The sequence below is a fragment of the Methylobacillus pratensis genome, assembly GCF_054072455.1.
On the sequence record NZ_JBSUSR010000005.1, the window covers coordinates 1 to 57,186 of the forward strand.

The following is a 57,186-nucleotide window of genomic DNA, read 5'->3' on the forward strand; positions in this document are numbered from 1 at the left end:
CCCCAGGCCATTCCCCGTGACAATCGATACCATCCCTGCTCTCCATCCTTGTGAGTCAGGGCAAGACGGCCTTGCCCCTTATACACAAGAGGTCCTCAAGCATTCGTTTCAGTTTAGGGGAAAGAGGAAAAATATTTAAAAATACACATAAATCTAAGTTTGTCAGGTAATTTATGCTAATTTCGTGTGCTCTATCGATCGAGAATCAATATGTCCACTACTCAGCTTGAACGCTACTTAGGCTATCTAAAAACTGACCCGCATAATATTCAACTCCTCAATACCGCAGCAGATATTGCTTATCAGGAAAATGATTTGGGTCAAGCCAAGGCTCTGGCTGAACAAGCCATCGTCCTAGATGGAAGTAATGCTCAGGCGCGCTCCATACTGGCTCTTTCTTTGATGGCACAAGGAGAGGTTGCTCAAGCGAGGGAGATGCTCGACGAACTAATCAGCTCGGGACACGACTCCCCTTCCCTGCGTTATAACCTTGCCTATTGTCTCGCGCTTGAGAAGGATTTTGAAAGTTCGATTGAATTGTTGACCGATGCGGAAGAGCAGTATGCTAATTTACCTCAAATGGTACATTTGAAAGTTCAGGTTTTACATCACCTAGCAGAACTGGAAAGTGCAATTGATCTCGCCAAGCGCGTGAGTGATCAACATGACGACGATAAAATTCTGTACGGATTATTATCCAGTCTGTACATCGACGACATGGCATTCGACTTGGCCAAACACCACGCCGAGAAAGTATTGGCTGGAGGACCAGGCAACCCAGATGCTTACACCAGTTTGGGGACCCTTGCACTGAGCGAGCAGGATAGCAGTAAGGCCATGGATTATTTTGCCCAGGCCATTCAATTGAAATCCAATAATGGCCGCGCCTGGCTGGGCAAGGCCATGAGCCAGATGTTGCAAAACCAGCACCATGACGCCCTGCTTAGCTTTGACGAGGCATTGAAGTATATGCCAAACCATTTAGGTACATGGCAGGCAATGGTATGGTGCCAGTTGGCACAAAAAGACTTGGAGGGCGCCGAACGGTCTATTCAACAAGCATTGCAGATCGACCCCAATTTCTCGGAGAACCATGGCACTTTGGCCATTATTCAATTGGCCCGTGGCAACTTAGACCATGCCCAGGCCTCTATCCGCCGTACTCTCGGCCTGGATCGAGAATCTTTTTCTGGACTATATGCACAAGCGTTGCTTTTACAAGCACAAGGCAACCCAGAGGATGCCGAAAGAATCCTGGCAGGTATTCTCGATACTCAGGTGCTACCAGGCCAGGATTCATTGAGAACTCTATTGGCTCAATATCTTAAGTAATCTTCGAACCTGGTTGTGAAGCTTGCCACAGCTTATTTATATACAACCCAAATATGGATAGATACAACTTGCTTTCCTGCAATTGCCTAGAAATGCACCTATTTTTCCAAGCCTACTTTGCTAACAATGAAAATCAGGTTTTAGGAAGATCAATCAAGCTGCGCTCATTGTATGGCTGATGCATTTCAATCGTTTCGCACCCTTCAGGTAGCAGTCTAACCACCAAGGGCTCGCCAATCAGTAACAGGCCATTGATTTCGAACAATGGCGAACAACTTGACCGCCCTTAATGGCATTCACCACTTCGATGATTTCTGCTATTTGAGGCGGTTCAACCCACTCACGCAGATCATGCCCATCAATCACGCCTCACTCCATATGAGTGACGTCTTGGCCGCCATTTCCGAACCTAACAGCTTTCACGATGGACATCATATCTGCCCCTTTGGCTCATCCGCCTTTTCAAGATCGTTGATATGCGCAGCTGCATATTGCCAGCCTGCATCTTTTGCTTCTTCCGGCGTCTCGTAAATAAACTTTTGTTGATCTGGAGGACCAACAAACCTGCCATCAACCAAGGCCAGCCATATGAATCCAATATCATCCGCCGCTTTAAAGACTACTTGCACGCTGTGGTCTTTGTAATATTGAGTATCCATTTCGTCCTTCTTCAGGATTTACTGTTGAGACGAAGAATGTGCCCACATTAACTAGCAGTTTCAATACATTAGAGCTTATTTGGATGTAAGAATGACTTAACGTTAATAGCTTATCAATCAGCTACTCCTCACAAAATGTAGGGCCAATGTTCTTCGATACTCGGAAGGGCAGCTCTGAAAAGTGGTAAGATGCTTGTCGGCTTAGAAGCCTATGTACGCCGAAGCTGACATGGAAGGCCAAAGCCAGCCGTACAAAAAAGGCAGGTATAAATTAAACCGGCCCGTCTATTTGACACATGATTCAAACCTAGCCAATATCGACACGTTCACGCACCAAGAAAGTCAATTATGCAAAGCACTATCAATCAAGATGAAATCAATATGTTACGTGCCGAGCTCGAAATCCTCATGCGGGAGCGCCAAGCATTGTTGAAAGTTGCCGGTGCAGCGGCAGGCTTGATTGCCGAATTGGACAGCCATGACCTACCATCAGGTACTGAAGAGGCTGCCGAGCTACTGGCGAGCAGCATCAACACCCTCTCCGAAGAAACACTGCAGGATGCCTTGAACTCAGTCCAGGCCATTATTGCAGGCTAGCACCACTACTCCTTGAGAGATTCGTAGCCCCGCCCTTTGCCAGCGCTGTTCCTTGTTGCACCTCGACAAACTATTCTCTCAATATCCGACCTATCATTATCAAGTTGAATTACGACAAACATTGATAATTCATCCCTAACAATTACAACGGCAGCAACACGTTCCTGAAGCGTTTCCGACAGCTGTATTTTTATCACCATCAATGGTTACGCTTTGCATTTGATGGCATTGCCGCCAACCACTCCAGGTTGTACCATCGCAAGTAGAGTGAACATTGGCGGCGCGATGAAAACAATAAAACGACCGCCCGGACTATGGACTACGATGACCCTGTGCAGCTTGCTGGCGACGGGATGCGGCTATCAGCAATACCAAGCGCATCCGCTTGCGGCAGCCCACGGCCATGTCTCGTTACGGGCGCACGATACGGGAGATAGCGGCTTTCTGGCCTATTTGCAGGAAGAAGGCCATGGCAGCCGGCCTGAGCAATGGGGGTGGCAGGAGCTGATGCTCTGTACGCTGTATTTCCACCCCGACCTCGATGTTGCCCGCGCCCAGCTGAGCCGCGCCATGGCTGCCATCACCACTGCGGCGCAACGTCCCAACCCCAGCGTTTCAATCGATGCGGGCCGCCGCAACGAGCCCGAGGTTCCCGAGGTTTACAGCCTGAGCTTCAGCATCCCGGTGGAAACGGCGGGCAAGCGCCAAGCCAGGATCGACATGGCGTCCAACCTTTCCGAAAGCACGCGCCTCAATATCGCCCAAACCACCTGGAACCTGCGCTATCGGCTGCTTTCAAGCTGGATAGAGTTCAATGCCGCGCAGCAGAACCTATCCATGCTCAAGCAGGAGGCGCAGCTGCGCGACGAGATCGTTTCCATGCTCACGCTGCGCTTGCAGGCAGGCATGATTTCAAGCGTGGAGCTGAGCAACGCCAAACTGCAATGGCAGAAAGCGCAGCAAACCCTGGTTGAAGAGCAAGGCCGCATCGATGAGCTCAAGACCCAGCTTGCCAGCAATGCCGGCCTGCCGCTGGATAAGTTCGATCAATTGCAGTTGAGGCTGCATGCCACCGACCAATCGCTTGGGATGCAGCGAGATATCGACATTACCAACGCCCTCAACCCGGCTGCGCAAGACGCCGCCCTGCTCAACCGGGTCGATATCCGGGCAGGCCTGGCAAGCTATGCGGCGAGCGAGGCTCGCCTGCGCCTGGAAATCGCCCGGCAATATCCTGATATCAGCCTAGCACCCGCTTATAATTATGAAGAGGGGTTCCACATCTGGTCGCTGGGCATCAGCAGCCTCCTGAATGTGCTGCACCGCAATCAGGGGCAAATTGCCGAAGCCAAGGCGCTGCGGGAAACAGAAGCAGCACAGTTCGAGGCATTGCAGGCCCGCGTCATCGCCTCGATGGACAGCGCCAGGAGCCGGTACCGTGCCGCACTGCTGGCGCTTGAGCAAGCACGAAGCCTATACCAGGCGCAGCAAACCCAGGCCCAACAGGCCAACCTGCGTTTCGAGCACGGCTTTGCCGACCGCCTCGAGCTGTTCACTTACCGGCTGGAGAATGTATTGGCCAAGCAACGCTTCCTTGCCGCCGAATACCAGGTACAACGTGCAGCGGCAGCACTTGAAGACAGTATGCAGCTACCCTTGGAAAACCTTGATCCTGTTACCACATCCTCCCACTCTCCCATCCCGCACCCGCCCTCTCAGGAAACCACGTCATGAGCAAAAAAGCCGTTGCCGTCATCATCATCCAGGCTTGTGTGATTGTGGTGCTGCTCTGGTTGCTGGTGCTGTTCAGCAAGGACGAGTTCGAGGCGTTCAATGAAGAGGAAGAGATTGAAAGCCCGCAACGCGTACAGACCGAGGCAGGCATCAGCACTATCGTATTGAGCGCGGAAACCCAGCAGCAAAGCGACATCCGCACCGAAAGCCTCGACATGACCAAGCACCATCCCGTGCTGGAAGGCCTGGGCAGCGTGCTCAGCCTGGACGGGCTGTTGAGCCTGCGCAGCCAATACATGAGTGCATTGGGCGACCTGGCTGTCGCACAAGCATCATTGAGCAACAGCAAGAACGACTTTGAGCGCCTGTCGCTGCTCAATCAGCATGACCGCAACATTTCCGACCGGATGCTGGTGGCGGCGGAAGCGCTTTACAAAAGCGATCTTGCCAAGCTGCAGGCGCATGAGGCGGCGCTGGACAACCTGCGCTATACGGCGCGCCAACAATGGGGCGAGCGTTTGGGTCTGGGCATGCTGGAACCCAAGCCCAGCGCCGAAATCAATGCCTTGCTCGAATACAGGCAGGTGTTGCTGCGCATTGTCCTGCCACCGCAGCAGGCCGAGCCCACCCAGACGTTGCGCGTGACACCGGTCGGCAGCGGCATTTCGCCGGTCACGGCGCATTTGCTTGCCCTATCGCCGCAAGCCGACCCGGTCCTGCAAGGCAAAACCTATTTCTACATCGCACCTGCCGCCAGCCTGCGTGCGGGCATGCGCCTCAGCTCGCAAGAACTTGATACCGCCAACATGATGAGCGGCGTGGTGGTGCCGCAACAGGCGGTGGTCTGGTATGGAGGCAAGGCGTGGGTGTACCGCAAGCAGGATGGCGACAAATTCGTACGCGAACCCGTCAACACGGATATTGAAAGCGGCAACGGCTGGTTCAACCGGGACAAGTTCAAGCCCGGCGATACCATCGTCACCAACGGCGCGCAGCTGCTGCTCTCGGAAGAGCTCAAGTACCAGATCACCAACGAGAATGACGATTAGGAGCTGATGCAACCATGATGTCGGCCCTGATCCGCTTTTCCATCCGCCATAGCGGCGTGATGATGGCGCTGGCGCTCATGCTGGTGGTATACGGCATCTACAAGACAGCGCACAGCCACCTCGATGTTTTCCCCGAGTTCGCTCCCACTCAGTTGATCATCCAGACCGAGTCTCCCGGCCTGTCGGCCGAGCTGGTCGAATCGCTGGTGACGCAGCCTCTGGAAAACGGCATTGCCGGCACGGTCGGCATCACCAGCATACGTTCTCAGTCGATTCCCGGGCTGTCCGTCATCACGGTGATCTTTGACGAATCCACCGATATTTACCGCAACCGCCAGGTGGTGGCCGAGCGGCTTGCCACGCTCAACAGCACCTTGCCCGCAGGAATCGTCCCCAATATCACGCCGTTGACCTCTTCCGCCAGCACGGTGCTGGGCATCGGCCTGACGTCGGATATCAGGACGCTCAGCGAGTTGCGCACATTGGTGGATTGGACGGTCAAACCGCACCTGATGGCCGTGCAGGGCGTTGCGGATGTCAATGTGTTCGGCGGCGAAGTCCGGCAATTCCAGGTCCAGGTCGATCCTGCCAAGCTGGTACGCTACAACGTGTCGCTGCAGCAAGTCGTGGATGCGGTCAGCCGCAGCACGGCCATCCGCGGCGCAGGTTTCATCGAAAACAACAACCAGCGCATCATCATCAACACCGAAGGCCAAGCCCTGAACCCGCAGCAATTGGCGCGTACCTCCCTGCTGCATGTGGCAGGCCAGACACTGCGCATCGCCGATATCGGCCAGGTCGTCGAGGGAGCCGTGCCGTCCATCAGCGCGGCCGCCATCAACGGCAAGACCGGGATATACCTGTCGATACAATCCCAGTTGGGCGCCAATACCAAAGGGGTCACTCAGGCAGTCGAAGCCGCCCTCGCCGAACTCGCTCCCGTGCTGGATGCCCGCGAAGTCACGCTTCATCCTGAATTGTTCCGCCCGGCCAACTTCATCGAAACCGCCATCGATAGCGTGCAAACCGATATCCTGATCGGCTCCGCACTCGTCATCGGCATCCTGTTCCTGTTCCTCTTCAATGTGCGGGCCGCGTTTATTTCCGCCACCGCCATCCCCCTCTCGCTGCTTGCCGCCATCTTGGTATTGCAGCAATTTGGCATCGGCCTCAACATCATGGTGCTCGGCGGCCTGGCGATTGCGCTCGGCGAAGTGGTCGACGACGCCATCATCGACTCGGAAAACATCTTCCGCCGCATCCGTGAAAACCGTTTGCTACCTGCGCCTGCGCCGTTGCATCAAGTCGTATTCCAGGCATCCATGGAAGTACGCAGCTCGGTGGTCTATGCCACGTTCATCGTGGCGCTGGTATTCCTGCCCTTGCTCACCATCGGCGGGGTGGCTGGCAAGCTGTTTGCGCCGCTCGGGCTGGCCTATATCGTGGCCATCATGGCGTCGCTGGTCATCGCGCTGACCGTAACGCCCGCGTTGTGCTACCTGCTGCTCGGCAAGTCTGCCAGCCTGAAAACGGAAGACTCCCCCATCATCCGCTTGATCAAGCGCTACTATGTGCGCTGCCTGCGCAATATCGAGCAGCATTACAAAATCCTAATCGGGATTACCTTGATGCTGATTGCCCTGGGCCTCACCACATTGCCGCTGTTCAAGACCCAGTTCATCCCCAGCCTGCATGAAGGCCACTACATCATGCACATGACAGCCGTGCCCGGCACGTCTGAGCAAGAATCCCTGCGCATCGGCAAGAAGGTGACCGAAGTGCTGCAGAGCATCGAGGGAGTGCGTTCGGTAGCCCAGTGGGTAGGCCGCGCGCCGAACGCCGCGGATACTTTCGGCACCCATTACAGCGAGTTCGAGATCGAGATAGGCGCGCTATCCGGGGCGGAGCAAAGCCGCATCCTCGAAGACATCCGTGAAAAACTGTCTGGCATGGATGACGACGGACCGGGCTACCCAGGGTTCGTCGGGGTCAATTTCGCCATCAATACCTTCCTCACCGAGCGCATAGAAGAAACCATCTCTGGCTATGCTGCCGCCTTGGTGGTCAACATTTACGGCCGCGACCTTGACGGCCTCAACCGCGATGCCGCGGCAATCGCGGCGGCATTGGCCGATACACCCGGGGCAACCGACGTGATGATCCAGTCTCCCCCAGGGACGCCCCAACTGGTGATCAGGCTGTTGCCGGATAAACTGCTGCAATTCGGCCTGCACCCCAGCGATGTGCTCGACACCATCCGCATCGCCTACGAAAGCATGCCGGTGAACCAGGTCTACCACGGCAACCGCGTCATCGGCGTAGCCGTGGTGCTTGCGCCCGAAGCCCGGCAAAATATCCAGCAAGTAGGCAAGCTGCCATTGCGCAACATCGAAGGCCGCATGCTCCAACTCAAGGATGTGGCGGATATCCGCCAGGAAAACGGCCAGTCCAAGATATTGCACCAAGGAGCAAAACGCATTCAGACCGTCACTGCCAATGTCAAGGAAGGCGACATCCACGCTTTTTACGAACGCGCGCGGCACAAGATCAATGCCGTGGTGACCCTTTCGCCCGGCAATTATCTCGCGTTCAGCGGCGAAGCCCAGGCAGGCAACCTGGCAACCCGGGAGCTCGTCGTGCACTCCTTATTGGCGTTCGGCGGGATATTCCTGCTGCTCTACATTGCGCTCGGCAACCTGCGCAACCTGATGCTGACATTCTTCAACTTGCCGTTTGCATTGATCGGCGGCATCTTTGCCGTCGTCATGGCGGGAGGCTGGATATCGATAGGCTCCATGGTCGGTTTCGTGACCCTGTTTGGCATCACGTTACGCAACTCCATCATGCTGATCTCGCACTACCAGCACCTGATCGACCATGAAGGACTGGAATGGAACCTGGAGACCGCCATCCGCGGCGCCTCGGAGCGGCTGCCCTCCATCCTGATGACGGCCCTCGTCACGGGACTGGGATTGTTACCGCTGGCCATCGGCAGTGGCGAACCCGGCCGCGAGATCGAAGGCCCCATGGCCACCATCATCGTCGGCGGCCTAGTGACCTCCACCTTGCTCAACCTGCTGATCATGCCGGCCATCATGCTGCACCTGGGACGCTTCGAAAAACAGCCATCCCGGATGCAAGAGCCAGTGGCCTAACTGCCAGGATTCTCTGTAGAATAGCCGCATGAAATCGGCGAAACAATGGGTGTTACTGGCTTTGCTGTGGTCGGCCCCGCTGGCCGCGGCCCCTGCCCCTTGGTACCTCTGGCAGAGCAAGCTGGATGGCAAGCTGGTATGCCTGCAAACATCGCCCGGGCAAGGCTGGACGCAGGTCAAGGGCCCGTTCAAGGACAACAACTGCCGTTAATCAAGAACAGATAAGAAAGCTCATTAAAGCGATTCTGGCCAGGCATTGCCGCAGGCTGTACAAGCAGTTCAAGGCAATGCAACCATGCCGGGAAAGTGTTGCAACCGCTTCAAGACATCACAATCAAAGAATCAGGATTTTTCATGGATTGGTTTACCCTCGCCATTGCAGGCTTGCTGGAAGTCGTCTGGGCAGTAGGCCTCAAATACAGTTACGGCTTTACGCGCTTCTGGCCCAGCGTCGGCACCGTCATCGCCATGGTGCTCAGCGTGGTGCTGTTAAGCCTGGCGATGCGCTCATTGCCTATGGGAACCGCCTATGCCGTCTGGGTGGGAATTGGGGCCGTGGGTACCGTGATCATGGGGATTTTCCTGTTCAACGAACCCACTAGCGCAATTCGCCTAGCGAGCGTCACCCTGATTATCATCGGCATTATCGGCCTCAAGCTTGCAACGCCGTGAAGCAGGCATTGTCAGCGCAATAGCGGCTGTACATTGCCTAGATTCACATCATCGAGTATTACCGTAGCACCCGCGATATTGATCCCAAGCAATCTCAATAGTGGGTCAACCACCATAGTGCTCACATTTGCCAACAAAGGCACAACCAGGCCAGTCACGACATCCTTGAGCACATTATTGGCCAGGTCCCCGATCAATTTATCCGTACACACCTCGAGTAAAGGTATTCCCAGCACACTGATCCCGGCTGAACATACGTTCAGCTTCAATGCCGTACTGCTCGATGTCAAGCCATTCAGGCTTTGACCCAAGCCAGCATAAGTCGTCCGGCATTGCGATAGGAACTGGCTGGCAGCGCATTGCTCGACCCGCGTCACCGGGTGCGTCACATCAAATATCAAACTAGTAGGCGCCGGTTGCGTTAAAGGCACATTCAATCCCACATCGGCCTTCAGCAAGGACAATCCCAACAAACCAAGCGCATTGACCCCCACATTGATCTTTGCCGGGGCATTGCCCGCATTGTTGGTCAGCGCTACGCTTGCCAAGCCTGGATATGTATCGATAGTGACATCTGTCCTCGAGCCGCGTGAAACGATGCTCCGCAACTCTGCGCGGCCAGAAGCAACCTGCACGCTCAATTTCAGGTCAACCGAGGTTCCCAGCAAATTTGCCGTGCTGATTGAGGTATCTACTTTTATCTGCGCTGTCCTGGCAATCGTACATGCAGTACCGCCTGCGACTGCAGGCGCACCGATCGCCAACTGCGGAGGCTCTATCACCTGAATCTGCGTATTGATATTTGCCAATCCCAGCAGGTTTACTCCAAGCGGTAGGCTAATGAAGTTATTGCGATTGGCGACAAAAGCCGCAGTCTGGATAAGCGAAAGCAGATTCACTCCAGTAGCTGCGACTGCGCTGGAATCAGGATTACTTACCTGCAACACGTTTCCCAGCTTGATTTGCGTATTGTTCACCGTGCCTAGCAGCTGGGTCAACGCATTTTGCACAAGCCCTCTATCCGCGCCCCCAAGCAAGGAAGCCTGACTCCCCTCCTGATTCACGGCAACATTCAATAGCTGCATGAAATTATTAAGCCCTATAGGAGCATTTAACAGCTCAGAGACGGATCCAACGGTCAATCCATTGGCAGAGCCGGCCCTGACCAAATCCAGCAATGTGATATTGGTATTGGCCAGCCCTCTATATGACAGGACATCCAAGGCAATGTTGGTCTGCAAAACCCTACCCAATAGGCTATTCAGCAAAGCCGACTCAGCCGTATTGATGGCTGCGGCCGTCGACCCGACGCGGAAGGTGGCAAACGGCGTGCGAATCGCGGCAACGGCTTCTGCCCGCAGCAGTATCCTCTGGTTGAATATCCCGCCTGCAAACAAGCTGGAAGGAACCTCGCGAGTCGCCAATACCCGGACAGCGCGGTGTTCGTTGTTGTTCGCCTGGAATATGCGCACGCCATCGTTGTTGGTCGTATAGGTTCCCAATTGCACGGTATTGGGAGCTGACGACAAATCCCCCTGGTAGCCGTTGGCCATGGCGGCGCTTTGCGCCGCAGCCACAATCAATTGTTGCTGGACATTATTGTTACCGCCCTGGCCGCATCCGCCGGCCTGCCCGCCTGCGGCGATCGCCGCCATATCGGCCACATTCTGCAGCTGCCGCTTGACCATCCACATGCGCCCACTATCCACTGCCACCGCCACGAACAACACGGCCATCATCAGCGTCAGGACGCCAAACAGGCCGATCGCGCCTTGCTGGTTCTCTTTACTTGTTTTGCGCATGGCCCGCATCATTGACGATTGATCTGCCCTGGATCGAACCGCTCCGGAATCGGGCGCGTGAAGCTTTCGAGATAACGCTTGTGGATGTTTTCCATGGCCGGGCCGGAAAGATATTGCTTGTTCAACGATGCCTGGCTGCCTTCCCGCTGCAGCTCCAGCCATTTTTCGGCCTGGGAAGAGGCGTTGACTTGTTGTTCTTGCCCCTCGTTGCCGCCAACCTCTGCGAAGGCGCTCGCAGAGAACACGCTTGCGGTCAGCAAGGCTATCATTTGCCGTTTCATCATCATTGCACTGCCTCCAGTTGCGGACTCAATATGCCGGTGCAAAGCTGGGTGTTGCCGTAGCAGCTGCCCGACGAGAATTGCTGACGCTGATTGACCTGGAATGCAGGCAGGCCGCTGGCTTGGCGGATTCCCTTCAGGTGCTGCTCGCTAATATTGAAGTCGCGCGCAAGCTGGGTGGCGCGTTCATCCTGCCCTGTCTTGTACATCAGCATAATGAGGTTATGGATGGCCAGCTGGTTATTGCCATCGAGCTCGATCGCAGTGAGCAACTCGCTCAGGGCTGACTTGTGATCGCCATACATCATCAAGGCATAGCCATAGTCGCCCCTGACCTTGCTGTCTACCGGCAGTATTCTGCTAGCGGACTTGAGAAAACCGATCGCCGTCTCATGCTGTTCCTGCATTTCCGCCAGCAAGCCCAGTCCCTGGTACGCCAAGCCGCCAACGCAACTGTCAAGCAGCTGTTGGTACAATTCGCCCGCCTGTTCGAACTGCGCCGTCTGGCGCAAGGCGTGGGCGCGGTACAAGCGGGCAGCGGGCGAATCAAGCTTTGACGCATCGAGAAACGCGAGTGCGGCATAGGCCTTGCCTTCGCCAAGCACCTTGGCAATCATTTCCAGTTGCGTCCTGTCTTCCTGGGTAATTTCCGCGCAGCCTTGCTTGCCGTTCTTCTGCTCCTTGCCGTCGGCCAAGACAGGCGATGCCATCAAGGAGAAGGCGATTGCATATAACACACTGATCCATCGAGATTGACTCATTTCCTACCCCTGTCCGCTCAACGCCTTGCCCAGGCCGATGAAGCCAGGACCGGCAATAAATATCATCAATGCCGGGAACATGAAGATCATCATCACGATCGTCATCTTGGCCGACAGCTTGCTGACACGCTCACGCAGCCGTGAAAACTGCCGCTCCTCGATCAGCGCGGCATAGCGCATGATGGAATCGCGCACGTTCCCCCCCTGCTGGGCTACTTGCTTCAACATGGCCACCGCTTCGCTCAGTTCGGGTATATCCAGCATCTGGCTCATGCTCATCAATGCCTCGCCCTGGTCCTGCCCGGCCCTGATCCGAGCCAGCACACGCTCGAGCTCCTGGGCCAAGTGAGGCATGATGTCGCTTGCTTGCTCCACCATGATGCGCAGCGAATGTTCGAGAGAAAGGCCTGAATCGAACAGCATGACCAGCATATGCAGGAAAGTGGTGATTTCCTTGCTGATCAGCTTGCGCCGGCGTGCAGCCAACCAACGCAGCAGATAGCGGATAGCAACGTAGAAAAAGGCAAACCCGAACAAGGCGAATGCCAGGCAGCGAAACAGGTCTTGCCCCTGCACTAGGTTGATCAACAGGATGAGGACCGCCGTCAGGACAGGCCCAAGGCGGATGGTGGCATTGAACACGATACGCGCCCTGCCCCTGTACCCGGCCTGCACCAAGAGCTTGAGGATTTCCCGGTCCTTGCTTGAGGGCAGGATGGAAAGTCGCTCGATAAAACGCTCGATGCCCCGCTTGGGCGACGGCAGGTATATCCCGCGCTTGCGGCCAAATACCTCGTCGAAACGGGCATGGGCGTCATGGCGGGCCCGCTTGGAGAACTCCGCGATCAGCAGCAGCACACTGCCCGCGAACAAGCCCAACACACTGATCATCACCCAGGCATTCATGATCGTCCCTAGATACTCTTCATCATGCGCCAGAAAATCAGGATGCCCACCGCCTGCATGATCAGAGCGGCCTTGAAGATCATTGCGCCGGACGCGTCGTTCAGCATCATGTCGATATAGCCGGGATTGGCTGCAAACATATACGCCACGATCAGCAAGGGAGTCAGCGACAGCACCCAGGCGGTAATCTTGGTTTCCCCGGTCATCGCCGCCAACTCGCGCTGCGCCTGCTCATGCTGGCGTATCATTTGCACGATGCTCTTCAGCAGCTCCTGCGGCGAGCTCCCGTAATTGCTGCTGATGCGGATGGCCAAGGCGATGAGGCCGAGTTCCTTGACCTGGTGAAGTTCCGCAGCCTTTTGCATGGCATCGGCGAAACTGGCGCCCAGGTCGGTTGCGCGCACCACCCGGTCCAGCACCGCGCGCAATGGCATCTGCATATCCTCCGTCACGCCGCGCACGGCGCCTTCCACGCTCTTGCCTGTGGAGAGAGCGCGTGAAACCTGGTCAATGAACAGCGGAATTTGCGCCACGATCGCGCGCTGGCGCCGCCGTAACAGCATATAGGGAATCACCACCAGTAAGACGACGGCCAATACCAGGATACATAACATGGCTTGCCACATCTGCATGTAGGCGTTGGCCAGTGTCAGCAGGAGTAATAACGCGGTCCCGACTGCCGCGATATGCCACGAAGCCAGCTCAAAGCCGTAGACGACGGAAAAGCGAAGTTTGGCGCGCGATATCCAGCTTTCATCGCGCCCGGGCAGCAGGCTTTCTATCTTGCCGAAATAGGGCAACGCCTGCTCGAAATTGATGCGCGCCTTCGCCTGGACCTGCTTCTGCTTGCTTGCAGACCATAACAACAGGCCCAGTACCAGCAACATGATGCAAAACGACAGCAATATCCATCTATTCATGACTCCTCCTAACTGAAGGCAAGCGCACCGCGGAGCTTGGGGTTGCTGGGAGTGACCGGCAGGCTGGAAAACTGCTCCAGTTCCAGGTTGTAGCTGAACAGTTCGTTGGTGACGAAACGCTCGTCCCGGATTCCCACCACTTCGACAATCGAGGTAATACGACGCCTGCCGTCCGGCATGCGGGTGACCTGTACGATCAGCTCGATCGCTGCTGCAATCATCTTGCGCAAGGTGGCCTCGGCCCCCTGGAATCCAGCCAGCCCCGCCAACGTCTCCAGGCGCAGCAGGGCATCCGTTGGATTATTGGCGTGGACGGTGCTCATGCAGCCCTCGTGGCCAGTGTTCATGGCCTGCAACATATCCATCACCTCCCTGCTGCGCACCTCGCCCAGGATGATGCGGTCCGGTCGCATGCGCAGGGCGTTGCGCACCAGGTCGTGCGCAGAGACCTCCCCCACACCGTCAAGGTTGTGCGGGCGGGTTTCCAGGCGCACCACATGGTCATGCTCCAGCCTCAGCTCGGCCGCATCCTCGATGGTGACAATGCGCTCGCCGGTAGGAATGGAGCGGCTCATGAAGTTGAGCATGGTGGTCTTGCCGGCCCCCGTGCCGCCACTGATGACGGTATTGACGCGGCGCTGGGCGGCATTGGTGAGGAAACTCAGCATTTGCGAGTTGAGGGTGCCATAGGCCAGGAGGTCGTTGCCGAGAATAGGCGTCTTGCGGAACTTGCGGATGGACATGCAAGGCCCGTTCAAGGCCAATGGCGGGATAATGACGTTCAATCGGCTGCCGTCCGGCAGGCGCGCATCCACGGTGGGGCTGGCCTCATCCACCCGGCGGCCCAATGGCGACAGGATGCGGCGTATCACGCGCAGCACGTGCTCGTCATCGATGAAGCGCAACTGGCTTTTCTCGAGCTTGCCCTTGCGCTCGACGAAGATATTCCTGGCGCCGTTGACGAGGATGTCGTTGATGCTGTCGTCCTTGATCAGCGTTTCCAGCGGGCCGAATCCCGCCAGCTCATCCACCATTTCCTCGGTGAGCTTTTCCAGGTCATAGGCGCTCACCACCAGCTGCTTCTCGGCCACATAGCGGTAGACCTTGCTATTGACGTAGGTGAACATCTGCTGGCGCGACATATTGGCCAAATCGGCCCGGTCCTGCTCGATCTCCGCGATCAGGTAGCTGTGCAGCAAGAGTTTGGTGTCTTGCGACTGCTCCGCCGCCTTGAGGTCGAACCTGTATTCCGAGAGCCTCATGACAGCAGCTTGGATCTGGAGAAATGCCACTCGCCGAACAGGCGCTGCAGGTTAGCCACCAGGCCCTGCTTATGGGAGGGATTTTCCCTGCTCTCCTGCAATGTCTGCGCAATCTCGCGGATCTTCACGGCATACAGGCTTTTCGGGCTCAACTCCAGAATGCTGTCGCCGGTATTGACCGAGGAGAGGCGGATCATGCCTGCCGGAGGCAGCATGCCCAGCAGCGGCAGATCGAATGAACTGGCGATGTTGTCGGCATCCGGCAGCAGGCGCGGGAGATAATGGTCCAACACCAGGCCGGTGTTCTGCAACTCCATGTTCTGCGCACGCAAGGCGCGCAACAACTCGTAATTGCGCTTGCAGCTCGGCACGCTCTGCTCCGCCACGAGAATGGTGCGGTCCACCGCAGACAGCAGCAACTGCAGGAAATCCACGCGCGTCACGCCGCCGAGGTTGATCACCACCTGCGAAAAATGTTTCCTCAATGTGCGCAATACCGTGTAGATGTCCGCAGGGGAAATCTGGAAATCGTCTTCCGCTTCGTCGGGCATGGACAGCACGGTCAATCCGGACCGGTGCCGGGCGAAGCCAGTATCGATCAGGGTCGCATCCACGCGTGCCAGATTGCGCATCACGTCGACAAAACTGTATTTACCCTGCACGCCCATGAACAACAGGCTGTCCGCATGCGGGATGCCCAAGTCGACCAGGAGCGTCGATTCCGTTTCCTGCATCGCCTGGGCCAGATGGATCGCCAGCATGGCCGAGTCGGGGCTGGGACGAGCATTGATGATGGCGGTAATCCGTCCTGATGCCTGCTGCGGTGCCGATTGCTCGCGCCTGATGGCGTTGCGTAAGCTATACCGCCCCAGGATGGCAAGCAGTTCGTTTTCCTTGCTGCCGATGCGGATGAAATCCCTGGCACCGGCGCGCATGATCGTCAACAGCAACTGCTCATCCGTCGTGTCCGCCAAGGCAAGCACCGGCAGGTCGGGCCGGGTGGAGCTGATCTCTTCGATGAAGGCGACCTCCTGCAGGAACATCGGCGATAACGCCACGTCCTGGCGGAAATCCTGCGAGCGCATATGCAGCAGCACTGCGTTGATATCGACCGCGTCGACCAATTGCATGACCTTGCGGATATCCTGCTCCTCCACGAAGATGAACTTGCTGGAATGGTCGGAAATATTCCTGAGCCAGCGTATGCATTCGTCACCATTGCTGACCACGATGTAGTTTCGGCTATCTTGCATTAGCGTGACATCCCTGTTGAGCTTGGTTTCGGATAGGCATCGCGCGAGAGGAAAAACTCGCTGAATGACGGCTTGTAGTGCTTGAGCTCGTCCCCGGGCAGGGCCGGCAATGCGGCATTGCGCGCAATCGGGCGTACCAGGCGGGGCGTGACGACCATCAGCAACTCCTTATCCTCGCGGTCGAAACGCTTGGAACTGAAAAAGGCCCCGATAATCGGGATATTGCCCAACCAGGGCATCTTGTCTATGTTGTTGACGGTATTGCGGCTCACCATGCCGCTGATCACGAAGCTCTCGCCATTGCCGAGCGAGACGCTGGTTTCCGTACGCCGTACCTTGAGGCCGGGCACCGCCACGCCGCCGGTCTGGACCGCGTTGGCGAAATCCAGCTCGCTGACTTCCGGCGCCACCTTGAGGAAAATCCGCTCGCCGCTGAGGATGGTGGGCGTCAGCATCAGCCTGACGCCGTACTCCTTGTAACGGATCGTGATGGCGCTATCAGACCCGCCGCCTGTGCGGATCGGCACCGGGAACTCGCCACCGGCAAGGAAGGTGGCAGTCTGCCCCGAGATGGCAGACAGCGACGGCTCGGCAAGCGTATAAGCAAAGCCGTTGGTTTCAAGTATGCTCAGGCTACCAAGCAAACCGGAGCCGTGATTGCCGAATACCACATTGAATGCATTCAGGATGGGCAGGAACCCAGAACCGCTGGTAAAGTTGAAGCCGTCTCCGCTATTCTCTACCCCGGAAAAGCTGCTGGGAGGCGCCACAACACCAAAATCTTCATGACTGCGGCTGTTGTTCCGCCCGAGAAGGAAGCCAAAGCGCATTGCATTCTGCCTGCTGACCTCCACTACCTTGATGTCGATCTGCACATGGCTCTCGAATTCGCTGCTTGCCACGTCCAAGGCTCCCTTGCGGTCTTTCTGCAAGGATTCCAGCGCCCTGGCATGCTCCTCAAGCGACCGCGCTTCCCCGGTCAGGGCGACGCCGTTTCCCGCAGCTTCGATATGCAGATCGTCCACATCAGCCGCCTTCAAGCCCTGGCTCTCAAGCGCCAGCGAAGGCAACACGCTGACTTGCAACACCCGGCTGGGCTGGGCCGCCTGGCCGTCCCACAAGCTGATTTCAGTGGCGCCCACCGCCTTGGGCACGATCATCATCGTCTTGGGGCTGGTCAGCGTAACTGCCAGCACTTCCGGGTTGGCCACGGCGACACGCTGCAACGCAACCGTGTGCTCGTACAGCTTTTGCTGCCCCATGCTGACCAGAACCTCCTCGGCCCAAGCCCACTGCCCGAGCAACAGCAAGCCAGCCCCCGCCATGCAGGCCCATTTTCCCCGTGAATTGAATGCAGCCATTTACCGTCCTTTGAAACTTATCGTTTCCGTCTTATCACCGGAGTGGACAATAACGTTGACCACCTCGGCGTGTTTCTTTGCAGGCAATGCTTTTACAGGCTTAGGCACGGCAGCAACCCTAGTTTGTTGCTGTATAGCTGTAATGTCCGACAAGCGCACCAAATCGCTGGATTTGCTTGTTGAGTCCGCGCTGGCGCCACGCAAGGACAGGCGCAAGGTACCGCCGCTGGCGGCCAGCATCAGGCGGGAGACATCTTCCTCCTTGACGGCGATGACAGCAGAATGTCCGCTCAACGCTTGCTGCTTGCCGGTACCGCTATTGTCGGCAAATAGCGAAGCAGGCCCGGGGGGGACACTTGAGGAGGAGACATTCTGCTGCAGAGCTTCACCGTAACTGATCACGCGCACATCCTTGATGATCGACTGCGCGGAGCTATCCGTGGTCATGCCGTTGCTGCTATTGATATACACCAGCACATCGACATGGTCGCCCGGCTGTATAAACCCGCCGACGCCAACGACTTCGTCGACCTTGATGGCAACGCCGCGCTCGCCATGCTTGAGCAATTGTGCTGCGGGGCCACGCTGCGCGAAGTGTGAGGCCAGGATAGGCGCATCCTGCTCCACGCCGCTTTCCACCATGCGCCCGACCAAGTCTGCAGTGGAGGCGTAAGCCAACGGATTCTGGCTTTCACTTTCCTTCAACGCCAGGTGCTCCGGAAGCAATACGTGCCCGGCAGGGATATCCTGGCGTGCCACCACTTGCGGGTAACGCATGACAGGCGCAGGGGCTGGTTCGTGGACTTCAGGCTGATGACCCGCCCTGATGCCATACCAGCCTATCAATACCGCCCCGATAAATAGCAGGATTGCTGTAATCCTTAATGCATTTCCGCTCATTATTATGATGGTCCGCTGTTGTAATCAGCAGCAATGCCAGTTCAAACGAGATTTATGCTGGCATTGCCTTGCAAATCCAGTGGCATGGGCAACATGGGCCCATAGCCGGGAATAGTCAGGATGGGGATGACCGGGTTGTCGTTATAGTTGGAATACACTACCCGCACGGTCAAGCTGCCGCCGGCCACATCCACCACCACCTTGCTGTTGCCAGCCCCCAGCACATGCTCCCGCACGCCCTGCGGCAGCCACGTCAACGCGTTGCCTACCGTGTGCCTGACCCGTGCGGCAACGCCGTCATTGGCATACTGGGCGCTGCTGCTATAAGCCATCGGGTCCACGGCAATAGCCGCCCTCGCGCCTTCCGATGCTGCAAAGACAAACGACGACTGCAACAGGAACAGGATGGCGTAAGTCACCAATGCATAGAACAAGGTAAAAAACAGCATGAACAACATGGCAAACTCGATCGCCGCAGCGCCAGATTGCCTACGCCTCGATATGCCTTTATTTGATATGCATTTCATAGATGCCATGATTCCATCCCCCATATCTCCGGAAACAGGATGACAACGGCCATCGCCAATGCCAGCGCCGCACCGAACGGAATATAACGTCGCTTGTTGCTTTCCCTGCTTACCGATATCCAGCCTGAAGTACTCAATTGCGGGCTCAACTGCCACCAGATCACCAATGCCGCCAATACGCCCAGCGATGCCAGCACAAAACTCGCCACCACCACCTTCACGCCGCACAGCACGCCAATCGCCGCCAGCAACTTCACATCCCCGCCGCCCAATGTTTTAGTGGCATATCCGGGAATCGTCAGAAGAAAAGAAACGGCCAAGCCCCAAAAGGCAGAGGATATGGGCTGGCCGTGGTAGAAAACTTGCCCTGCTACCAATATGTAAATCAAGCCAAGAGCTAATGCCCCTAAACTTAGAAAATTCGGGATTCTCCTATGGGCCAGATCAAAAAGAGCAATTAATAAAGCCCATGTCATTAATAAGAGAGCATCCATTTAATTACTTAATCAATATCTTCAATATTGATTAAAGAGCTGCACTAATACTTGTAAAGATAGTTCTTATTTTTCCTGAGATATCAGTAGTAAATGAAGCAAGAACAACAGCTACCATAGCTGCAATCAAGGCATACTCAATACCACTTGCCCCTTCTTCATCCAAATAAAGATTGATTAGCAACTGCTTGATTGTTGAAAACATGTCCGTCTCCTTCTTAGCCCTTATCAGGTTGTCCCAGGCAATTTTCAATGCCGTTGAAACACAGCATACACATTTTGATAAATACAGTAAATATGAAAAATATGATAATTACAAACTATCTATCGACAGCCTTGCCAATTTCTTTAGCGTTAAGCAAAAAAAACGGCCAGGATATTTATCCTGGCCGTTCTGAATAAGCGGGAACTGAATTAAGGGTCAGTCGTATTTGATATATTTAAACCGGGCATCGTCATTGGGAGTGCCTTCCAGCGCGCCCTGCTCCTTGGCTGGCTGCCACTGGATCACGGATTCTATCTTATGCGCCAGCTCCCAGTCCTTGTCGGTAATGCCCTTGGCGCTATGGGTGCATAGCTTGACGATGACAAACGCATAAGACACCGTCAAGTCGGGATGATGCCAGGCCGCTTCGGCAAGGTGCCCGACGGTATTGACCACCATCAGAGTAGCCTTCCAGCCGCTGGTCTTGTATTTGCGGCGTATCCAGCCATCCTCGTAATACCAGTGCGGCAACTCCGCCTCAATCCTGGCCTGGATTTCTGCTTCGCTGTAAGTACGTTCTGTTTCGCTCATATTGCCTCCTTTAATTCCAGGAACAACGCACCGGCAAGCCTACGCGCGTCAGTTCCTCTTCGCTAAAGCCGTCATTGAAAGCCACGCAATCCTGGCGCCCGACCACCCAGGTGTTGAACGCCCGGCCGGCAATATGATCGCCAAAAGCGCTGTCGACAAAGCCTTCCTTGGTCAGTTTTTCCAGAGATACTTGCTGGTCCGCATCGGGACGCGAGGATTTCACGAGAATCAAGTGTTCCGCATTGAGCTTGGCCGCAAGGTAGGCAGCCAGGCTGTCGGAAGTAATTCCCCAATTCATGGGGATGGTCTCATCGGCACAGATCATCTCGCTGGGGAGCCAGACGATGCCTCGGTGCTGCCAGCCGCGCTCGGCGATTTCCAGCTCGCTCTTGGCAGTGACCAAACGCGGGCTCAAGCCGGTCATCAGGACGCCATACTGGTCCATGGCCATGACCGCCATGCGGTGCGCAGTCGCGTCATCAATGCCGCTGCTGATCTGGGCATCGCGCACCGCATCGGCAAAGATTCCCCCTCCGGGCACGATCAGCACCTTGCCGTCGCCATGGCGCGCCACGACATCCAGCCAGAGATTGAGCTCGGACGAGCCCAGCAGACTGCCTCCCAGTTTAATTACCCACATCTTGGTCATCCCGAAAATGTTCAACGAGTTTTAGCATGGTTGATGCCTTGTCCCAGGTTTCGCGGTATTCTTTATCCGCTTCCGAATCCGCTACGATACCACCTCCAGCCCAGAAGCGGATTTCCCCGTGCGAATAAACCGCAGTGCGGATCGCAATATTGGTATCCATATTGCCGTCGAACCCGATGTAACCGATGGCGCCGCAATAGACGCCTCGCCGATGCGGCTCCAGTTCCTCGATGATTTCCATTGCCCTGAGTTTGGGCGCCCCGGTGATGGAACCGCCGGGGAATGCGCCGCGCAGCAGATCGACTGCCTCATATTGGTCAGCCAGCTTTCCCGTCACGGTGCTGACCAGGTGGTGCACGTTGGCATAGCTTTCGAGCACAAACAAGCGGTCGGCCCTGACCGAACCGGTGGCGCAGCTCTTGCCGATATCGTTGCGCAATAAATCGACAATCATGAGGTTTTCGGCCCTGTCCTTGAGGCTGCTTTTCAGGTCGGCCGCCTGGCGTGCGTCTTCGCCGGCATCGGCGGACCGTGGACGGGTGCCCTTGATCGGACGGGTTTCGACATGGCGGCCGCTGACTTGCAGGAAACGCTCCGGCGAATCCGACAGCACCTGCACGCCGGGCAGGTTCATGAAGGCCATGAAAGGCGCCGGGCCGATTTTGCGCAAATGTTGGTATGCCTGCCATGCATCGCCGCTAGCACCGGCGCTGAAGCGCTGCGCCAGGTTCACCTGGTAGCAATCGCCCTCATGAATATAACGCTGGATACGTTCAAAGGCATGCTGATAAGCGGCAACGTCGAAATTGGAACGTACCGGCGTATCGACGGCAAAACCGGGGACATCCTGCTGGCTAGCAGCCCCTTCAAACAATGCGCATAACGACTCCCAGCCGGCTTTGCGCTCTTCGGCGATCGCACAGCACACAAGCCAGGTTCGCTGCTTGCGGTGATCGACAATGACGGCCCAATCGTAAATGCCAACCATCATTTCGGGAATGTGCTCGCCATCCTGGGCCCGGTTGGGCAAGGATTCAATACTGCGCGCCAGGTCATAACCGAAATAGCCGACTGCCCCGCCGGTAAACGGCAGGTCCGACTGCAAGCGCGGATACTGTTGCAATGCCTGCTTCAACAACAGGAATGGGTCTTCATTGGATTCGTGCACGCCCTGCCAGTCGCGCATCTCGGTCGAACCGCCGCGCGTGGTGAACGTCACGACAGGATCGGCCACCATGATGTCATAGCGCCCGTACTCGTTGCCGGGTCGCCCGCTATCCAGGTAAATAGCCCAAGGCCGTTGTGCGATTTTCGCAAACAAGGAGGAGCTGTCGGCCAGATAGGGAAGCTCGCGCCTCAGCATGCTGCCTCCGTTCCAGATGCAGGAATACCTAGATTGGCGACGGCATAGGCAGGCAGGCAAACGCCTGCCCAATTCCTGACTGGATCCGACTCAGCCTTCAACAAGGAGCTGACCGCGATGAACTCATGGCCTAGCTGCTGCGCCAGCTCGCGCACCAGGAATGTCCCGGCCCCTGCGCCGATGAACGGCGTTCCAGGACGAATCAAATTGCGGGAAAGATTGCGCAAGGTCGCATGACGCAACAAGGCCAGCTGCTGCTGCTTGAACGCCTGCGCTAAATGCAACCAGGCCGCCTTGTCGGCATCGCCGGCATCCCGTCCCACCATTCTTGCGAGACGCCTGCTGGTTTCCTCGATGCTCTTGCCAGCACCATCCGCCGTCGCCGCCATATCCTCTGCCGCCTCTAGCTCGCCAGTCAGCCGGTAAACATCGGCCGTTGTCGCAAAATGCTCAGCCGCCACATTGTGCCATTGCCCGGCGAACGGAATGCGGGAAGCCAACGCCATAAGGGAGGTACGCGCCACGCCGGTGTAGACCAGCTCCTCATGCTGCATGCGCTCCGCATCGGTCAGCCCGAGATTGGCGGGGCGGCCGTCCTGAAGCAGGACAAAATCCGCTGTGGTGCTGCCGATATCGATGAACAGGCCTTGCTTCAGCTTGCGTGCGACAAAAGCCGCGCTTGCCAGCCAATTGGCCGACGCAATCGCATTGGCGTTCGCCTGCACCTGCGCCAATGGCACAAAGCCGTTGGCGCCGGCAAAGAACAACACCTCCCCGCCCAGCCTGGCATGCGCCCGCGACGCGATTTCCCATACGCCGCTGGGCCGGTCAGGAAAAATATCCGCCAGCTCCCCGGTCATCGTCACGCTATGGCGAATGCCTTGAGGCGCGCCCAATTGGGCAAGTGCCGTATTCAACGCGGCATCAAATTGATCCAGGCCTTGCCATAAAGGGCATGGCACCTGCACCACCTTGACGGCAACGCCATCTGCGCGAACCAAGGCCGCTTTCAGATTGGCGCCACCAATGTCCCAACCAAGATACTGTTGGAAGGAAGGGGTTGTTTCACTCATTCAGATTGATTTCAATTCGGTTGCGCTGCAATCCAGCCGGCAGCTTGAAGGCCTCATTATAAAACAACTCCAACAGCAACCGCGCCGGGTTATGGTGAATGGCAGCCTGCAGCCCGGCGAAAGAAGTGGTCAGGCGCGGGTTCACCTCCAGCACATGCAAGCCGCCATCGTTGCCGATGATCAAGTCGACGCCCACATAGCCGAACAATCCCGGCATGGCAGCGGCAACCTGGCGGGCAACCAGGTCAAAACTGCTCCAATGCCCGATAGCGCCGTTCACGATGCCGCCGCGATAACATATTTTGTCCTGCTCGAACTCAATCAGTTGCTGATTGCACGTCAATAACCAGGCCTCGCCGCCACGGCAGAGCATGGTCAGGCTGGCTGGCTGCCCTTCCACATAAGGCTGCACGACATGATCCGCCGGCGCATCGCGCAGCCATTGCTCCAACGCATGGTCATCAGGGAAATATCTGGCGCCGTCGCAACTCACGCCGTCATCGGGCTTGGCCACCCAGGCATTGCCTGCACTATTGTCATCACTGGGGCGATGCGGAGCCAGCACCGTTTCCACGACGGACACACCCGCGGCATGCAATTGTTGATACGTCAGCCACTTGCTGCCGGCCACCCTGACTGCCTCGCTCGCGCTTGAAAGCAAGGGCTTGCCCGATGCTTCGGCCAGCTTCGTCAACTGCCACAAGGCGCCGGCACTTTCCGGCGCAACCGGCCACACCAGGTCTGCCTCTGCAATCAACGCAGCCCACACTTGCCATGGCACATCATCTTCTTTCAGCACATGGCACCGCGATACATGCCGCGGCAACGGCAAGCGCGCATCGTGCGCTGACAGGATTTCCGCGCCAGGAACACCGCTCACGGCATCCAACATGGCATCGCGCATCAGGAGGGCCTCCTGCGCCAACGATGCTGGAATGGGCTCGCGGTATAATCCCCCTGCGGTAAGGTATTCACATACCAGGATACGCATTGCGGCCGGCAACCCGGCCGAAGGAAAAGGAGCGTTTTTGCAAGTCATACCCGTGATTGATCTGATGAGTGGCGCCGTGGTGCATGCGCGCAAGGGAGACCGTGCGCACTACCAGCCGATTGTTTCCAACCTTTGCCACGGCAGCGAAGCTTCGGAGATTGTTCAAGCATTGCTGGGATTATACCCATTCCCTATCCTCTACATTGCCGATTTGGACGCGATACAAGGCCGCGGACACCATCGCAACCTGGTCGACACATTGCTTTCCCGACATCCCGGCCTCGAAATCTGGATTGATGCCGGCATCAGCTCCGTCGCAGATATCCAGCATTGGACGCATACACGCTTGCGCCCGGTACTTGGCACTGAAAGCATCCCTGACATAGTCGCTTGGCACCAGCTTGCCCAGGCATGTGCGGGCCGGCATATCCTGTCGCTGGACTTCACTGCGGCCGGGTATCAAGGGCCTCCCGAGCTATTGCACAACACAGCGTCATGGCCCCGGGACGTGATCGTCATGAGCCTGCCGCACGTCGGCAGCCATAACGGCCCCGACATGGATAAACTGATTCATTTCCACTCCCAGTGTCCCAAGTACAATTTCTATGCGGCTGGCGGCGTACGCCACTTGGGCGATTTGCAACTGCTGAACGAGAAAGGCATCAAGGGCACCTTGGTCGCCAGCGCATTGCACAACGGCAGCCTGGATAAAACCGCATTGCGCGCTTTGCTTGCCCCATAAAACAAAACGCCCTGATATCGGAATATCAGGGCGTCGATTCTGTGTTCCGATATCATGATGGCGATATCGGATCTCCCAGGCTAAAGGATTACTTAGCTTGGAATGGGTGAGCAGATTCCTTGTAGCTCTTCAGTACGTCAGCCACCTTAGGCTCACGTGCGACAGCGTTCTTGATCGCTTGCTTGGTAGCTTGGTAGTTCCACTCTTGGATACGCTCATCGATATCAGCACGGCTGTCGATGAACACGCCTACGGAGATGAATACGTCATCAGCTTCTTCTTGTGGAATTGTACCGTCAGCAACACAATCCATCACAGCCATCGCGATACCGCGTTGTGCTGGGCCGAACATCTGAACAGCTTGCTTGCCGTTCTTGATGGTAACCTTGTTGAACATTACGGTAGCAGGCTTCACCATCAGGTTAGGAGCCACGATAGCCAACAGACCGTTCACGCCTTCCTTCTGGTCGGTCAAGGTGCGGCAGAAAGCGTCTTCTGCAGCGCTACCGCGAGGTCCAATAATCAGATCGATGTGAGCTACGTTCAGCAGGTCCAGGCCACTGCCGTCAGGACGATTGTCAATAACAAGAGCTTCACCTACTAAAACGCGATCAATAACTGCCATTTCATTCTCCAATATAAAGTTTCCGTAGAAACACGTCGACATTGCCGGGTTAGCTATGCCATCTAACTGCTTTACGTCTGTTTAACGTCAAGCCTGAAAAGTTTGCAAATATTATACATAGTTTATGAAAACTATGTGAATTGCCACATAAATAATTTGCTTCCATACAAAATTAGCATCGGACCTATTCAGGCCTGCTCACCATGATGAGCATGAGCATATGCATGGTAACGGCGAGTTAGTGTGATACTTTAAATAGAAGTTCACACAAGATTGAACATTAAACAATAAAAAAAACCCGGAGGCCTTTCAGCGCATCCGGGTTTCAGCTTGGTTATTAAAACCAAGGCTTATTCGAGGTTGGCGTGGATCGCGCGCATGCCCTCTTCTGTCAGGCCCTTCTGGTCTACCAGCTTGGCAATGGTCGCTTCGAGGAACCACAATGTGGACAGTTCGAAAATGGTGCCCATAGGCAGGCCGTGCGTCTTGTCGAATACATGTGCATCGTTGCCGCCGACCGGCACCACTAGGTCAGCCAGTTCCGCCATCGGAGACTGCGCCTTCATGGAGATCACGATGATCTTGGCGCCTTGGCTCTTGGCCTTCTTGACCAGAGGCATCAGGGTTTCCGTGCTGCCGGAACCGGAGATCACGATGAAAAGATCGCCAGCCTGGATGCTAGGAGTAACAACCTCGCCTACCATGCTCACTTGATAGCCGGCATGCACCAGGCGCATGGCGAAGAAACGGGAAACCAGCAGGGAACGGCCAGCGCCACCGATAAAAGTGCGGCCGGCGGCATCAACCAGGCTCAGAATCTTGTCATCATAGCCTTCTGCTGTATTGTTGATTACATTGGTCAGTTTGCTGACCACGAGCTCTTGATATTTATTCATAGCATTCACCTTAATTAAACGATGATGAAATTCTAAAAGGCCATAATAAAAAATCCACCAACTTAGCTCGGAAGAGCTACGTATGGTGGATTTTTTTAGCTTGGCTTAAGCGAAAGATTACTTAGCCAGACCAGTGATTTCAGCAGCAGCAGCAGCTGGATCAGCAGCACCGTAGATAGCAGCGCCAGCAACGATGATGGTAGCACCAGCGTCCTTAACTTGCTTAACGGTAGCTGGCTTAACACCACCAGCGACGGAAACTTCCAGACCCAGGTTCAGACCGGTAACAGTCGACAGGTCAGCGAATGGAGTTTGACCAGCAGCTTGTTGGTCCAGACCAGTGTGAACGCCGATGATGTGCGCGCCCAGCTTAGCAACTTCCTTAGTACGAGCAGCCTTGTCAGCTACGTTGATCAGGTCGACTTGAGCCTTCTTGCCGTACTTGTTAGCAGCGTCAATCACACCCTTGATGGTACCCAGATCAGCTACACCCAGAACGGTAGCGATGTCAGCACCAGCCTTGTAGAAAGGCTCAGCTTCGTAGAAACCAGCATCCATGGTCTTCAGGTCAACCAGGATCTTGTTGTTAGGGAACTTTGCGCGCAGAGTTTCCAGCAACTTGATACCGTTGTGCTTGATACATGGTGTACCGATTTCGAGAATGTCAACGTGTGGAGCTACCTTTTCAGCCAGCGCAACGGTTGCGTCGAAATCCAGTGAATCTAATGCCATTTGTGTCAATGCCACGATACTTCCTCCAAAAGGGTTACAAATTGAGTACTACTGAAAATAAAAACTACTTTTTATACAAAAGCGGAACGGCAATGGTAATCGCCAAGAGCGCCGCGTGTCAACGTCAATGAGGCATTGACACGCAGGCGATTGAAGTCATTACAGCTTTTCAGCCAATGCCTTTTCCAGCTTGTTTTGGTCAACCACGAAACCGCGGATGCCTTCAGCCAGCTTTTCTGTCGCCATGGCGTCTTCGTTCTGTTCGAAACGGAACTCTTTTTCTGTCAGCAAGGCAGGACGCTGCTTGGTAGCACCGTTATCCACCAGTACGCGTGGCAGGTTGCCTTCTGTCGCCTTCAGCTCTTCCAGCAGGTTCGGAGACACTGTCAGGCGGTCGCAACCAGCCAGGGCAGTGATTTCACCGGTATTGCGGAAGGAAGCGCCCATGACGACGGTCTTGTAGCCGTGTTCCTTGTAGTATGCATAAATCCTGCGCACGGACAGTACGCCCGGATCGGTTTCAGCGGTGTAGGTTTCACCGGTCTTGGCCTTGTACCAGTCGAGGATACGGCCGACGAACGGGGAAATCAGGAACACGCCGGCTTCGGCACAGGCACGAGCCTGGGCAAAGCTGAACAACAGTGTCAGGTTGCAGTTGATGCCTTCCTTCTCGAGGATCTCACCAGCCTTGATGCCTTCCCATGTGGAAGCCAGCTTGATCAGTACGCGATCCTTGGAAATGCCGGCATCAGCGTACAGCTTAATCAGCTTGCGGCCCTTTTGCACCATTGCGTCGGTGTCGAAGGACAGGCGTGCGTCCACTTCGGTGGAGATCTTGCCAGGAATGTGCTTGAGGATTTCCAGACCGATCAATACAGCCAGCTTGTCGGCAGCGTCTTCGATTTGTTGTGCCTTGTCGCTGCTTTGGGACTTGGCGTAGGCAATTGCTTCATCGATCAGTGGAGCATATTGAGGAATGGTACTTGCCTTCAGCAACAGGGATGGGTTGGTGGTTGCATCGTAAGGCTTAACGCTCTTGATCGCTTCCACATCGCCAGTGTCCGCAACAATCGTCGTGAATTCCTTGAGTTGATCGAATAAATTAGCCATATTGCTCCTCCTTGAGAAAATACAGAAATATTACGCTTGAAAACTTGCTTGCCCGACTGGGAGGCTGTTCAGCCAAGAATAGGCCCAGGCCCCGCCAAAGGAATCGGGCTAGTATAACTGAATTTTATGCATAACTATAGATCATCGCGTCTCGACAACTCATACGCCAGCAAGGTGGCGACAGTCAGGTCTGCGCTGGTTCCTGGATTCAGGTTCCGCTCCTTCAACTCAGCATCAAACTGGAGCAATGCCCGCTGGTAAAGCTTGGGATTTTCCTGCGACAGCAACGCATGCAGATGCACAGCCGCCTGGCTGCTGACTTCTTCCGCTTGCGACTGGCCGTACTTGCGCTGGATATGGCTGTCGAGAAAGCGGCTTAACAGCGTCAAATAAAGCGCCGTTGTCGCCCAGGCAGGGTTCTGCCATTTCTCCATCGCCTGCCTATACGCGTCAAGGCCGACGCCAAACACATCCTCGAATCCGTGCGCATACTGCCAGGCAATACGATCCCGCCCGGCAGAAGCCTGCATTGCCTCAAGCAAGGTAATGCTCGGCGCTTCGCGCACATCATGCTCGCCAGCCTCGCCCAGGCCTCCAGGGGAAGCGCGGACGATGGCCTTGAATGCAAGCTCAGCGTCATGGACATCCAGTAGCGCCAGCACCTGCTGCAATTGTTGGCGCAGCGAACCCTCCGCATCAGACAAGGCGGCATGGATCAAGGGTGCAGCCAACAACACGATGCCGAGGTTGGTATTGCAGTCCACGACTTGCCAGGTGGCCTCTACGGATGCCAGGATGCGCTGCCCCACCGAAAGCCCCGGCTGCGCAATAACGCCGGCTACAGCATCGGCGCTGCGAATGAACTCCTGCACCACCATGCCGTGACCGTCGGCAAAGATATGCACATTGCCCGGCTTGAGGCTAGTCAGCTCCGCCATGCATGCCGCACGGAAGGCTTCGGCAAGCTGGGGACTGCTCATGAAACGGCCGTCAAGGCAGGTTGCGTATGGATGCGGGAGAGGAAATCGTCGACCAGGAGCTGCCCGATATTCAGGCCGGTTGCCCCTTGCAGGCCTTTCCATGCCGGGATGCTGTTGACTTCCAGCACATAAAGCTTGCCGGCACCGTCCCGGATGATATCCACGCCGCAATAGTCCACATCGACCGCCCTGGCAGCGGCCTCCGCCAGCTGGGCCAGCTCACCCTCGGTCGCAACCGCCTCGCAACGGCCGCCCTGGGCCACGTTATTCACCCAGTGGCTGCCATGGCGGATCATGGCGGCAACCGCCCGACCCTTGATGACGAACACCCGGTGGTCATGCCAGGCGCCCTCGCCGCTGTCCACATAAGCCTGCAGGTAGTACAGGCCGTCCACATATTGCTCCATGGGAATGGGGAAGGCGGTTTCGTGCGTGAGCTTGCGTATGCCCTGCCCTTGCGAGCCGAACAAAGGCTTGAGCACCAATTGCCGGCCGGCCATGGTTTCCCTGAGGTAGATTTCCTGCGCTTGGTAACGAGACTCGCAAACCCAGGTTTGCGGCGTCGGCACCTGGTTGAGGTGCAGCAGGAAGCTGGTCATGGCCTTGTCGACGGTGCGCTCGACTGCATGGCCGCCGTTATAGACCACCACGCCAAGCAGCTTGAGCGCATGCAGGATATCGAGCCGCGCAATCACGCGCTGCAATGTTCCGCCCGGCACGCCGCGCACGAACACGCCCTTTGGCAGGGCATCTTCAAACCCCGGGATCAGGACTGCCGGCTGGTTGGCACCAAGGCCGAGATTGAGCGCACAGTCCTTGAGCGAGACGAATACCGCCTCGTATCCACGCTTGGCAAACGCCTCCTTGAGGCGCTTGCCATGCCAGCCGGGATCATCGGTAAAAACCGGAATGCGGTGGTCCACTATGCGCTATAGCCGAACGACTGGTCCAACAGGGCAGCATCCAGCTTGCCGCCGGTGAAACTCTTGCCCGATTCGATGGCTGTCACCGTCACTGCGGCCGGACTGAACAACAAGGGGTCGATCTTGTAGAAATCCATGTTGACCGCCTTGAACACCTCGGCGAACGGACGGCCGTAGTCGCGGGAAGCGCTGCTTGGCAATTCCTTCGCCAGCTTGGCTGCCGCTTCGTCACTGCCCTTGACGAAGATATGCGCATGCCCGCCGAACAGGATGGCATCGTTGGTGCGGCCCATGCCGATGAGGAAATCAGGTGCCGGCGGCGGCAACGGCGCGCTCGCTGCGCCGTCGACCACGTGCTCCAGCGGGAAGTGCAAGGTATGGATCTTGTGCAATGCCACTTCCAACACGCGCGCCACAATCTGTACGGTGCCGGCCAGGCTGCGGGTCGGGGTCAGGATGAAAGTCAGGTTCTCCGCCTTGACGCCGGTATCGCGCGCAACCTTCTCGACCACCTCCTGCGGCGGCACTTTGTCGCTTTCGAGCACCAGCACTGCGGCATCGGCGCTGTCCTTGTAGCCCAGCTCCTTATACAACTCTTCACGGCCAGCCAGCGCACGACCCGGGCCGGAGCCCAGGGAGAAGAATTTTTCATGGGAAAGGCTCCAGCCGGCGTACTGGCTGCCCAGGCAGGAAAGCACAGGGTTGTTGGAATGCACGGACAGCGTCCATGGCCAGTGCGGGAAAGTGCTGGAGGAATGCAGGTTGACATGCCCGAGGCCGCCCATGCAGATTTCAGCGATCAGGCGCCCGGCTTCCAGGCCGCCCTCGGCCTTGATGCCCGCATCGATGACGGTCGCTCCGCTGGGCAGCTTTTCCACCAGCAGGCGCAGGGTCTTGGCATTATCCACCAAGTGCTTGACCAAGGGATTGGTGAGTTGGTTGACGCTAGGCCAATAACTGGTATCGATCACAGCCTCGGACATGGAGTTCTCCTAAATTTATCTATCAAGGGTTGGAATATGGTTGGAGCATAGCGCTCAATAATGTCATTCGTGTTCTTGCCAGCGCTTCGGCATCCTGCGCATTGTCGGCCTCGGCTTCAATGCTGCACAAGGGCATGTTCCGTGCGATGGTGCTGCCGGCCAAAGGCTTGTCCATCGTCCATTCCGGCCATGAGAAGCCGCCCGGAATGCGGATATCGAAAGGAGCGTAGAATACCAGATTCGCCGTTGCTTGGATTCGCCCGGACAACGTGAAACTGGCAGGCTGTCCCGATATATGGCAAACCAGCCACTCGGCCTGCATTTCCATTGGATACAGCCCCAGGCTGGAACTCAACCTCGGGTTGGCTTCCAGCACCCAGAATTGCTCGCCGTCCACGACCACATCCAGGCTGTTCAAGCCGCGCAAACCGAATGCGTCGGCCAGGCACCCGGCAGCGCGTATCAGTTCCTTAGTCACAGCCCCAGCCATTACGGCCGGTCCGGCGAGGCCGCCATAACGGTATGGCAGGGAATCCAGAGGAGACAATAACTGCCGCTGGAAACCTAGCGGTTGAATACCGCCCTCATACGCAAGAAACAGCAAGGAAAACGGCTGTCCATCAACCTTGCGCTGAAAATAGTTTTCTTCTCCCGCCGTCGACAATCCAGCCGGGACAATATGCATGCCGCCGCAGCCGCCCTGCCTTTTGCTCAGCCATTGCGCCGCCTCTGCAGCTGGCAGAGATTGAGCCAATGGCTGAGCAAAGCAAGTTTCCGGCACCGGGATGCGGTGCTGAACGCATGCCTGAAAAAAACGGCGTGCATCCTTGCAGGCGGCCACGGTTTCCGCAGAGTTGCCAACCAAGTCTACCTGCGAAGCAAGCTCGGCAATCAAGGCTGGCTGGGCTTCAAAACCGCTGCCGTACAGCAAGCGGCTGGCGCCGAACTCCTCAATCGCGGGCAGGAGGCAATCCCTCACGGCATCGGCAGAGAATCCTCGGCTGTCATAGTCCAGCAGCAAATGCCGGTCTGAGGCAAGCAAGGTATCCTCGTCACCAAAAACATCGGCAGCCAGGACTTGGAATCCTGCTGCCGAGGCTGCAACGACATAAGGGCGGGCATTCGCCGCCACGATCGCGATCTTGTTATTCAGCGTGATTACACGAGGTCTTTGCGTGCAAGTTCAAAAGCCGTCATGAAGTCGATGTAGACATGGCTTTGACCTTCCAGCATGCGCTTGAACAGGCGTTGCTGCGTCTGGTACTTGATATTGCCGATCGCCAAAGCGCCCACGCCGTAGATTTCCGTGCCTTCGATCAGCACGCCGTCGGCCATCACGCCTACGCCTTCCGCGCCGGTCGGCGGCACGGCATTCACATCGGCCACCACCTTCAGGGTCTTGGACTTCTTCATCTGCTCGATGGTCAGCACGCGCACGCCTGCCGCCGCGCAGCAAAGCGCAATGTCGGTGCTCGCCAGAATCTGCGTCTTCAATTCGTCGTTGCTGCCATCGACACAGACGATGCTGGTGCCGTAGCGCTTGTTGTAGGCTGCAGCCTTCTCTTCGACATCCGCCATGGTCTTGTGCGCCACCATCTGCACGGTTGCGCCATACTTGGAGGCGATCACGGCAGTGCAGCCGCCCACCGGGCCGGTCGCGCCGAATACGCTCACCTTGCGGCCCTCGAGAGTGCCGCCGAAGTTCTTGATCAGCAACTGCTCTACACGCGCCATCATTGCGGCAGAGGTAGTGAACGCGCCGGACGGGTCGGCAAACACGGAGATTTCAAAAGGCGGCACCATGGATTTCTTGGCGGTTTCCAGCATGTCCATCGCCAGATCCACATCGCGGCCGCCGATCAGCATGCCGGTGCGCCATACGCCGCGAGGACCGCGCGAGAAAATGGCATCTTGCACCAGGCCGGTGACTTCGTTCAATTGCACGTTGGTGTATTGTGCAATTGCGTCGTAGCCCGCATCGTACGCCATGTTCACGTCGAACGGACTGGCATTCTTCGATGGCGTGATAAAGTGTAGTACATAAGGCTTTTCCAATTTGTTCCCTTCCATTTCGCTTGCCCTCATTAATGCGGTACTTTACGTTGAGTAAATAATGGCTGTTGCCATTGTTTCAAAAACCTGATGGTTCCAAAAATCTTCAAGACACTATTCCATTGAGCACGAACTGATCTGCGCGCCTGAGTTGATCCCTCTGCACAACAAAAATTCCACTTCAGGAATATGGGAATATCGGGATTCTAGCGCTTCCAGCAGCACTCGTGCATCTGTTTCATCGGCACAGACGGCAAAACCTGTAGGTCCCCATGAGCTTTGGCCGACGCAATCGATGCCGTCGGCTTCCAATTGGGTCAGTATCCTTGAAATCACGGGACTGGCATATCGCCCGCCCTGAGCCGGAGCAAAATGGTCACCGGTGCGCCATTGCAGTTCGCGTATCGCCTGCCCGAAAGCGGGCAGATCATGCTCGGCCAGGGCAGGCAAAGCCTGCATCAGCAAATGGCGGCACAGCACCGCCGCGCTATCGGCGGGAAACTCCGGCAAGCGGCGGAACGCTTCACGCTCCTCCGCGCCATGCACGCCGGTATGACTGCGGTCGAACATGAGGATGATGCGCCAGCACTCAGGAAATTCGGCGCGGGCGATGATGGGCGGTACATCCGTGCCCTCGCCGCGGCCGCCGTCGACGATCACGCCGCCTTGGGCAAAAGTGCCCAGGCCGATACCGGAGCGCGCGCCACGCGAGGTGAGCACTGCGATATCACGCAGGTTCAGGCCAAGATTGAATAATCGGTTGATTGCGCTGCCGATGGCGAGCGACATCTGAGTGCCGGAGCCCAGCCCGGCATGTTCCGGAATCGCGTTCTCGATCTGGATATGCACGCCCTGGGATAATTGCAGCGCGTCGGCAATGGAAGTGGCGATTTTCAGCCCGCGCTTGGCGCCGGGGCCTTCCACCTGAATATCATATGCGGGAAAAGCGCGCAGGGAGGTCGCCGGTTGATCCAACGATACGCCGATACTTCCGAACTTGCGACCCAAATTACCGTTGAGATCAAAAAACCCCATGTGCAATCGTGCCGTGGTAACAACACTGACGCCCTGCTTATTGATGATGAATTCCTTCAGCTTGCGAGAAACCGGCACTTGTGATGCCAATAATCCGTTATTGTAGCCCAGCCTTATACAGTTTAAAAAGTTCGAGTAAGATTTTTATTCTCCTCCCTCAAGATAAAGTTTGTTGGCACAAAACGGCATGGTCGCGCTTGAAGCTGTTTTCGGGCAAGATCAAGGGGTATAATCTTGCAGCGTGCCTGACCGAGGCACGAACCTTGAAAAACTAACCAGTTTTCGGATGGAGAACATGACGCAATCAACCCAATTTCCGGCGGCATCGCTGGAAGCTGTGCCCTATCCTGCCGACGGACTATTGAGCGACGATCTCACGCTCTCGCGGGATGCCAACGGCAACTTATCACTGCAATCTCCGCACTGTCCCCAAAGCAAAGCCTTCTTCGAACAACCTTCCAGCAACGCCACTTCCGCCATCAATGGCGAGGCAGCCACGCTGGAAGCCGCCATCGAGAAAGCAAGCGGCCTGTTGCGCGGCGCGAAGCACCCCTTGTTGTCCGGCCTGGCGACAGACGTCTACGGCATGCGTGCAGTCATGAACCTCGCCGAAACCTCCGGCGCCACCATCGACCACATGAACTCCAAAAGCTCGATGAAGAACATCCTGGTCATGCAGAATTCCGGCTGGTTCGTCACCACACTGAGCGAAGTGAAGAACCGGGTGGACCTGCTGGTGGTGATTGGCACCGATATCGTCAGCTACTTCCCGCGCTTTTTCGAGCGCATGATCTGGAACAAGGAGGCAATGTTCACCGAGAACACCGCCGACCGCGAAATCGTCTATCTGGGCGGCCGCGACCTCAATACCGCGCCGGGCGTTTCGCCGAACGGCAAGCAACCCGACGTGCTGCCTTGCGACCTTGACCGCGTGCCTGAGGTGCTGGCCGCATTGCGCGCGATCGTCGCCGGCAAGCCGCTCAAGGCGGACAATGTCGCCGGCATCGCCCGCGAGTCGCTGGAAAAACTCGCAGAGCGCCTCAAGGCAGCCAAGTACAGCGTGCTCGCCTGGACCGGCAGCGCACTGGATTTCCCGCATGCCGAGCTTTCCATCCAGAACATCGTCGGCGTGGTGCAGGAGCTGAACAAGACCACGCGTAGCGCCGGCCTGCCGCTGAGCGGCAACGACGGCGACGTGACGGCCTACAACGTCAGCACCTGGATCAGCGGCTATCCGTTCCGCAACTCCTACCGCCGCGGCTACCCCGACTACGACCCCTACCACTACGACACCTCGCGCCTGCTGGCCGAGGGCGAGACCGACGTACTGGTCTGGATCAACAGCTTCAAACCGGAGCGCGTGCCGCCCAAGAGCAAGGCGCCCACCATCGTCATCGGCCATCCGGCCATGCAGTTCGAGCAAGCGCCTGAGGTGTTCATCCCGATCGCGATTCCCGGCCTGGAAGCAAACGGCGCGCAATTCCGCAGCGACAGCTCGGTAACGTTGCCATTGCGCAAACTGCGCGACACCAGCCTGCCCACACTCGCCGACGTGCTCTCTGCCATAGAGTCCGCACTCAAGGCCGCTTAAGCAAGTCAAGGAACCAGAAACATGCTGATTAAACTGACAGGTGGCCGGGTCTACGACCCTGCGCACCAGATCGACGGCAAGGTCATGGACATCTACGTCCGCGACGGCCGCATCATCGACCGCCCGGGCGACAACGACACCATAGACCAGGAATACGACCTGCGCGGCAAAGTGGTCATGGCGGGCGCGATCGACATGCATACCCACATCGGCGGCGGCAAGGTCAATATCGCCCGCCTGATGCTGCCCGAGGACCACCGCAGCTCCGCCACCACGCATACGGCCGCCTGCCGCGCCGGATGCGGCCATGCAGCCCCCTCGACATTGAACACCGGCTACCGCTACGCGGAAATGGGTTACACCGCAGGCTTCGAGCCGGCGCTCTCCCCGGTCAATGCGCGCCAGTCGCACCTGGAAATGTGCGACATCCCCATCCTGGACAAGGGCGGCTACGCCATGCTCGGCAGCGACGACTATTTCCTGCGCATGCTCGCCGCGAAGAAGGACCAGAACGCGATCAACGACTACGTCGCGTGGATACTGCACGCGACGCAAGCCATCGGCATCAAGGTGGTGAACCCGGGCGGCATTAACGCCTTCAAGTTCAACCAGCGCGCATTGAACCTGGACGAGGAGAATGTGCATTACCAGGTGACGCCGCGCGAAGTGCTGCAAGCGCTGACCCGCGCGGTCTACGAGCTGGGCATCGCCCATCCGCTGCATGTGCATGGCAACAACCTGGGCGTGCCCGGCAACGTCGAGACCACGCTCAAGACCATGGGCGCGGTGGAAGGCTACCCGGTCCACCTCACGCATATCCAGTTCCACAGCTACGGCACCGAGGGCGACCGCAAGTTCTCCTCCGGCGCTGCCGCCGTAGCCGAGGCGTTGAACAAGCACAAGAACGTATCCGCAGACGTCGGCCAGATCCTGTTCGGCCAGACCGTCACCGCCTCCGGCGACACCATGCGCCAGTATGCCAATTCCGGCCATGCGCACCCGAACAAGGCCGTGCTCATGGACATCGAGTGCGATTCCGGCTGCGGCGTGGTGCCGTTCAAGTACAAGGACAAGAACTTCGTCAACGCCTTGCAATGGGCGATCGGCCTGGAAATCTTCCTGCTGACGGAAGACCCATGGCGCATCTTCCTTACCACCGACCACCCGAACGGCGCGCCTTTCACCAGCTATCCGCACCTGATCCGCCTGCTGATGGACAAGAGCTTCCGCAACGACATGTTCACCAAGCTCAACCTGGATGCCCAGGCCATGAGCACGCTGACCTCGATCGACCGCGAATACAGCCTGTACGAAATCGCCGTCATGACGCGTGCCGGAGCGGCCAAGCTGGTCGGCCTGCACGACCGCGGCCATCTCGGCGTTGGCGGTGCCGCCGACATCACGGTCTACACCGATAATCCGGATCGCGAAGCCATGTTCTCCAAGCCTGACTATGTGTTCAAGGACGGCGAACTGGTGGTCAGGGACGGCCAGGTGGTCAAGGTCACCTGGGGCAGCACGCATACGGTCAAACCGGATTTCGACCGCAGCATTGAAAAGGATCTCAAGCAATATTTCGACCGCTATCACACCATGAACATGGAAAACTACAAGGTCAACGCCGCCGAGCTTGAAGACGGCGGCCGCGGCAAGGTGATTGTTCAGGAAGCCAAGGGTCGCAGGGAGAAGACAGCATAATGATTATCAACGGCGTAACCATAGACGATACCTTTGCCGAAGCCTTCGGCATGCGCGGCACCCGTGTCATCATCACCGCGCAAAACCTGCGCTGGGCTTACAACGCAGCGCGCGCCATGACCGGCTTCGCCACCTCGGTAATTGCCTGCGGCGTGGAAGCAGGCATCGAGCGCGAGCTGGCCCCGGAAGAAACCCCGGACGGCCGCCCGGGCGTCTCCATCCTCATGTTCGCGATGAGCAGCGCGGTATTGATCAAGCAGCTCGAAACCCGCATGGGCCAGTGCGTGCTGACCTGTCCAACTGCCGCGGCATTTTCCGGCATTGATGAAGGCTATCCAGAAATCACCAAGATCAACCTCGGCAAAAACCTGCGGTTTTTCGGCGACGGCTTCCAGATTTCCAAGGTGTTCAACGGCAAGCGCTACTGGCGCGTACCGGTGATGGACGGCGAATTCCTCACCGAGGAAAGCACCGGCATGATCCGCTCCGTGGGCGGCGGCAACTTTCTGATCCTAGCGGAATCCCAGCCGCAAGCGCTCGCCGCATGCGAAGCCGCAATCGACGCCATGAGCAAGGTGCCCAACGTCATCATGCCGTTCCCCGGCGGCGTGGTGCGCTCCGGCTCCAAGGTCGGCTCCAAGTACAAGGCATTGATCGCATCGACCAATGATGCGTTCTGCCCCACGCTCAAGGGCATCACCAAGACCGAGCTTTCGCCTGAGATCGAATCGGTGATGGAAATCGTCATCGACGGCCTCACCGACCCCGACATCCGCGTCGCCATGCGCGCCGGCATCGCCGCCGCATGCGAGCTCGGCGCCAAGAACGGCATCAAGCGTATCTCCGCCGGCAACTACGGCGGCAAACTCGGACCCTACCACTTCAAACTAAGGGAGATCATGGCATGAGCGCTTTGACCTTCACTCTCAAGACAACATTGCAGCAACGGGTCGACCTGTCCCCGCTCACCCCCGATAACCTGGCAGGCAAAAGCCTGGCGGACATCGGTGCCATCCTGCTTGATAGCGGCCGCGAGAAACTGCGTGCGGACAGCCTGTTCGACATTTCGGGCAACGATGCCGCAAACATCGTCTTCAACAACGCCAACGGCAAACTGGACTTCATCGGCAGCCAGATGAAGTCGGGCCGCATCACCGTCAACGGCGGCGCTGGCTCCTATCTCGGCCTGCAGATGCGCAACGGCCTCATCGTGCTCAACGGCGATGCCGACGCCTTCCTTGCCAGCGGATTGGCGGGCGGCCTGATCGAGGTCAAGGGCAATGTCGGCGACTTCCTCGCCGCAGCGCTGCCCGGTGACCGCAAGGGCATGAAGGGCGGCATCGTGCTCATCAGCGGCAACGTCGGCGAGCGCGCAGGCGACCAGATGCGCCGCGGCATCATCCTCATCGAGGGCAACGCCGGCTCATACCTCGCCTCGCGCATGCTGGCAGGCACCATCGGCGTGCTGGGCAACGTCGGCGAATATGTGGGCTACGGCATGCGCCGCGGCACATTGCTGCTGAACCAGGAACCCAAGCTGCATGCCACCTTGCAGGACTGCGGCACCCACACCCTGCCCTTCCTCAGCCTGATGTTCAAGTCGTTCCGCAACCTGCCGAGCAAGTTCGCCGCGATCAGCCAGAACCGCGTGCAGCGCTATGCCGGCGACATCGCCAACGACGGCAAGGGTGAAATCCTGGTATTCAAGCAATAACCTTGTCTACTGGCAGCATCCAAGCCCGTGCCATTGGCCGGGCTTTTTTCATATGGGCTGTGCAGATCATTAACAATTGCAAACTGTATGCGCAGCGAACTTATGAGCATTTAAGCTACTCAAAAAACCGTTGCGTTATCCACAATCAAAGGAAAATCATGAAAACAAAACTCACTATAAGCGCTATGATTGCCACTCTCGCACTGGGTGGATGTGCCAACATGTCTGAAACGCAGAAAGGCACCGCCAAGGGCGCCGCTATCGGCGCCGGCACCGGCGCAGTGGTAGGCGCGATTGCGGGTAAGGGCAAGGGCGCTGCCATTGGCGCCGCCGTCGGCGCAGGCGCTGGCGCCATCGCCGGCAACGTCTGGTCCAAACGCATGGAAGAGCAGAAACGCCAGATGGAAGAAGCCACGCAAGGCACTGGCGTGCAAGTCTCCCAAACCGAAGACAACCAGCTCAAGCTGAACATCCCCAGCGACATCTCCTTCGCCTCCGGCAAGGCCGATATCCAGCCCAATTTCCGTAGCGTGCTGGATAATTTCGCGACCACGCTGAAAAACAACCCCAGCACCCTGGTCACCATCATCGGCCACACCGACAACACCGGCTCCGACTCCATCAACAACCCATTGTCCGTGAACCGCGCTGCCAATACCCGCGACTACCTCACCGCGCGCGGCATCGCCGCCAACCGCTTCACCATTGACGGCCGCGGCTCGCACGAACCCTTGGTTGCCAACGACACGCCAGCCAACCGCGCCAAGAACCGCCGCGTGGAGATTTTCGTCGCAGAGCCAGCACCAGCGCAGTAATAAATTAACAACAGCTGTCTAATTGCAGATATAAAAAAAAACAACTCCACATATACATATAAATACGTGGAGTTGTTTTTTTGAGTCAGATTCTTAATTCTCTGGTCTACATCGAGGAATAATTATTGCTTATTAGGTGCAATACCCTATTGATTATAAACCCTGCACTTGCTGATATTTATGATAGATATTCCGAATCTGAAAAGTTGATGTTAGCAAGCTGAAGTAGCTGTACTTTAAATTCAGAATCGCCTAACACAATACCCCACCGTTGCTCCATAAAGCTCAGCAAGTCCAAACCCCGCTCGAGAATTTTGGTTGGCGTCCACTCTAAACACTGAGCCACTTCGTTTTCTGACACTGACCCATTGTAATAACCAACACCATCACCATTATTAACCTTGTTAGGAAAGGCATCATTTTGTAGCGCAGAGTTCTTTGAACGCGATAGCGGAAGCAAATTGCCCAAAGAATGTGTTAGATAACGCTTTTCCTCCACTCCCAAATGATCAAAGTGCTTCCTCCAATAAACATCATCGGGTGTCTGTGGAAATATATGTTCAAGTGTCACATGATCTTTTTTATTCGATTTCAAAACTTCCCATGAAAGTTTGCCAGTAGCATGCCGACCCTTCTCTCTAAGCCATTGTTCGTGCTCAAACAAAAAGTATCGAATCCCATCCCAATGATAGAAACCATATCTATCAAGATCGTACTTTTCTTTAATCTGCGCCAAAAACTTGTTAGGATCGTAATACTTTTCAATCCAGCGATTAATGGACTCCAGAACCTCTACGATACTTTTATCGCCTGTTAGTAGATCCCGTGACATACTGAAAAACTCAGTGTCACCAGTATTGGCCCTCCTCTGGCTTAGATTAAATAAAGTAAAGTTATATCGCTCAGCAGATTTTAATAACGCTGTAATCTGATCTGGATCTTGTGCAGAAACAAAAGCTGAGAGAATTAACGGTTTAAATGACCTGAAACTCAGGCGATCAAGCCTATCAAGCCAAATTCGCTGAGAGTCTGTCAACTCACTAGACTGTGTGTAGTAAGGATTATGAATGTAAAACCAGTAAATAATTGATTTTTGCAGGCTTCTTACATAGTCTGATATTTCTTCAATTTTTAGCTCATCACTTGGCAATTTTGGATGTGTTACATTTCTTGCATTGAATTTTTCATCCAACAAAAATTTAATGTAATCATCCCCTTTTTCACGAGTGTATTTAAAATACATTGTCCAATGATTGCGGAGGAAAAGATCATCGTTCAATGGTGTGTCTGGATTCTTACCTAAATATTCATACATGGTTTTCCATGCATCATTAATATTTATCCTAAGCTGCTCTCGCCCATCGTTATCTTTGAACAAAGTTGACAGATAAATAAGTCTATTTTTTAGAAGCTCTAAACTAGTTAATGGCTTCCCGCGATTATTCATTGTTTCAAACGTAACAAAAACATCAATTTCTTCATCGATTTCATACAAATTGAACTTCAGTTTCTGAGTTAACTTTTTATATATCAAAGCAACTTCATCCACAGAAATCTTTTTTAAGCGGTCTTTGAAGTATTGTTTAGCAAAGCTAAGATTACGGGTGTAAAGTGTTTCCACAAACTGATTAGAACCAGAATACTCACCGAATATTTTGGTTTTCATGTACTCATCACTAGGATTATCTTTTTCGTAGCCGAAGATAAAGCTTTGTTGCAGCTTATTATCCGCTTCATAAAATATGAAATCTTTGCGAATCGAGGCGATCGATTTATAGTTTAGCTCGGTACCTTCTGGAACCGACTCCAATATAGCTTGGAGAAGGATCATTGATGTAGTAAGCCGTTGTTGCCCATCTACCACATAAAATGGCCTGTAACCTACACCTTCGATTAGCCAAAGATCTTTTTCCCACTTCTGATAAAAGCTGGACTTCACAGGCTCCAGAGTAATAACTCCAGTGTAGTGAATACGATCATTTTCAAGTTGAAGAATATCTTCCCAAAAGTCTTCAACTTGATGCTCCTTCCAGGCATAACCTCGCTGGTAATCAGGAATACGCAACAGACGGCGTTCAAATACCTCACTCAGACTATTTAATTTCATACTCCCCTCCTTTAGCGAGCTTATTATTTAGGCTTGATTAGAATGTAGTAGTTTAAGATCTTGACAGCAATGAAAGAGAAAACTCATCAAAAGAGTGATATAGGGTTACCCATACCTCTGCTGCAAATTAGATATTTCACTCACCGGCACGGTCGCAATAACCGTTACATGCTCACCAAACGCCTTATCCAAAACCTCTCCACTCATTCTAGCTATGTCACGCACGAAGCTATCTAGTTGTTTGTAATCCAGATCAATCCGAATTTTCTGCATTTCGACGAAAGGGCCGATCTGCGCGGTGTCCAGCGCCATTTTTGCCGTGCCGCCATAGGCGCGGACGAGGCCGCCTGTGCCGAGGTTGATGCCGCCGTAATAGCGAATCACGCCGACGCAGACGTTGATGAGATCGCGGCCCTCGAGGAATTGCAGCACAGGTTTGCCCGCCGTGCCGGACGGCTCGCCTGCATCGCTGAAGCGCTGCACGATGCCTTGGGGCGTCTTGAGGCGAAACGCATAGGCGAGATGATGTGCGCTCTGGTGCGCTGCCGCCAAGCGGCGCAGCGACATGCCGACGGCACGCTCATCTGCGCAATATTCCGCGATCGCGACAAAACGGGATTTATTGATGGTCTGTTCTGCCTGACCTGGCTGTACGATGATCTGCAAACTACCCGACCTTTACCACTGCATACTTAATTCCGCCGGTTACTTGCGGCGCTTGCCCCCGAGAATGGAACCCAGAACCCCGCGCAATATCTGCCGCCCCAACTCGGAGCCGATTGCGCGCGCGGCGCTCTTGGCGGCAGTTTCCAGCACTCCCTGGCGGCTGGACGGTTTGCCGGACTTTTCTGCATTGCCGCCGAACAAGTCTCCCCAGTCAAAGCCCTTGTCGGCCTCCTGTTGCTCAGTGGGCGTTTCCGTGGCACGGCCCTTGAGGATTTCATAGGCGGACTCGCGGTCTATGCTGTTTTCATAGTGACCGTACACGATGGAGCTCTTAACGAGCTGCTCGCGCTCGACCGGCGTCACGGCACCGATACGGCTGCCTGGAGGGCAGATGAACGCACGCTCGACCGGGGTCGGGCGGCCCTGCTCATCGAGGAATGACACCAATGCCTCGCCCACGGCAAGCTCGGTGATGACTTCACTGACCTTCACCGCGGGATTGGCGCGGAAGGTTTCAGCCGCGGCCTTGACCGCCTTCTGGTCGCGCGGCGTGAATGCGCGCAATGCGTGCTGCACGCGGTTGCCCAATTGGCCGAGCACGACATCGGGAATATCGAGCGGATTCTGGCTGACGAAATACACGCCCACGCCTTTGGAGCGGATCAGGCGCACGACTTGCTCGATCTTGTCGAGCAGAGACTTGGGCGCATCGTTGAACAACAAGTGCGCCTCGTCGAAGAAGAATGCCAGCTTGGGTTTTTCCAGGTCGCCTACTTCCGGCAGTTTCTCGAACAGCTCGGACAACAGCCACAGCAGCAAGGTCGCATACACCCTCGGAGACTTATACAGGGTATCGGCTGCCAGCACATTCACGACGCCCCAGCCTTTTTGGTCGGTCTGGATCATGTCTTCGAGGTTCAACGCCGGCTCGCCGAAAAGCTGGTCCGCCCCCTCGTGTTCGAGCTGCAGCAGGGCGCGCTGGATCGCCCCCACGCTGGCGCTGGAGATGTTGCCGTATTGCGCGCTGTATTGGGCGGCATTTTCGGACGCGTGCTGGATCATGGCGCGCAAATCCTTGAGATCAAGCAGCAGCCAGCCCTGGTCGTCGGCAATCTTGAATACGGCGGTCAGCACGCCGGACTGCACGTCATTGAGGTTGAGCATGCGTCCGAGCAGCAACGGCCCCATCTCGGCGATGGTGGTCCTGATCGGATGGCCTTGCTTGCCGAAGACATCCCACAAGGTCACCGGGCAGGCGGCAAAGCTGAAATCGGTCAGGCCGAGCTGGGCGACGCGCGCATCGATCTTGGCGTTGCCGCCGCCCACTTGGCTGATGCCGGCCAAATCGCCTTTGACGTCGGCCATGAACACCGGCACGCCCATGCGCGAAAAGCTTTCAGCAATGCTTTGCAGCGTTACCGTCTTGCCGGTCCCTGTCGCGCCTGCCACCAAGCCGTGGCGGTTCGCCATTTTGGGCAGCAGGTAGAGGAAATCCGCGCTTTTAGCTAAAGGAGTCGGTTTCATACAACCTCTAAAGAACTATTAATTGAACAGATGCTCAACAATACCAGAAATGCACAGCGGCAACCTCGGCAATCACCGCATGAACGTTTATTGTTCCGCCGCGTTGTAGCCGGTCTTCAATTCAGCCTCCACCGCCTTGCGAGGATAATGCGGCGCCAGCAATTCGATGAACGCATAAGAATACCCGCGCAGGTAGGCGTCGCGGCGCAAGCCGATATAAGTCGTGCTGGGCGGGAACAGGTCGCTCACGTCCAGCATCGCCAGGTGGCTGTCGCGCTGCGGGTCGTACGCCATGTTGGCAAGCAAGCCAATGCCCAGGCCGAGGTTGACGTAGGTCTTGATCACGTCGGCATCAATCGCGGTCAATACCACGTTCGGGTTCAGGCCCGCCTTCTCGAACACCTTGCTTACCAATGAGCCGCCGGTGAAGGCGAAATCGTAGGTGATCAAGGGGTAGCGCGTGATTTTCTCGAGCGTGATGGGCTGTTCCGCCAGCAAGGGGTGGCCCTGCGGCATCACAAGGCAACGGTTCCATTGATAGCAAGGCAGGCAAAGCAGGTCGGTGAAGCTGCTGATGGACTCGGTTGCGATGCCGATATCGGCCTCCCCCTTCTGCACCTGCTCAGCCACTTGCGTGGGGTTGCCCTGGTGGATGGTCAGCTTGACCTTGGGGTAGCGCTGCATGAACTCCTTCACCGCCGCAGGCAGGCGATAACGCGCCTGGGTATGGGTGGTGGCAATGGTCAGCGTGCCGGAATCCTCATGTGAAAACTCATCGCCGACGCGCTTGATGTTGTCCATCTCCATCATGACGCGTTCAGCCAACTGCAGTATAATTTGGCCCGGTTCTGTAACGCCGATCAGCCTCTTGCCATTGCGCTTGAATATTTGCAGGCTCAACTCGTCCTCAAGCAGCTGGATCTGCTTGCTTACCCCCGGTTGGGAGGTATGCAAGGCATCAGCCGCAAGGGATACACTCAAGCCCTGGCGGGCAACTTCGCGAATGTACCGCAATTGATGTATTTTCATGTGTTTATTCAGCCTTGGTTTTATAACAAAATCACATATGTATAGAATAACATACTATGAAAAATTTTAATTAACCTGTTATAATGTAAGGCTTTTTCTGGCATGGTTTTTTAACTGGACAACCAGACGTCCCAGATAAAAACAACAATCAACTCATGGACATAGGATACATTCTCTCCGGCTTTGCCGTAGGTTTTCTTGTTGGCATTACCGGAGTGGGAGGCGGCTCGTTGATGACGCCTCTGCTGGTATTCCTGTTTGGCTTCAAGCCAGTAGTGGCAGTTGGAACCGACTTGCTGTTCGCGGCACTAACCAAGACCGGCGGCGTTTGGGTGCATCATGGCACTCACAAGTCAGTCGACTGGAAGGTCGTCGGGTTGCTGTCGGCTGGCAGCTTGCCGGTATCGGTCATCACGATTTACGTCATCAAGCACTTGATGGCCGTGGGCAAGGAAATCGGCGGGTTGATTACCTATGCCCTGGGTATTGCCCTGATTTTGACCGCATGTGCCCTGCTGATCCGCAGCGTCATCATGCGCAACAAGCAGCGTGAAGTCGAGCAAAGTGCCATCAGCACCGGCCGCTTCACGGGCACGACACAAGTCGCTGCCACTATCTTGACTGGCGCCGTACTAGGAGCGCTGGTGACATTATCTTCAGTGGGCGCGGGGGCGCTAGGCACGATTGCCATCCTCCTGCTCTACCCGAAGATGAGCACCTTGAAAGTCGTGGGCACCGACCTCGCCCACGCCATTCCGCTGACTGCGATCGCAGGCATCGGGCATTGGACGCTGGGTCACGTGGATTTTGTATTGCTCGGCAGCCTGCTGATCGGCTCGCTGCCAGGCATCTGGATTGGCAGCCATTTGAGTGCCAAAATTCCGGAAAAAGTATTACGCCCGATCCTGGCATTGATCCTCTTGCTGATCGGTTTGAAATTTGTTCTAGCATAAAGTGAGCTCATGTATAAATACGACGAAATTGACCAGGCCATCGTAGACGAGCGCGTCAAACAGTACCGTGACCAGACTCGCCGCTTTCTCGCGGGCGAGCTGACCGACGAGGAGTTCCGTCCGCTGCGCCTGCAAAACGGCTTGTACATCCAGCGTCATGCCCCCATGCTGCGTATCGCAGTCCCTTACGGAATGCTATCTTCCAGGCAACTGCGCAAGCTCGGCGACATCGCCAAGCGCTATGACCGCGGCTATGGCCACTTCAGCACCCGTCAAAACCTGCAATTGAACTGGCCCCAGCTGGAAGACGTACCCGATATCCTGGCAGAGCTCGCCACCGTGCAAATGCACGCCATCCAGACTTCCGGCAATTGCATCCGCAACATCACCACCGACCAGTTCGCCGGCGTTGCGCCCGACGAAGTGGTCGACCCGCGCGCCATCGCCGAAATCGCCCGCCAATGGAGCACTTTCCACCCTGAATTCGCCCTGCTGCCGCGCAAGTTCAAGATTGCAGTCTCGGGCACCAAGCAGGATCGCGCCTTGATCCAGGCGCACGATATCGGCCTGGAGTTCTATCGCGACCAGGAAGACAAGATGGCAGTCCGCGTCTGGGTAGGCGGCGGCCTGGGCCGTACCCCCATCCTGGGCTCCGTCGTGCGCGAACATTTGGAGTGGCAGCATGTATTGACCTATTGCGAAGCCATCATCCGCGTCTACAACCTGCACGGCCGTCGCGACAACGCCTACAAGGCGCGTATCAAGATCTTGGTTAAGGCGCTAGGGATCGAAGAGTTCCGCCGCCAGGTGGAAGAGGAATGGCAATACCTTAAGGACAGCCCGAATACCATCACCGAGTCCGAACTCGCCCGCGTGAGCAAGTATTTCACCCAAATGCCGTACGAAACGCTGCCGGAACACGACGCCGGCTTTGATAGCGCAGTCGCGAGCAACCCCGCATTCGCTGCCTGGGTAAAGCGCAATACTCATGCGCATAAACAGCCTGGCTATCGCGCCGTGACCTTGTCGCTCAAGACGCATGGCAATCCGCCCGGCGACATTACCTCCGAGCAAATGCATATCGTTGCGGACTTTGCCGACGAATACAGTTTCGGCGAGGTACGTCCCTCTCACGAGCAGAACCTGATCCTGGCCGACGTCAAGCTGTCCGACCTTTTCCCGCTGTGGGACAAGGCGCGCGCAGCAGGCCTCGCTACCGCCAATATCGGCCTGCTGACCGACATCATTTGCTGCCCCGGCGGCGACTTCTGCGCCTTGGCGAATGCCAAGAGCATCCCGATTGCCGAGGCCATCCAGATGCAATTCGACAATCTGGACTACGTTTACGACATCGGCGAACTCGAGCTGAACATCTCGGGTTGCATGAATGCCTGCGGCCACCACCATGTGGGCCATATCGGCATTCTGGGCGTGGACAAGGACGGTTCCGAATGGTACCAGGTCACGCTAGGCGGCAAGCAAGGCAACGATGCCAGCCTGGGCAGCGTGCTCGGCCCCTCATTCGCGGCTGAAGAGATGCCCGGCGTCATCCAGAAGCTGATCGATGTCTATGTGCGCGAGCGCACCCCGGAGGAACGCTTCATCGATACGGTGCGGCGCATTGGCGTTGCCCCGTTCAAGACGCATGTTTATGGCGAGAAGAAAAAGGAAGTAGCTCATGCCTGACCATCAGTCCAACCTGATCCTGAACAATGCCATCGTCGAGGACGAATGGGCATTGGTCACAATGCCCGCCGGCGAAGAAGTCGTCAAGAAACAGGCCGGCAAGGTGGTGCTGTTCAAGCTCACGGGCGAAGCCAGCCACACCGCCGAGCAGATCGCCAATACCGAAATCCCAGCCACCGGCAAGATACTGGTGCCGCTGGCCGTATGGCGCGAACGCAAGGCCGAACTCGCGGCACGCCATGCCGCAGGCGAGCTGGGCATCTGGCTCGACACCCATGAGCTGCTGGAAGACCTGGTCGGCTCGGTCGAGGACATCAACAGCCTGCCCTTGATCGCCGTGCACGTGGAACGCTTCGCCGACGGCCGTATCTTCTCGATCGGCAACCTGCTGCGCACGCGCTACCATTACAAGAACATCCTGCGCGCATTCGGTGATGTGCTACGCGACCAGTTGTTCTTCCTCAAGCGCTGCGGCTTCAACAGCTACCTGATCCGCGCCGATCGCTCCGCGGAAGACGCCTTGGCGAGCCTGCAGGACTTCAGCCAGCCCTACCAAGGCGCCGTTGACGAGCAACTGCCCGTCTGGCGCCGCGTGAACCGGCAGCCTACTGCGCAGTAAACCGTATGCCGGCTGGCCACCACGACTACGCCAGCTTGGCTTTGCAAGTTGTAGTTTTGTTTTAGGAATCCTAACTGGAGATGTGAGCTGACAGACAGCAACAGTTTCAGCACAAAATCGATATGACGACCTTGACCCAATCCACCCTCTCCCACCTCGACTGGCTTGAAGCGGAAGCGATCCATATCCTGCGCGAAGTGGCAGGCCAATGCTCCAACCCCGTGCTGCTGTTTTCCGGCGGCAAGGATTCGCTATGCATACTGCGCCTGGCAGAAAAGGCGTTCCGCCCGGGCCGCTTTCCGTTCCCGCTCATGCATATCGACACCGGCCACAACTACCAGGAAGTGATCAACTTCCGCGACCAGCGTGCCGCCGAGCTCGGCGAGCGCCTGATCGTGCGCTCGGTGGAAGACTCCATCAAGCGCGGCAGCGTGGTACTGAAATCGCCGGACGAATCCCGCAACAAGCACCAGTCCGTCACCCTGCTGGAAGCTATCGAGGAGTTCGGCTTCGATTGCTGCATCGGCGGCGCACGCCGTGACGAGGAAAAGGCCCGCGCCAAGGAACGCATCATGAGCTTCCGCGACGAGTTCGGCCAATGGGACCCGAAGAACCAGCGCCCTGAATTGTGGAACCTCTACAATGCCCGTTCGCACAAGGGCGAGAACATCCGTGCCTTTCCGATTTCCAACTGGACGGAAATGGATGTCTGGCAATACATCGAACGCGAGCAGCTCGGCCTGCCCAGCATCTACTTCGCGCATAATCGCGATATCGTGATGCGCAACGGCGCGATTTTCCCTGTCAACGTGCCGCTTACCAGCGGCGAGGTCATCAACCATCCCAAGGCTGGCGAAGAAGTGATCAGCATGCAGGTGCGCTTCCGCACCGTCGGCGACATCACGTGTACGGCACCTGTGCCTAGCGATGCCGACTCCCTGGGCAAGATCGTGCTGGAAACCGCGACCACCACCATCACCGAACGCGGCGCCACGCGCCTGGACGACCAGACCTCGGACGCCTCCATGGAGCAACGCAAGAAGGAAGGCTATTTCTAGGCCACTACGCACTGCAGATGACGGCCAGATTCATCAGCCGACCAACCAACCAGCTGAATAGCGACAAGTTTAAAGAGTACTGAAGATGTCCAAACTAGAAAATCTACCTGCGCACAACGACAGCCTGTTGCGCTTCATGACCTGCGGTAGCGTGGATGACGGCAAGAGCACATTGATCGGCCGCCTGCTGTACGACACCAAGACCATCCTGGCGGACACCCTGACCCAGATCGAACGCACCTCGCAAAAGCGCGGCATGGAATCCGTCGACCTTTCCCTGCTCACCGACGGCCTGCAGGCGGAACGCGAGCAAGGCATCACCATCGACGTCGCCTACCGCTACTTCAGCACCGGCACCCGCAAGTACATCATTGCCGACGCCCCCGGTCACGAGCAATACACGCGCAACATGGTCACAGCCGCTTCCACCGCCAACCTCGCCATCATCCTGATCGACGCGCGCAAGGGCGTATTGACCCAGACGCGCCGTCACTCCTATCTGGCGCAATTGGTGGGCATCCCGCATATCGTGGTCGCGATCAACAAGATGGACCTGGTGGATTACTCGCAGTCCGAATTCGAGCGCATCCGCGCCACCTACCTGGAATTCGCCGAGCAGATCGGCCTGCAGCGCAACGGACGCGATATCCACTTCGTGCCCATGTCCGCCCTCAACGGCGACATGATCGTGGATCGCGGCAATGCAATGCCCTGGTACCAGGGCCCTACGGTGCTGGAACTGCTGGAATCGGCCCCGCCGGCCCATTCCGAACGCACCGAGTCCTTCCGCTTCCCCGTGCAGTTCGTCTGCCGCCCGCACGCTTCCGACGATCCCGAGTTGCATGATTTCCGCGGATTCATGGGCCGCGTCGAGTCCGGCGACATTGCCGTGGGCGACGAAGTCACCGTGCTGCCATCCGGCTTGAATTCCTGCGTCAAGGCGATCCAGCTTGGCGACGTGACGCTGCGACATGCCATCACCGAGCAATCCATCACCATCCTGCTCGAGGACGAGATTGATATTTCCCGCGGCGACATGATCGTGAAAAAGGCTGAAGCGCCTGCCCCGGTCAAGCAGTTGAATGCCATGGTGTGCTGGCTGTCCGAAACCCCGCTTTCGCCCGCCCGCACCTACATCATCCGCCATACCACGCGCGAATCCAAGGCCAAGGTGGGCAACATCGAGTACAAGATCGATGTCAACACCACCGAGCAACTGGCAGCCGAGGGCAGCCTGAACATGAACGATATCGCCCGCATCAGCTTCAAGCTGGCGCAACCGTTGATGGTCGACCCTTACGATGTCAACCGTGCCACCGGTTCCTTCATTATTATCGATGAAGCGACCAACAATACCGTTGGCGCAGGGATGGCACAGGCCTGATTTGTATCGGCAAAACCAAACAGCCTTATTGCTAAAATCAATAAATACCGTATTTAATATCGCTTATAATCCGAGCATTATATTAAGTAGTGCTAAGACCCATAGAGGAATATAAATGGCATACGTAGTAACCGAGAACTGCATCCAGTGCAAATATACCGACTGCGTCGATGTTTGCCCGGTGGATTGTTTTGTTGAAGGCCCCAACTTCCTGGCAATCAATCCGGATGAATGCATAGATTGCACCCTTTGCGTAGCGGAATGCCCTGCTGAAGCCATCTTCTCCGAGGATGACGTGCCTGACGACCAGCAAGAGTTCATCGAGCTGAACGCGCGCCTGTCGCAAATCTGGCCGTCCATCACTGCGCGCAAGGCTCCCCTGCCCGACGCCGACGCCAACAACGGCACCACGGGCAAGCGCGACCTGCTGGTCGAATAAATAAGCAAACAAGCAACGCTTTCCGCTTTAATAAAAAAGCCCACTAACGTGGGCTTTTTTATTGGCTGTCGTTTTTATACCTAGATTTTTAAACCTGGCTCAGGTTGCGAATCGGGGTTTCAGGATCCACGTCGGCCTCGTAATCGACACCCTCCACGCCAAAACCGAATAGGCGCAGGAAGTCTGACTTGTAGCCGGCGAAATCGGTCAATTCGTACAGGTTTTCATCCGTGACATTGTCCCACAACGCTGCCACCTCGTTCTGGATTTCAGGCGCCAATTCCTTGTAGTCGGCGCGCAGTCGGCCTTCTTCGTCCACAACCGGCTTGTCGTTGTAAAGGCTGTCGCGGTACAGGCCGTCGACCTGCTCGATACAGCCTTCATGCGTGCCTGCCTTCTTCATTACCTTGAACAACAAGGAGAGATAGAGCGGCATCATCGGAATCGCGGAACTGGCCTGGGTAACCAACGCCTTGAGCACGGCCACGCGCGCATCGCCGCCCTTGGCGGCCAGTTGCTCACGAATCTCCAGCACGCGCTGATCCAGGTCCTTCTTGGCCGCGCCTATGGTGCCGTTCCAGTAGATATCGTGCGTGATCTTCTCGCCTAGGTAGGTAAAGGCCGTGGTCTTGGCGCCATCGGCCAGCACACCGGCCTGGTCCAGCGCCTCTATCCACATCTGCCAATCCTCGCCGCCCATCACGGCGACGGTATTGGCGATTTCCTCGTCGGTGGCAGGCTCGATCACGTTTTCCTTCACCACTTCCTTGTCGGTATCCAGGCCGCGCTGGTGCAGGGTCTTGCCTATGGGCTTGAGGGTGGAGTTGTAAACATGGCCGGTCTTGGGATGGGTACGGCGCGGCGCGGCCAAGCTATATACCACGAGGTCGACCTGTCCGAGGTCGCGCTTGATGATGTCTATGGTCTGCTGCTTCACGGCATCGGAGAACGCATCGCCGTTCACGCTGCTGGCATACAGCCCTTCCGCTTCCGCAAACTTGTGGAATGCAGCGGAGTTGTACCAGCCAGCCGACCCCGGCTTGCTGCCCTCGCCAGCACGCTCCAGGAACACGCCTACTGTCGCGGCGCCGCTCGCGAATGCGGCACTGATGCGCGCTGCCAGCCCATAGCCGGTGGATGCGCCGATCACCAACACGCGCTTGGGGCCGTTGAAGGCGCCTTGCGCTTTGACGTAGTCGATCTGCTGCTTGACGTTGGCTTCGCAGCCGGTAGGGTGTGCCGTAACACAAATAAAGCCGCGCACGCGGGGTTTGATTACCATGAAAACCTCTCGAGTTCTTGGCAGCCAGGCTGCCTGGTTGAATGCAGTTGAAGCCGGTTCGGCCAGTCAAGTTCGCTATTATAAAGGGCTACCGCCTTTATTGCTCGGGCAATCCTGGCCCGGCATGCGCATGCTTGAACAACTTGGTACGCCTGGCAGCAAGCCAGCCTAACAGCAAATATCCAAGCATCGCCAAGGCCAGCCCTGCCGGATGATGCCAGACCAGGGGAGCCACCAGTCCGGCGGAAACCGTCGACAGCAGCATTTGCATGAACGCCTGCCCGGACGCTGCCGTACCGCGGATGCGCGGATGGCAGTCCAGCGCGCTGATTGAAAGCAAGGGCATCGCCAGCGCAAGCCCGATATTGAACAAGGCGACCGGCAGGATATTCAATGCGGCGTGGGTAAAAGGCAACAAGCTGGCTGCAAGGTTTAGCACCGCCATTGCGGCCATCCATGCATAGGCAAAGCGCAATATCTGCCGTGCGCCATACTTGCCCGCCGCGCGCTTGGCAAGCCATGACCCCAGCACCGTGCCGCAAACCGTGGGAATAAACATCCAGGCGAACTGTTGCGAACTCAGGCCCAGGTGATGGATCAGGAATACCGGGCTCGCCAGCACATAGAGGAAGAATGCCGAGAAATTCGCCCCGATTGCCAACACCAGCAAGCTGAATTCCCTATGGTTGAAAATTGCCTGGTAATTGCGGCATACGTTCGCCACCGATAACGGCGTACGCTTTTCCTTCGGCATGGTCTCGGGCAGATACTTCGATGCCGCAAGCGCGATCAGTACCGCATACAGCGCGAGGAAGCCGAAGATTGCCTGCCAGTGGATGCCGAGCAGCCAGCCACCGATGATGGGCGCCACCGCCGGGGCGATACCGAACAGCATTTGCACCGTCGCCATGACGCGCTGCGCCTCCACACCCTGGAAAAGATCGCGCACCATGGCGCGCGCCACCACATTGCCGGCCCCGGCCGAGAGCCCCTGCAGAATCCGCATGGTCCACAGCGTCTCCACATTGGGCGCCAGCATGCAGCCTATCGAGGCGAGGATGAAGATGCCCAACCCCCAGCGTATGGTCGTGATGCGGCCTACCGCATCACTGATGGCGCCATGGAACAGCGTCATCAACGCGTAAGGCAGCAGGTACAGGGTGAGGCTATGCTGGATTTCCACCGTGGAAGCGCCAAGATCGCGCTCCAGCAGGGGAAAGGCAGGCAGGTAGGTATCGATCGCGAACGGTGCCAGCGCCGTCAGGCCTGCAAGCACGTACACCAGCAAAATGGAATGACGCATGTTTCCCCGGTAAGCCCTGCCAGGGCCAGCCCGGCAAAAACCTCAAGAATATCGCCTAACGGTAAATATGGCTACGGTTGTATGGATAATCCAGCATGCCTTGTGCATCGGGCTTGCCGGCGACGATCTGGAACAGGGACAGCCAATTGTGATCGAACGCGAACGCCGAACCCGCCATATAGATGCGCCAGATGCGGTATTTGCTCTCGCCGATCATGGACAACGCCTGCTCGCGATGCTGCTCCAGGCGCTCCACCCACTCCCACAACGTCTTGCCGTAATGCGGACGCAGGTTTTCCGCGTCCAGCGGCTCGAGGCCAGAAAGGGACAGCTCCGCCAGCACGTTGGACACATGCGTCAGCTCGCCGCCGGGAAAGACGTATTCATCGATGAACTCGGCAATGCCGTTGCCCAGCCCGCTGCTCTTCACTGCCACCGAGGTGATGCCGTGGTTCATGACCAGCCCGCCGTTATTTAGCAGGCTGTATATCTTGTCGAAATACAGCCGGAGGTTCTTGCGGCCGACATGCTCGAACATGCCGACACTGGCAATCTTGTCGAAGGTCTCATGCCCGGGCAGGTCGCGGTAGTCCATGAGCCTGACTTCCAGCCTATCCTGCCAGCCGCGTTCATCTATCATGCGCTGCACATGCGCGTGCTGATTGTCGGACAAGGTAATGCCCACCGCCTTGACGCCATAATGCTCGACGGCATGCATCACCAGGCCGCCCCAGCCGCAACCGATATCAAGGAATCGCTCGCCCGGCTTCAGCATCAGCTTGCGGCAGATATGGTCTAGCTTTTTTTCCTGGGCTAGCTCCAGGCTTTCGTCGCCATCGGCGAAATAAGCGCAGGAATAGACCCGCCGCCGGTCCAGCCACAACCCGTAGAAATCATTGGAAACATCATAGTGGTAAGTGATATTGCGGCGGTCGCGGCTGCGGGTATGGCGCCACCACCGCCAGTCCTTGCGTGTCTCGGCATCGTTGCTCGCATCCACCCCACAATAGGCCTGGCCCAGCGACAAGATATCCTGCGCCTTGCCCAGCAAATCCACCCAGCCTTCGACATAGGCCCGCGCAAGCCCGCCCAATGTCGGCTTGGCCAGCACGGCCAGGACTTTGGCATCGTTCACCAGGATCGATACCTTGGCATCCGCATCGCCTGCGAGTAATTCGCCGTTCCAGCTCACGGATACGGGCAAGCCGGTCAAACTCTTCTGGATCTGGTTTTGTAGCAGCGCACTGAACATCCCTTACCTCCATAGACTAAGCGTTTGATTTTTTTATAAGCCGCTCCAACATTCCCCATACGGCCAATAATGGATAGCCTCCAACCAGGCTAGTGCCAATGTAATCGGAGCGGCGCTTTGTTACAATAAGTCACTTACCTTATGTCGACTTTAGTCGATCCATCAATACGGAGTAAAGCATGCAACTGGACTTGGCAAAAATCAACGCAGAATTGGGACGCGACGCGGAAAAACTGGTGGAATGGGCACTTGGCCTGAACAAGAAAGCCATCATCACGACCAACTTCCGCCCTTTCGAGGCCGTCATCCTGCACATGGTCGCCAAAGTCCGCCCCGACACTCCCGTGATCTGGATGGACAGCGGCTACAACACCGAGGCGACCTACCGCTTTGCAGATGAGGTTACGAATCAACTCAAACTCAACCTGAGCATCTACCTGCCCAAGCGCTCCCGCGCACATCAGGAAGCCGTTGATGGCCCCGTTCCGGCACTCGATGATCCACGCCATGCCGCGTTTACGGAAGAAGTCAAACTGGAACCCTTTGCGCGCGCCCTACGTGAAACGGCGCCTGAAGTCTGGTTCACCGCCCTGCGCGCCACCGATACTGCAGTACGCGCCCAAATGGACCCGGTCAGCATCAACCCGGACGGCTTGATCAAGGTAGCGCCATTGCTGCATTGGAGTTCAAAAGACTTGTACCAGTACCTCACCGCCCACAATTTGCCGAACAACTTCGACTACTTCGACCCGACCAAGGGCGAGGAAAACCGCGAGTGCGGCTTGCATCTGTCACATTAAGCCGCTAAGGCTGGAACAGAAAGGGGAGCCTTCGCTCCCCTTTTTCGTTGGTTAAGGCAAGGCATGAAACTCTTCCACCAACTCCCTATTCTCGCCCTCGATCAGCTTGCGAGAGTTCTTGTCATTGCGGAAGAAGATAGGCTGCGCCTGCAGGTAAGGCTTTTGCGCGTTGGCAATGGCTTCGTCGATCAAGTGCCGGTGCGGCGACTTGGTGCACACCGGGTCGGCCGCCTCGGCGTCGCCTGAGAGCAGGAATGCCTGGCAACGGCAGCCGCCGAGATCCTTCTCTTTTTCCGGGCAGCTGCGGCAGGGTTCTTTCATCCAGTCGTCGCCGCGGTATTTATTGAAGGCAGGCGACTCTTCCCACACCCATTTCAGGCCGTTGGCCTTGACGTTGGGGAAGCTCATGTTGGGCAATACGCGCGCCGAGTGGCATGGCAGCACGTCGCCGTTGGCCGTGACGATCATGAACACTTCGCCCCAGCCGTTCATGCATTTCTTGGGACGGTTGGAGAAGTAGTCCGGCACCACGAAGAATATCTTCATTTTGTTGCCAACTTTTTCACGGAAGGCATTGGTGATGGCTTCGGCCTCGTCGATCTGCTCCTTGGTCGGCATAAGCTGGCTGCGGTTGACCAGGGACCAGCCGTA

56 protein-coding genes (1 of these 56 only partly in view) are annotated in these 57,186 nt (G+C 56.6%); 20 read left to right on the forward strand and 36 right to left on the reverse strand.

The window, feature by feature from the left end; genetic code table 11:
- The first annotated feature begins 210 nt into the window (after nt 1–210).
- A complete protein-coding gene (locus tag ACW4YW_RS10955) occupies nt 211–1,332 on the forward strand; it encodes a tetratricopeptide repeat protein (RefSeq protein ID WP_457137572.1) in 1,122 nt (373 codons plus the stop codon).
- 431 nt (nt 1,333–1,763) lie between these two features.
- Here ACW4YW_RS10955 and ACW4YW_RS10960 read toward each other — a convergent pair whose 3' ends face one another.
- Nucleotides 1,764–1,991, reverse strand: a complete 228-nt coding sequence (locus tag ACW4YW_RS10960) for a hypothetical protein (protein WP_457137573.1) — start codon at nt 1,989–1,991, stop codon at nt 1,764–1,766.
- 348 nt (nt 1,992–2,339) lie between these two features.
- Between ACW4YW_RS10960 and ACW4YW_RS10965 the strand changes: the two genes are divergently transcribed.
- From ACW4YW_RS10965 to sugE, 6 genes are all read left to right on the forward strand, one after another.
- Nucleotides 2,340–2,588, forward strand: coding sequence for a hypothetical protein (locus ACW4YW_RS10965; protein ID WP_309565449.1), 249 nt, complete (start codon nt 2,340–2,342; stop codon nt 2,586–2,588).
- 285 nt (nt 2,589–2,873) lie between these two features.
- Nucleotides 2,874–4,322, forward strand: a complete 1,449-nt coding sequence (locus tag ACW4YW_RS10970; protein WP_457137574.1) for a TolC family protein — start codon at nt 2,874–2,876, stop codon at nt 4,320–4,322.
- Nucleotides 4,319–5,371: an efflux RND transporter periplasmic adaptor subunit gene (locus ACW4YW_RS10975; protein ID WP_457137575.1), complete on the forward strand. Its 1,053-nt coding sequence runs from the start codon at nt 4,319–4,321 to the stop codon at nt 5,369–5,371. The genes ACW4YW_RS10970 and ACW4YW_RS10975 overlap by 4 nt, the downstream gene beginning before the upstream one ends.
- Before the next feature lie 14 nt (nt 5,372–5,385).
- Complete coding sequence (locus ACW4YW_RS10980) at nt 5,386–8,526, forward strand: efflux RND transporter permease subunit (protein ID WP_457137576.1); 3,141 nt, start codon at nt 5,386–5,388, stop codon at nt 8,524–8,526.
- Nucleotides 8,527–8,554: 28 nt separating this feature from the next.
- Nucleotides 8,555–8,737 (forward strand): hypothetical protein, encoded by a 183-nt coding sequence (locus ACW4YW_RS10985; RefSeq protein WP_457137577.1) that lies wholly within the window; start codon nt 8,555–8,557, stop codon nt 8,735–8,737.
- A 143-nt stretch (nt 8,738–8,880) separates the two neighbouring features.
- Entirely contained in the window at nt 8,881–9,198 is a 318-nt protein-coding gene (gene sugE, locus ACW4YW_RS10990) for a quaternary ammonium compound efflux SMR transporter SugE (RefSeq protein ID WP_457137578.1), read from the forward strand.
- Between the two features lie 11 nt (nt 9,199–9,209).
- Here sugE and ACW4YW_RS10995 read toward each other — a convergent pair whose 3' ends face one another.
- The 17 genes from ACW4YW_RS10995 to ACW4YW_RS11075 form a co-directional block, all read right to left on the reverse strand.
- Nucleotides 9,210–11,000 carry a TadG family pilus assembly protein gene (locus ACW4YW_RS10995; protein ID WP_457137579.1) on the reverse strand — a complete coding sequence of 597 codons (1,791 nt, stop codon included), beginning with the start codon at nt 10,998–11,000 and terminating at the stop codon, nt 9,210–9,212.
- An 8-nt stretch (nt 11,001–11,008) separates the two neighbouring features.
- On the reverse strand, nt 11,009–11,287 hold the full coding sequence (locus ACW4YW_RS11000) for a DUF3613 domain-containing protein (RefSeq protein ID WP_457137580.1): 279 nt from the start codon (nt 11,285–11,287) through the stop codon (nt 11,009–11,011).
- Complete coding sequence (locus ACW4YW_RS11005; protein ID WP_457137581.1) at nt 11,284–12,042, reverse strand: hypothetical protein; 759 nt, start codon at nt 12,040–12,042, stop codon at nt 11,284–11,286. Before ACW4YW_RS11005 ends, ACW4YW_RS11000 begins: the two co-directional genes overlap by 4 nt.
- 3 nt (nt 12,043–12,045) lie before the next feature.
- A complete protein-coding gene (locus ACW4YW_RS11010; RefSeq protein WP_457137582.1) occupies nt 12,046–12,948 on the reverse strand; it encodes a type II secretion system F family protein in 903 nt (300 codons plus the stop codon).
- A gap of 8 nt (nt 12,949–12,956) precedes the next feature.
- The gene (locus ACW4YW_RS11015; RefSeq protein WP_457137583.1) at nt 12,957–13,868 is read right to left on the reverse strand and encodes a type II secretion system F family protein; all 912 of its coding nucleotides are present in this window, start codon (nt 13,866–13,868) and stop codon (nt 12,957–12,959) included.
- Between the two features lie 8 nt (nt 13,869–13,876).
- Nucleotides 13,877–15,130, reverse strand: coding sequence for a CpaF family protein (locus ACW4YW_RS11020; RefSeq protein WP_457137584.1), 1,254 nt, complete (start codon nt 15,128–15,130; stop codon nt 13,877–13,879).
- Complete coding sequence (locus tag ACW4YW_RS11025) at nt 15,127–16,383, reverse strand: AAA family ATPase (protein ID WP_457137585.1); 1,257 nt, start codon at nt 16,381–16,383, stop codon at nt 15,127–15,129. The genes ACW4YW_RS11020 and ACW4YW_RS11025 overlap by 4 nt, the downstream gene beginning before the upstream one ends.
- Nucleotides 16,383–17,744 (reverse strand): type II and III secretion system protein family protein, encoded by a 1,362-nt coding sequence (locus ACW4YW_RS11030; RefSeq protein WP_457137586.1) that lies wholly within the window; start codon nt 17,742–17,744, stop codon nt 16,383–16,385. Before ACW4YW_RS11030 ends, ACW4YW_RS11025 begins: the two co-directional genes overlap by 1 nt.
- On the reverse strand, nt 17,745–18,644 hold the full coding sequence (gene cpaB / locus ACW4YW_RS11035) for a Flp pilus assembly protein CpaB (protein ID WP_457137587.1): 900 nt from the start codon (nt 18,642–18,644) through the stop codon (nt 17,745–17,747).
- Between the two features lie 41 nt (nt 18,645–18,685).
- On the reverse strand, nt 18,686–19,171 hold the full coding sequence (locus tag ACW4YW_RS11040) for a TadE/TadG family type IV pilus assembly protein (RefSeq protein ID WP_457137588.1): 486 nt from the start codon (nt 19,169–19,171) through the stop codon (nt 18,686–18,688).
- Nucleotides 19,168–19,665, reverse strand: a complete 498-nt coding sequence (locus ACW4YW_RS11045) for a prepilin peptidase (RefSeq protein ID WP_457137589.1) — start codon at nt 19,663–19,665, stop codon at nt 19,168–19,170. The genes ACW4YW_RS11040 and ACW4YW_RS11045 overlap by 4 nt, the downstream gene beginning before the upstream one ends.
- Before the next feature lie 31 nt (nt 19,666–19,696).
- A complete protein-coding gene (locus ACW4YW_RS11050) occupies nt 19,697–19,870 on the reverse strand; it encodes a Flp family type IVb pilin (protein WP_457137590.1) in 174 nt (57 codons plus the stop codon).
- Nucleotides 19,871–20,086: 216 nt separating this feature from the next.
- Nucleotides 20,087–20,461, reverse strand: a complete 375-nt coding sequence (locus ACW4YW_RS11055; protein WP_457137591.1) for a 4a-hydroxytetrahydrobiopterin dehydratase — start codon at nt 20,459–20,461, stop codon at nt 20,087–20,089.
- A 10-nt stretch (nt 20,462–20,471) separates the two neighbouring features.
- A complete protein-coding gene (locus ACW4YW_RS11060; RefSeq protein ID WP_457137592.1) occupies nt 20,472–21,101 on the reverse strand; it encodes an amino acid kinase family protein in 630 nt (209 codons plus the stop codon).
- The gene (pabB, locus tag ACW4YW_RS11065; RefSeq protein WP_457137593.1) at nt 21,088–22,473 is read right to left on the reverse strand and encodes an aminodeoxychorismate synthase component I; all 1,386 of its coding nucleotides are present in this window, start codon (nt 22,471–22,473) and stop codon (nt 21,088–21,090) included. The genes ACW4YW_RS11060 and pabB overlap by 14 nt, the downstream gene beginning before the upstream one ends.
- Nucleotides 22,467–23,546, reverse strand: coding sequence for a hydantoinase/oxoprolinase family protein (locus ACW4YW_RS11070; protein ID WP_457137594.1), 1,080 nt, complete (start codon nt 23,544–23,546; stop codon nt 22,467–22,469). Before ACW4YW_RS11070 ends, pabB begins: the two co-directional genes overlap by 7 nt.
- Nucleotides 23,539–24,537: an ATP-grasp domain-containing protein gene (locus tag ACW4YW_RS11075; protein WP_457137595.1), complete on the reverse strand. Its 999-nt coding sequence runs from the start codon at nt 24,535–24,537 to the stop codon at nt 23,539–23,541. The genes ACW4YW_RS11070 and ACW4YW_RS11075 overlap by 8 nt, the downstream gene beginning before the upstream one ends.
- 37 nt (nt 24,538–24,574) lie before the next feature.
- On the opposite strand from ACW4YW_RS11075, the gene ACW4YW_RS11080 reads away from it, so the two are divergent.
- A complete protein-coding gene (locus ACW4YW_RS11080; RefSeq protein ID WP_457137596.1) occupies nt 24,575–25,279 on the forward strand; it encodes a HisA/HisF-related TIM barrel protein in 705 nt (234 codons plus the stop codon).
- 88 nt (nt 25,280–25,367) lie between these two features.
- Here ACW4YW_RS11080 and fae read toward each other — a convergent pair whose 3' ends face one another.
- The 10 genes from fae to ACW4YW_RS11130 form a co-directional block, all read right to left on the reverse strand.
- On the reverse strand, nt 25,368–25,904 hold the full coding sequence (fae, locus tag ACW4YW_RS11085) for a formaldehyde-activating enzyme (protein WP_230347420.1): 537 nt from the start codon (nt 25,902–25,904) through the stop codon (nt 25,368–25,370).
- A gap of 350 nt (nt 25,905–26,254) precedes the next feature.
- Entirely contained in the window at nt 26,255–26,800 is a 546-nt protein-coding gene (gene hxlB, locus ACW4YW_RS11090) for a 6-phospho-3-hexuloisomerase (protein WP_457137597.1), read from the reverse strand.
- A gap of 117 nt (nt 26,801–26,917) precedes the next feature.
- Nucleotides 26,918–27,547: a 3-hexulose-6-phosphate synthase gene (gene hxlA, locus ACW4YW_RS11095; protein ID WP_309565474.1), complete on the reverse strand. Its 630-nt coding sequence runs from the start codon at nt 27,545–27,547 to the stop codon at nt 26,918–26,920.
- A gap of 144 nt (nt 27,548–27,691) precedes the next feature.
- On the reverse strand, nt 27,692–28,642 hold the full coding sequence (tal, locus tag ACW4YW_RS11100; RefSeq protein WP_457137598.1) for a transaldolase: 951 nt from the start codon (nt 28,640–28,642) through the stop codon (nt 27,692–27,694).
- Nucleotides 28,643–28,776: 134 nt separating this feature from the next.
- Nucleotides 28,777–29,622, reverse strand: coding sequence for a triphosphoribosyl-dephospho-CoA synthase (locus ACW4YW_RS11105; RefSeq protein ID WP_457137599.1), 846 nt, complete (start codon nt 29,620–29,622; stop codon nt 28,777–28,779).
- Nucleotides 29,619–30,545: an ATP-grasp domain-containing protein gene (locus ACW4YW_RS11110; protein WP_457137600.1), complete on the reverse strand. Its 927-nt coding sequence runs from the start codon at nt 30,543–30,545 to the stop codon at nt 29,619–29,621. The genes ACW4YW_RS11105 and ACW4YW_RS11110 overlap by 4 nt, the downstream gene beginning before the upstream one ends.
- Nucleotides 30,545–31,528: a methenyltetrahydromethanopterin cyclohydrolase gene (gene mch, locus ACW4YW_RS11115; protein ID WP_457137601.1), complete on the reverse strand. Its 984-nt coding sequence runs from the start codon at nt 31,526–31,528 to the stop codon at nt 30,545–30,547. Before mch ends, ACW4YW_RS11110 begins: the two co-directional genes overlap by 1 nt.
- 22 nt (nt 31,529–31,550) lie before the next feature.
- Nucleotides 31,551–32,660, reverse strand: a complete 1,110-nt coding sequence (locus ACW4YW_RS11120) for an ATP-grasp domain-containing protein (RefSeq protein ID WP_457137602.1) — start codon at nt 32,658–32,660, stop codon at nt 31,551–31,553.
- Between the two features lie 26 nt (nt 32,661–32,686).
- Nucleotides 32,687–33,598, reverse strand: a complete 912-nt coding sequence (locus ACW4YW_RS11125; RefSeq protein ID WP_457137603.1) for an NAD(P)-dependent methylenetetrahydromethanopterin dehydrogenase — start codon at nt 33,596–33,598, stop codon at nt 32,687–32,689.
- A gap of 96 nt (nt 33,599–33,694) precedes the next feature.
- Nucleotides 33,695–34,693 (reverse strand): beta-ribofuranosylaminobenzene 5'-phosphate synthase family protein, encoded by a 999-nt coding sequence (locus ACW4YW_RS11130; RefSeq protein WP_457137604.1) that lies wholly within the window; start codon nt 34,691–34,693, stop codon nt 33,695–33,697.
- A gap of 217 nt (nt 34,694–34,910) precedes the next feature.
- Here ACW4YW_RS11130 and ACW4YW_RS11135 point away from each other — a divergent pair, with 217 nt between their 5' ends.
- The 5 genes from ACW4YW_RS11135 to ACW4YW_RS11155 all read left to right on the forward strand — a co-directional run bounded on the left by ACW4YW_RS11135 (nt 34,911) and on the right by ACW4YW_RS11155 (nt 40,433).
- Entirely contained in the window at nt 34,911–36,206 is a 1,296-nt protein-coding gene (locus ACW4YW_RS11135; protein ID WP_457137605.1) for a formylmethanofuran dehydrogenase subunit B, read from the forward strand.
- Nucleotides 36,207–36,227: 21 nt separating this feature from the next.
- Nucleotides 36,228–37,904, forward strand: coding sequence for a formylmethanofuran dehydrogenase subunit A (locus ACW4YW_RS11140; RefSeq protein WP_457137606.1), 1,677 nt, complete (start codon nt 36,228–36,230; stop codon nt 37,902–37,904).
- Nucleotides 37,904–38,812, forward strand: coding sequence for a formylmethanofuran--tetrahydromethanopterin N-formyltransferase (fhcD, locus tag ACW4YW_RS11145; protein ID WP_457137607.1), 909 nt, complete (start codon nt 37,904–37,906; stop codon nt 38,810–38,812). The genes ACW4YW_RS11140 and fhcD overlap by 1 nt, the downstream gene beginning before the upstream one ends.
- A complete protein-coding gene (locus tag ACW4YW_RS11150; RefSeq protein WP_457137608.1) occupies nt 38,809–39,618 on the forward strand; it encodes a formylmethanofuran dehydrogenase subunit C in 810 nt (269 codons plus the stop codon). The genes fhcD and ACW4YW_RS11150 overlap by 4 nt, the downstream gene beginning before the upstream one ends.
- Nucleotides 39,619–39,776: 158 nt before the next feature.
- The gene (locus tag ACW4YW_RS11155) at nt 39,777–40,433 is read left to right on the forward strand and encodes an OmpA family protein (protein ID WP_457137609.1); all 657 of its coding nucleotides are present in this window, start codon (nt 39,777–39,779) and stop codon (nt 40,431–40,433) included.
- A 178-nt stretch (nt 40,434–40,611) separates the two neighbouring features.
- Here ACW4YW_RS11155 and ACW4YW_RS11160 read toward each other — a convergent pair whose 3' ends face one another.
- The 4 genes from ACW4YW_RS11160 to ACW4YW_RS11175 form a co-directional block, all read right to left on the reverse strand.
- Nucleotides 40,612–42,540 (reverse strand): DUF262 domain-containing protein, encoded by a 1,929-nt coding sequence (locus ACW4YW_RS11160; RefSeq protein ID WP_457137610.1) that lies wholly within the window; start codon nt 42,538–42,540, stop codon nt 40,612–40,614.
- Nucleotides 42,541–42,645: 105 nt separating this feature from the next.
- Nucleotides 42,646–43,206: an IMPACT family protein gene (locus tag ACW4YW_RS11165; protein ID WP_457137611.1), complete on the reverse strand. Its 561-nt coding sequence runs from the start codon at nt 43,204–43,206 to the stop codon at nt 42,646–42,648.
- Nucleotides 43,207–43,245: 39 nt separating this feature from the next.
- On the reverse strand, nt 43,246–44,730 hold the full coding sequence (locus ACW4YW_RS11170; protein ID WP_457137612.1) for a helicase HerA-like domain-containing protein: 1,485 nt from the start codon (nt 44,728–44,730) through the stop codon (nt 43,246–43,248).
- Nucleotides 44,731–44,817: 87 nt separating this feature from the next.
- Nucleotides 44,818–45,759: a CysB family HTH-type transcriptional regulator gene (locus ACW4YW_RS11175; protein WP_457137613.1), complete on the reverse strand. Its 942-nt coding sequence runs from the start codon at nt 45,757–45,759 to the stop codon at nt 44,818–44,820.
- Between the two features lie 155 nt (nt 45,760–45,914).
- On the opposite strand from ACW4YW_RS11175, the gene ACW4YW_RS11180 reads away from it, so the two are divergent.
- From ACW4YW_RS11180 to fdxA, 6 genes are all read left to right on the forward strand, one after another.
- On the forward strand, nt 45,915–46,712 hold the full coding sequence (locus ACW4YW_RS11180) for a sulfite exporter TauE/SafE family protein (RefSeq protein WP_457137614.1): 798 nt from the start codon (nt 45,915–45,917) through the stop codon (nt 46,710–46,712).
- Between the two features lie 9 nt (nt 46,713–46,721).
- On the forward strand, nt 46,722–48,398 hold the full coding sequence (locus tag ACW4YW_RS11185) for a nitrite/sulfite reductase (RefSeq protein WP_457137615.1): 1,677 nt from the start codon (nt 46,722–46,724) through the stop codon (nt 48,396–48,398).
- Complete coding sequence (locus tag ACW4YW_RS11190) at nt 48,391–49,017, forward strand: DUF934 domain-containing protein (RefSeq protein WP_309565492.1); 627 nt, start codon at nt 48,391–48,393, stop codon at nt 49,015–49,017. Before ACW4YW_RS11185 ends, ACW4YW_RS11190 begins: the two co-directional genes overlap by 8 nt.
- Before the next feature lie 122 nt (nt 49,018–49,139).
- Complete coding sequence (cysD, locus tag ACW4YW_RS11195) at nt 49,140–50,075, forward strand: sulfate adenylyltransferase subunit CysD (RefSeq protein ID WP_457137616.1); 936 nt, start codon at nt 49,140–49,142, stop codon at nt 50,073–50,075.
- A gap of 85 nt (nt 50,076–50,160) precedes the next feature.
- Nucleotides 50,161–51,459 carry a sulfate adenylyltransferase subunit CysN gene (gene cysN, locus ACW4YW_RS11200; RefSeq protein ID WP_457137617.1) on the forward strand — a complete coding sequence of 433 codons (1,299 nt, stop codon included), beginning with the start codon at nt 50,161–50,163 and terminating at the stop codon, nt 51,457–51,459.
- A 115-nt stretch (nt 51,460–51,574) separates the two neighbouring features.
- On the forward strand, nt 51,575–51,898 hold the full coding sequence (gene fdxA, locus ACW4YW_RS11205; RefSeq protein WP_457137618.1) for a ferredoxin FdxA: 324 nt from the start codon (nt 51,575–51,577) through the stop codon (nt 51,896–51,898).
- 88 nt (nt 51,899–51,986) lie between these two features.
- Here the strand turns inward: fdxA and fabV are convergent, their stop codons facing one another.
- From fabV to ACW4YW_RS11220, 3 genes are all read right to left on the reverse strand, one after another.
- Nucleotides 51,987–53,180: an enoyl-ACP reductase FabV gene (fabV, locus tag ACW4YW_RS11210; RefSeq protein ID WP_457137619.1), complete on the reverse strand. Its 1,194-nt coding sequence runs from the start codon at nt 53,178–53,180 to the stop codon at nt 51,987–51,989.
- A gap of 97 nt (nt 53,181–53,277) precedes the next feature.
- The gene (locus tag ACW4YW_RS11215) at nt 53,278–54,483 is read right to left on the reverse strand and encodes a multidrug effflux MFS transporter (protein WP_457137620.1); all 1,206 of its coding nucleotides are present in this window, start codon (nt 54,481–54,483) and stop codon (nt 53,278–53,280) included.
- Between the two features lie 55 nt (nt 54,484–54,538).
- Nucleotides 54,539–55,735, reverse strand: a complete 1,197-nt coding sequence (locus tag ACW4YW_RS11220) for a class I SAM-dependent methyltransferase (RefSeq protein WP_457137621.1) — start codon at nt 55,733–55,735, stop codon at nt 54,539–54,541.
- A gap of 179 nt (nt 55,736–55,914) precedes the next feature.
- Between ACW4YW_RS11220 and ACW4YW_RS11225 the strand changes: the two genes are divergently transcribed.
- A complete protein-coding gene (locus tag ACW4YW_RS11225) occupies nt 55,915–56,535 on the forward strand; it encodes a phosphoadenosine phosphosulfate reductase domain-containing protein (RefSeq protein ID WP_457137622.1) in 621 nt (206 codons plus the stop codon).
- 51 nt (nt 56,536–56,586) lie between these two features.
- Here ACW4YW_RS11225 and pqqE read toward each other — a convergent pair whose 3' ends face one another.
- On the reverse strand, nt 56,587–57,186 hold the 3' portion of the coding sequence (gene pqqE / locus ACW4YW_RS11230; RefSeq protein WP_457137623.1) for a pyrroloquinoline quinone biosynthesis protein PqqE. 594 nt of this gene lie beyond the right edge of the window; 600 of the gene's 1,194 nt are visible here — the last part of the coding sequence; the start codon falls outside the window, past its right edge; its stop codon occupies nt 56,587–56,589.

Bases quoted from the DNA above. Each gene is read 5' to 3' on its own strand.
- ACW4YW_RS11135 (WP_457137605.1), top strand. From the start codon at position 34,911: ATGACGCAATCAACCCAATTTCCGGCGGCATCGCTGGAAGCTGTGCCC.
- tal (WP_457137598.1), bottom strand. From the start codon at position 28,642: ATGGCTAATTTATTCGATCAACTCAAGGAATTCACGACGATTGTTGCG.
- ACW4YW_RS11030 (WP_457137586.1), bottom strand. From the start codon at position 17,744: ATGGCTGCATTCAATTCACGGGGAAAATGGGCCTGCATGGCGGGGGCT.
- ACW4YW_RS11125 (WP_457137603.1), bottom strand. From the start codon at position 33,598: ATGGAAGGGAACAAATTGGAAAAGCCTTATGTACTACACTTTATCACG.
- ACW4YW_RS11050 (WP_457137590.1), bottom strand. From the start codon at position 19,870: ATGTTTTCAACAATCAAGCAGTTGCTAATCAATCTTTATTTGGATGAA.
- fdxA (WP_457137618.1), top strand. From the start codon at position 51,575: ATGGCATACGTAGTAACCGAGAACTGCATCCAGTGCAAATATACCGAC.
- ACW4YW_RS11190 (WP_309565492.1), top strand. From the start codon at position 48,391: ATGCCTGACCATCAGTCCAACCTGATCCTGAACAATGCCATCGTCGAG.
- ACW4YW_RS11045 (WP_457137589.1), bottom strand. From the start codon at position 19,665: ATGGATGCTCTCTTATTAATGACATGGGCTTTATTAATTGCTCTTTTT.
- ACW4YW_RS11220 (WP_457137621.1), bottom strand. From the start codon at position 55,735: ATGTTCAGTGCGCTGCTACAAAACCAGATCCAGAAGAGTTTGACCGGC.
- ACW4YW_RS11170 (WP_457137612.1), bottom strand. From the start codon at position 44,730: ATGAAACCGACTCCTTTAGCTAAAAGCGCGGATTTCCTCTACCTGCTG.
- ACW4YW_RS11215 (WP_457137620.1), bottom strand. From the start codon at position 54,483: ATGCGTCATTCCATTTTGCTGGTGTACGTGCTTGCAGGCCTGACGGCG.
- ACW4YW_RS11040 (WP_457137588.1), bottom strand. From the start codon at position 19,171: ATGAAATGCATATCAAATAAAGGCATATCGAGGCGTAGGCAATCTGGC.
- ACW4YW_RS11000 (WP_457137580.1), bottom strand. From the start codon at position 11,287: ATGATGATGAAACGGCAAATGATAGCCTTGCTGACCGCAAGCGTGTTC.
- ACW4YW_RS11225 (WP_457137622.1), top strand. From the start codon at position 55,915: ATGCAACTGGACTTGGCAAAAATCAACGCAGAATTGGGACGCGACGCG.
- cysN (WP_457137617.1), top strand. From the start codon at position 50,161: ATGTCCAAACTAGAAAATCTACCTGCGCACAACGACAGCCTGTTGCGC.
- ACW4YW_RS11180 (WP_457137614.1), top strand. From the start codon at position 45,915: ATGGACATAGGATACATTCTCTCCGGCTTTGCCGTAGGTTTTCTTGTT.
- ACW4YW_RS11010 (WP_457137582.1), bottom strand. From the start codon at position 12,948: ATGAATGCCTGGGTGATGATCAGTGTGTTGGGCTTGTTCGCGGGCAGT.
- ACW4YW_RS11150 (WP_457137608.1), top strand. From the start codon at position 38,809: ATGAGCGCTTTGACCTTCACTCTCAAGACAACATTGCAGCAACGGGTC.
- sugE (WP_457137578.1), top strand. From the start codon at position 8,881: ATGGATTGGTTTACCCTCGCCATTGCAGGCTTGCTGGAAGTCGTCTGG.
- ACW4YW_RS11020 (WP_457137584.1), bottom strand. From the start codon at position 15,130: ATGAGGCTCTCGGAATACAGGTTCGACCTCAAGGCGGCGGAGCAGTCG.
- ACW4YW_RS11185 (WP_457137615.1), top strand. From the start codon at position 46,722: ATGTATAAATACGACGAAATTGACCAGGCCATCGTAGACGAGCGCGTC.
- ACW4YW_RS11175 (WP_457137613.1), bottom strand. From the start codon at position 45,759: ATGAAAATACATCAATTGCGGTACATTCGCGAAGTTGCCCGCCAGGGC.
- pabB (WP_457137593.1), bottom strand. From the start codon at position 22,473: ATGCTGAGGCGCGAGCTTCCCTATCTGGCCGACAGCTCCTCCTTGTTT.
- fhcD (WP_457137607.1), top strand. From the start codon at position 37,904: ATGATTATCAACGGCGTAACCATAGACGATACCTTTGCCGAAGCCTTC.
- ACW4YW_RS10960 (WP_457137573.1), bottom strand. From the start codon at position 1,991: ATGGATACTCAATATTACAAAGACCACAGCGTGCAAGTAGTCTTTAAA.
- ACW4YW_RS10955 (WP_457137572.1), top strand. From the start codon at position 211: ATGTCCACTACTCAGCTTGAACGCTACTTAGGCTATCTAAAAACTGAC.
- ACW4YW_RS11070 (WP_457137594.1), bottom strand. From the start codon at position 23,546: ATGAGTGAAACAACCCCTTCCTTCCAACAGTATCTTGGTTGGGACATT.
- ACW4YW_RS11155 (WP_457137609.1), top strand. From the start codon at position 39,777: ATGAAAACAAAACTCACTATAAGCGCTATGATTGCCACTCTCGCACTG.
- cysD (WP_457137616.1), top strand. From the start codon at position 49,140: ATGACGACCTTGACCCAATCCACCCTCTCCCACCTCGACTGGCTTGAA.
- ACW4YW_RS11105 (WP_457137599.1), bottom strand. From the start codon at position 29,622: ATGAGCAGTCCCCAGCTTGCCGAAGCCTTCCGTGCGGCATGCATGGCG.
- ACW4YW_RS10985 (WP_457137577.1), top strand. From the start codon at position 8,555: ATGAAATCGGCGAAACAATGGGTGTTACTGGCTTTGCTGTGGTCGGCC.
- mch (WP_457137601.1), bottom strand. From the start codon at position 31,528: ATGTCCGAGGCTGTGATCGATACCAGTTATTGGCCTAGCGTCAACCAA.
- ACW4YW_RS10965 (WP_309565449.1), top strand. From the start codon at position 2,340: ATGCAAAGCACTATCAATCAAGATGAAATCAATATGTTACGTGCCGAG.
- ACW4YW_RS11075 (WP_457137595.1), bottom strand. From the start codon at position 24,537: ATGCGTATCCTGGTATGTGAATACCTTACCGCAGGGGGATTATACCGC.
- ACW4YW_RS11005 (WP_457137581.1), bottom strand. From the start codon at position 12,042: ATGAGTCAATCTCGATGGATCAGTGTGTTATATGCAATCGCCTTCTCC.
- ACW4YW_RS11060 (WP_457137592.1), bottom strand. From the start codon at position 21,101: ATGTGGGTAATTAAACTGGGAGGCAGTCTGCTGGGCTCGTCCGAGCTC.
- ACW4YW_RS10980 (WP_457137576.1), top strand. From the start codon at position 5,386: ATGATGTCGGCCCTGATCCGCTTTTCCATCCGCCATAGCGGCGTGATG.
- hxlB (WP_457137597.1), bottom strand. From the start codon at position 26,800: ATGAATAAATATCAAGAGCTCGTGGTCAGCAAACTGACCAATGTAATC.
- ACW4YW_RS11055 (WP_457137591.1), bottom strand. From the start codon at position 20,461: ATGAGCGAAACAGAACGTACTTACAGCGAAGCAGAAATCCAGGCCAGG.
- ACW4YW_RS10975 (WP_457137575.1), top strand. From the start codon at position 4,319: ATGAGCAAAAAAGCCGTTGCCGTCATCATCATCCAGGCTTGTGTGATT.
- fabV (WP_457137619.1), bottom strand. From the start codon at position 53,180: ATGGTAATCAAACCCCGCGTGCGCGGCTTTATTTGTGTTACGGCACAC.
- cpaB (WP_457137587.1), bottom strand. From the start codon at position 18,644: ATGAGCGGAAATGCATTAAGGATTACAGCAATCCTGCTATTTATCGGG.
- ACW4YW_RS11140 (WP_457137606.1), top strand. From the start codon at position 36,228: ATGCTGATTAAACTGACAGGTGGCCGGGTCTACGACCCTGCGCACCAG.
- ACW4YW_RS11160 (WP_457137610.1), bottom strand. From the start codon at position 42,540: ATGAAATTAAATAGTCTGAGTGAGGTATTTGAACGCCGTCTGTTGCGT.
- ACW4YW_RS11015 (WP_457137583.1), bottom strand. From the start codon at position 13,868: ATGAATAGATGGATATTGCTGTCGTTTTGCATCATGTTGCTGGTACTG.
- ACW4YW_RS11025 (WP_457137585.1), bottom strand. From the start codon at position 16,383: ATGCAAGATAGCCGAAACTACATCGTGGTCAGCAATGGTGACGAATGC.
- fae (WP_230347420.1), bottom strand. From the start codon at position 25,904: ATGGCAGTTATTGATCGCGTTTTAGTAGGTGAAGCTCTTGTTATTGAC.
- ACW4YW_RS10995 (WP_457137579.1), bottom strand. From the start codon at position 11,000: ATGCGCAAAACAAGTAAAGAGAACCAGCAAGGCGCGATCGGCCTGTTT.
- ACW4YW_RS10970 (WP_457137574.1), top strand. From the start codon at position 2,874: ATGAAAACAATAAAACGACCGCCCGGACTATGGACTACGATGACCCTG.